The following is a 56,775-nucleotide window of genomic DNA, read 5'->3' on the forward strand; positions in this document are numbered from 1 at the left end:
TGGATGCCGGAGTCGGCGCTGACGCACCTGCAGCAGGTGCGGGAATGGACGCAGGGCATCTGCGTGACGGTGGGGCTGCCGGTGCGCCTGAACCACCGCACCTATAACACGGCCGCGGTGCTGCGCGACGGGCAGATTCTGGGTTTTGCCGCCAAGCAGTTTCTGGCCAACGACGGGGTGCACTACGAGACGCGCTTCTTTGTGCCCTGGCTGGCCGGCGAGCAAACCACGGTGACCTGCGACGGCGAAACCTGGCCGCTGGGCGACCTCATTTTTGAGCACGAAGGCGTGCGCTTCGGCTTCGAGATATGTGAGGATGCCTGGCGGGCTGATAACGTGCGGCCCGCCTGCCGGCTCATGGGCAAGGTCGATTTGATTGTGAACCCCTCGGCCAGCCACTTTGCCATGAGCAAAACCGACGTGCGCTACCAGTTAGTGATGAAGGCTTCGCGCACGTTCGACTGCACCTACCTCTACGCCAACCTGCTGGGCAACGAGGCCGGCCGCATCATTTTCGACGGCGAAATTCTGGTGGCACGCAACGGGCACTTGCTGAAGCGCAACCAGCTGCTGAGCTTCAAGGAAGTGGATTTGGAGTGGGCGGACGTGGACTTTTCGGCCGAACTGCTACACGCCGAGGAAATTGTGCCGCTGCCGGCGCCCGACGAGTACAAGGAGTTGAACCAAGCCATGAGCCTGGGCTTGTTCGACTACCTGCGCAAGGCGCGCAGCCGCGGCTTCGTGCTGAGCCTGAGCGGCGGGGCCGACTCCTGCTTCTGTGCCGTGGGCGTGGCCGAAATGGTGCGCCTGGGTGTGGAAGAACTGGGGCTGGACGAGTTCAAGCGCCGCAGCGGCTGCTTCCCAGCCACGGCCGAAACCGTGAAGCAGGAGGGCGCCGGCGGCAAGGCTGAGCAAGTGGTGGAAAGCCCGGCGCCGGAAAGCACTCTGAGTTCTAACCAGCAACTGGTGCAACAGCTGCTCACCTGTGCCTATCAGGGCACCGTCAATTCTTCGGACGATACTTTCAACTCGGCTAAAGAATTGGCCGACAGCATTGGGGCGCGGTTCTATAACTGGACCATCGACGAGGAGGTGACGGGCTACGTGGGCAAGATTCAGGGCGCGCTGGGCCGGGAACTGACCTGGAAAACCGACGACCTGGCCTTGCAAAACATCCAGGCGCGGGTGCGGGCCCCCGCTATCTGGCTGCTGGCCAACGTGCAGAACTGCCTGCTCATCACCACTTCCAACCGCTCCGAAGCCAGCGTGGGCTACTGCACCATGGACGGCGACACGGCCGGTAGCATCTCGCCCATTGCGGGCGTCGACAAAGACTTTGTGAAAAAATGGCTGCGCTGGGCCGAGACCGAGCTGGGCTACACCGCTCTGCGCCACGTGAACGCCCTGCAGCCCACCGCCGAACTGCGCCCGCTGGAAGACAAGCAGACCGACGAGCGCGACCTCATGCCCTACACCCTGCTCAACCGCATTGAGCGCTTGGCCTTCTACGACCGCCTCAGCCCTCGGCAGGTGCTGGCCATGCTGGAAGGCGAGGGCACGGGCTTTGACGAGGAACAGCTGAAAACCTACGTGCGCCGCTTCTACAGCCTCTGGAGCCGCAACCAGTGGAAGCGCGAACGGTACGCGCCCAGCTTCCACCTCGATGACTACAACGTGGACCCGCGCTCCTGGCTGCGCTTCCCCATCCTCAGCGGCGGCTTCTCGGAAGAGTTGGCGGGGCTGTAGCGCTTGCTGATGCCAGAACTTGTACCCCGAAGCTCCGCTTCGGTCCGCGTCGAACGATTGATGTTCGCCCGGGCCGAAGCGGAGCTTCGGGGTACAAGTTCTTTCAAAAGCCGAGTGATGAAAATAAAATAGCAAACCCGCGCAAGTTTGGTCGCTGAATGGGACCTATTGCCTTGTAGCTTCGGCCTGGTGAATGCTAGCTCTGCTTTACATCGCCCTTTTACTTTCTATTTGTGGCTTGCGCGCTCCCGCTGATTTTGGTCGATGACTCACCAGTCAGTTCCTGTTTAATTGACCCAACTGCGGCGGCCGAAGCCGAGCTGGTAGCGCAGTTGCAGCAGGGAAGCGAAGCTGCTTTTCGCACGCTGGTTGAGCGGTATCAGGACCGTATTTACCAAATGGTTCTCTCCTTGTTGCGCAATCCGGAAGAGGCCGAGGACGTGGCGCAGGAGGTTTTTGTGGAGGTGCACCAAACCATTGGTAGGTTCCGGGGCGAAGCGACGTTGAGCACGTGGCTGTACCGGCTGGCCACGTCGCGGGCGCTGAAAAACCTGCGGCGGGCCCGGACCAAGAAGCGCTTTGCCTACTTCACCAGCCTGCTGGGTTTTGGCAACGACGTGCTGCACGAGGTGCCCACCCACGCGCACCCTTTGGCCCTGCTGGAAGGCCAGCAGCAGCTGGGCCTGCTGCTCGACCACATTGCCCGCCTGCCCGACCAGCAGCGGGTGGTCTTCACGCTGCGCCACGAGCAAGAGCTGAGCTACGAGCAGATTGCGGCCGTGCTCCGCACCTCCGTACCCGCCGTCGAGTCGCTCCTGTTTCGGGCCCGCAAAACCCTTCGCACCCGCCTGCAACCCCATTTTCGCCATGAATAAGCCCGACTCTCGCCCCGAGGCCGATGCGGCCTGGGATGCCTTGCTGCGGCAACTCCCCAGCCAGTCCCGGGCCCAGCCCCGGCCCTTTTTCTATGGCCGGGTGCAGGCCCGCCTCGCCGCCGAAACATCGACAGAAAAGCTGCGGGTGCCCGGCTGGCTGCGGCGGCCGGCCTTTGCGGCCCTGCTGGCAGCGTTGGTGCTGAGCCTTTCCGGCGATGGTGCCACGACAGGCGCTGCCAGCCGCACGGGCATGCAAGCCCCGCGTTTGCTGCCGCGCTGAAAATGCCCGATTTCCAGGCTTGGTGCGACGAAACGCCTGAGCTGTGCTTCCCTTCATTCGCCGGGCAAGGAGCCCGGGGGCTGAGTACCTTTGAACCCATCATTCATTTTTGCCCCGCATGCCGCCCTTTCTCGCCGCCATTTTCTGGAACGTCAACCCCATCATTGCCCACCTGGGGCCGGTCACGCTGCGCTGGTACGGGCTGTTTTTCATGCTGCCCTTCGTGGTGGGCACGTTCATCCTCACGCACATCTACCGCTCCGAGCGGGTGTCGCCGCAGTGGGTCGATGTGATTACCATTTACATGCTCATCGGCACCATTGTGGGCGCCCGGCTGGGCCACATGCTGTTTTATGATTTCGAGGCGCTGATGGCCGACCCCATGGTGGTGTTCAAAATCTGGCAGGGCGGGCTGGCCAGCCACGGCGCCACCATCGGCATCTTGTTCGCCTGCTGGCTGTTTGCCCGCAACAATAAGTTCGACTACCTGTGGGTGCTCGACCGCATTGTGATTGTGGTGGCGCTGGGCGGCGCCTGCATCCGCACCGGCAACCTGATGAACTCTGAAATCGTGGGCAAGCCGACGGACGTGGCCTGGGCCTTCGTGTTTCCGCGCGATGTGGAGCACTGGAAGCAGTTCGCGCCCAACCAGCCCGTGCCCGCCGGCTCTTATGCCGTGCAGCGCATTGCCAGCCCCGAAAAAGGCCGCGAGGCCGAAGTGGTGAGCCGGCCCATCACCGGCGCCGTCACGGCCGATACAAACGTGGCCGTGCCGCGCCACCCCACCCAGATTTACGAGGCGCTGTTCTGCATCTTCCTGCTCGTGCTGCTCTACTCAATGTGGAACCGCACCAAAGACCGCACACCGCGCGGGCAGCTGTTCGGGTTGTTTGTGGTGCTGTTGTTCACACAGCGCTTTTTGGGTGAGTTTTTGAAGGAGAATCAGGTGGAATTCGAAAACGGCCACCTCTTCAACCAGGGCCAGTTGCTGAGCATTCCGCTGATTCTCATTGGCATCTGGGTGCTGTGGCGGGCTGGCAAAGACCCGAAGAACCCCTACGGCTACGCCCCGCGCGACCTGGAGGAAAAAGAGGCGGCCGCCCTGCCGCCCACAGCGCGCTAAATCGCGCCGCGGAGCTTGCATAAAGCGAAGTTAATTTATTGACAAACAAATAGGTGGATGCGGGCCAGGGCTTGGGCCGTGCTTCGGGCTGTTTGATTCGGCGCGGGCAGAAGATGGTTCAACGTCCGCGCCGCTGGGTTAAACGAATAGGGGAAATGCAGGCGGCAGAGCGGGTATAGCTTGCCGTCAGTCGGCGGCGGGTACAAGGGCCCCAAAGCTTGGGGAGCGGCCCGGCCGCCGACGTTCACCCGGGCAGTGGCGCTTGCTGATGGCGCTGCTTTGCCCCAAAGCCCCCGCCGATGCAGCCCACCGCTCCGCTCACCTGCCTGGTTGTCGACGACAACGAGATGAACCGTCTTCTCCTGGAGCACCTCATCGAGCTCACGCCGCAGCTGGAGCTGCGGGCCTCGTTTGCCAATGGCGTTGATTGCCTGAACTTTTTCACGCAGGGCGGGCAGGTCGACGTGTTGTTTCTCGACATCGAAATGCCTCAGCTCACGGGCCTGGAGCTGGTGCGCATTCTGCCCGAGCCCCCGCCCGACATCGTGCTCGTGACCTCGCACCGCGACTACGCCGTCGATGCCTTCGACCTGCACGTGACGGACTACGTGGTGAAGCCCGTGGAACTGCCCCGCTTCCTGCAGGCCGTGCAGCGGGTGGTGCAGCGCCGCCAGGCCGCACCCGTTCAGCCCCGGCCCAGCCTTGCCGCCGCGGCCGCCGAAAGCGAGTTTATCTTCGTGAAGGTGAACAAAAAGCTGCTTCAGGTGCGGCTCGACGACATTCTCTACGTCGAAGCCCTGTCGGACTACTGCGTGCTGGTGCTCGACAAGCAGAAACTCATCGTATACAGCTCGCTCCGGCGCTTGGAAGAGCGGCTGCCGGTTCCGCGCTTCGTGCGGGTGCACCGTTCCTACATCATCAACATGCGCCGCATCGAATCGGTGGAAGACCACATGGTGCGGTTTGCGCAGGTGGAAGTGCCGGTGGGCAAATCCTACCAAGAAGCGTTTCAGCGCCAGCTGCGGGAGTTTTAAGCCTGCGTCTCCGCAGGCAACTCGGTCGGCACGGCGGCCAGTGCCCGCTCCACCAGGGCCACCAATTGCGCGGTCAAGGCGGGGCGCTCGGCGGTGGGCTGGCCCGGGCGGGGGGCTTTTTCGAGCACCGCTACCAGGGGCGCTACGTCGGCCACGCCCATCATTTCCAGGCTGGGTTTGATGTGGTGCGTGATTTCGGCCGCCCGGTCCCACTGGCTGGTGGCGGCGGCTTCGCGTAGCTGCCCGAGGCTGGCGGGCATGTTGGCGAGAAACGAGCGGATAATGCGCGTCACGAAAGCCGCGCGCCCGTGGGCCATGGTGCGCAGCTTGGTCAGGTTGTAGGGCGCGGGGCCGCGCGGGGCGGCATGCAGGGCCTCCAGCTTAGCATACAGTTCGGCTTCGTCGAAGGGCTTGGCCAGGGTGTCGTTCATGCCGGCGGCGCGGTAGCGCTCGTTGTCTTCGCGGAAGGCATTGGCCGTGAGGGCCAAAATGGGCACCTGGGCCCGCCTGGGGTCGGGCAGCCGGCGCACGGCCTGGGTCACTTCCACGCCGTTCAGGCGGGGCATCTGTATGTCCATCAGCACCACGTCGTAGTCGTGGTGGCTGAGCAGTTGCAGGCCCTGCTCGCCGTCCACGGCCTCTTCCGGCAGCACGCCCCATTCTTCCAGCATGAAGCGGGCCACCTCGCGGTTGATTTCGTTGTCGTCGACCAGCAGCACCCGCAGCCCGGCCAGCGCACCCGTGTTGAAGTTGGCCCGTCCGGCGGCCGCCGCGGGCGGCTCGGCAGTCGGGAGCGTGAGCGTAAAGGCAAAGGTGCTGCCTAGGCCCGGCGTGCTGTTCACGCGAAGCGTGCCGCCCAGTTGCTCCACCAGCGCCCGGCTGATGCCCAGCCGCAGGCCCGTGCCACTAAACCGCCGCGTGAGGCTGGCACAGGACCGGGCGGGGCTCTCCGGCGCCGGGACCGGCCGGGGCGTTGGAATGCCAACGCCGGTGTCGGCAACCTGAAATTCGAGCGTAAGGTGGGTGGCAGTCTGAGTTACCGGGCGTGCCGTCACGCTGATGCTGCCCTGCTCGGTGAACTTAATGGCGTTGCTCACCAGGTTGAGCAGGATTTGGTTGAGGCGGTAGGGGTCGCCCACCACCCAGGCCGAAGGCAAAGAGCTGGCCGTGAGGTTTTCGTAAAAAGCCAAGCCTTTGGCCTTCGCCTGCTCCTGGCCAGGCTGCAGCGCCTGGCTTATCGAGTCAAACAGGTTGAACGCTACCTGCTCAAAATCGAGCGGGCCGGCCGAAATCCGGGCCATGTCCAGCACGTCGTCGATAACTCCCAGCAGGTGCTGGCCCGAGGCATTGATGACGCGCAGCAACTCTTGCTGATGGGCGTCGAGGTTGGTTTTGGACAGCTGGCGGGCCATGCCCAACACGCCGTTCAGGGGCGTGCGGATTTCGTGGCTCATGCCATCCAGGAAATCCTGCGAGGCAGCAGATAAAGAAGGAATCAACGGACAGGGATAAATAGCGCAGCTCTTAAAGCCGCAAGTTGGGCGCAATGGTGCCCAGCCGGCGCGGCAATCAGGGCCAAAGGGCTTTTTTACTGGCCCAAGAGCAACCCTGGCTGGCCGGAGTTCCGCCGCCAAATCTTAAATCAGGCGCAAGTTCCATTCGACCAAGCCCGTAGCTGCCCCAACTCTACTGCTCCAACCCTACGGCAGCGTGTACTCGAACAGCCCGCCCTGCTCGGTGCTGATGAGCAAGGTCTTATCGTCTTTGAAGACGGCGCCTTCGGTTTGGCCGGCGCCGGTGAGGGCCACTTGCCGGGGCGTGGCTTTCAGGATGTCGGCCCAGGAGTTGCCGTCGAGGATGAACAGCTCGCCGCGGCCCAGCAGCACGAGGCGGCGGCCGTCGGGGCGCAGAGCGGCGTCGGTCACCTGGCCGGGAATGGCGATGGCGCCCACTTTTTTGGCCGTGTAGTCGCCGGGCTGGTCGGGCACACTATACACGTTGCTGGTGCTGCTCTGGCCCCGGTCTTTGGTGAACAGCCACACCCGGCCGTCGTGCCAGAGGCTGGCTTCGCAGTCGAAGTTGCGCTGCTTTTTCTTGGGAGGAAACTCGTTTTGGTCGGGGTATTGGAAGGCGATGATGCCCGCTTTGGCCGGAGTATCGGGCCGGAATTTGATGATGCGCAGGTCGTGGCGCGTGCTTTCGTTGTTGCCGCAGTCGCCGATGTAGTAGTTGCCCTGGCCGTCGCGGCTCAGGCTTTCCCAGTCGGTGTTGTCGGCGGGCACGTCCAGCTTGCCCGCTCCCTCGCCGGTGCCCGTGATTTCGTATAGAATGGGCCGGTTGCCGTCGTCGCCGAAGCTGTAGTAGTGGCCGGCCTTGGGGGCCTGGGCCAGGCCGGAGCTTTCGGGCACCACGCCCTTGAGCGAACCCACCTTGACGAGTCCCTGGACTTCGGAGGCGGCGGTTTTGTCTTTGCGGCGGTCGCCGCCCTTGGCGTTTTTGGCTTTTTTGTCGCCTTTCTCGGAGGTGTCGGATTGGGCCTGCGAGCAGGAAGCGGTGGTGAGCAGCAAGGCCAGCGCGGCCGGAAGGAGGGAAGGAAAGCGCATCGAAAGGAGTTCAGACGGTGAACTCCTCCTATACGCAGGCTTCCGCCTAAGGTACGGGGTCGTAGCCGTGGCCGCCCCAAGGGTGGCAGCTGGCAATGCGCCGCAGCGCCAGGCGCCCGCCCCGCCAGGGCCCGTGCTTGCGGATGGCCTCCGCGGCATACACCGAGCAGGTGGGCACGTAGCGGCAACTCGGCGCCGTGAGCGGCGAAATGAAGCGCTGGTAGAACCAGACGAGGCCGAGAAACAAGGCGCGGAATAGGCGGGACATGGGGACTAGTAGTAAGACGTGAGTAGCAAGAAGTAAGACGAAGTGAGCAACAGTATCTTGTTACTTGCTACTCACTTCTTACTACTTAAGGCTACTTCGGCAGCGCGTTCAAATCCGATTTCCAGCGCTCCCAGTCGGGCAGCAGGCGGGTTTGCAGGTCGTAAAAAGCCTTGGAATGGTCGCCCACCAGCAGGTGGCAGCATTCGTGTAGCAGCACGTAGTCGAGGCACTCGGGACGGGTGCGCACCAACTCGGGCGAGAGGCGAATGCGGGCCGTGCGCGGCGTGCAGCTGCCCCAGCGCGTGCGCATCTGGCGCACCGAGAGGGTAGGGCGGGTGAGGTTAAACTCCGCGAAGCGCGGCCACACCCGGGCCAGCGACTCGGCAAACAACGGCCCTGCTTGCCGGGCATACCAAGCGTGCAGAAGGGCTTCGGTTTCGGCTTCAGTAAGCGGCGCGGGGCTACTGATAACGAGTGTTTCTTCCTCCAGAGCCACGCCAGGCCGAGAGGCTTCGGCAAAACGCAGCGGGTAGGCCTGGCCCTGATAAAGGTGCAGGCTGCCGGCCTCGTAGCGGCGGCTGGGTGCGGGCGCCGGGCGGCGGGCAAAGCTTTCCCGGTGTTTGAGAATCCAATCGGCTTTGCGCAGCACCTGCTGGGCCACCCACTCGGGCGAGGTGCCGGCGGGGGCGCTGATGTGCACGCTTCCGTCGGGCCGCACAGCGAAGCCGATGGTGCGGCGCGAACGGAAAACCAGGGTGTAGTGAAGCGGTTGGTTGCGGTAAAGAAGGGTTTCGCGGCGGGGCGCGGCGGAGAAGGAGCGGGGCATACGGCAGCAAGTTCGGCAAGGGCGCCGGGATGGATAACCGCCGAGTCCACCAAAATAATTTCGAAACCAAGCTCAAGCAATTGCCGGCCGCGTGGTACCTTCCCGTCATGCAACACTGTTTACCCCGGTATCTTTCAATAATTGGTTTCTTTTGGGCTTGTTCGGGTGGGCTGACGGCCGCCGCGCAGGGCAACGGCCCGGGTGTGCGGGGCGCCCGCGCGGCCGGCCTCAGCAACGCCTCGGTGGCGCTGGCCGGCGAGGTGTGGAGCATGGGCAACAACGTGGCCGGCATCGGCGAGATTAAGCAGCCCAGTGTGGGGTTTTACGGCGAAAACCGCTACTTCAGCTCGGCCCTGAACGTGGGCGCGCTCACCGTAGCGCTGCCGCTGGGCCGCCAGCCCAACACCGGCACGCCCACCGACGGCATGGCCGCTCCCCAGGTAGTGGCGCCGGCCGCCCGCACCTGGGCCCGCCACGGCGTGGTGGCGTTTGAAGCGCAGCGCTTCGGCGGCGTGCTCTACAACGAAACCCGCGTGGGCGCCGGCTACGGATACCGCTTCGGCCAAATCAGCCTCGGCGCCCGCGTCGACATGCTGCAAGTGAGCATCGAGGGGCTGGGCAGCCGGCGCGTGCTGCTGGGCACGCTGGGCGGGCAGATTGAGGTGCTGCCCAACCGCCTGACCTTCGGCGCCTCGCTCTACAACCTGAGCCAAACCCGCCTGGCCAGCTACCAGGACGAGCGGGTGCCCACCGTCCTCAAGGCTGGCCTGGCCTACCGGCCCGGCTCGCAGGTGCTGCTGGTGGTCGAAACCGAAAAAGACGTGGAGCGTGCCGCCAATTTCAAAGCGGGCCTGGAATACCGGCCAGTGCCAGTGCTGGCCGCGCGCCTGGGCCTGGCTTCGCTCACCGAGCAGGCCAGCGCGGGCATCGGGCTAGCGACTGGGAGCTTTCAGCTAGACTACGCGGCGGCGTTTCAGCAGGCGCTGGGTTTCAGCCATCACCTGAGCATCAGTAAGTCGTGGGGCGGGAAGCAATGAAGAGAACTTTACGCTTAGCTACTTCGGGGAAGATGCGAAACGGCCTGGCTGGGCTGGTAGCTGGCAGCGCCTTGCTGCTAAGTCATTCGCTGAAAGCGCAGGACTACGTGCGGCGCGCGCCCGACCTCGACCGATTGACGCAGGAGCTGTTTGCCGAAATCCAGTCGGACCAGGTACCCTACGAGGACCTGTACGAGACGCTGCTGCAGTACTACCAAACGCCCATCAACCTCAACACCGCCACCCGCGAGGAGCTGCGCGGGTTGCTGCTGCTCAACGAAAACCAGATAACCACGCTGCTCAAGCACCGCCAGGAAAACGGCGACCTGCTGAGCGTGTATGAGCTGCAAAGCATTGAGGGCTACGACCTGCGCACCATCAACCGCATTCTGCCCTTCGTGACAGTGCAAAGCAGCAACGCCAACCGCAGCCGCGGCACGCTGTGGCAGCGCATTGCCCGCGAAGACAACAACGCCCTGTTTCTGCGCTACGAGCGGGTGCTGCAGCAGCGCCAGGGCTACACGCCGCCCACCATCTACCAGGGCCAGCCCACTACGCGCTACCTCGGCTCGCCCGACAAGATGCTCATTCGCTACCGCGTGAGCCACACCAAGGACTTTAGCCTGGGCTTTTCTCTGGAAAAGGACGCCGGTGAGCAATTCATTTGGAACCCGAAGAACGGGCAGTTCGGAGCCGACTATGTGTCGGCGCACTTCGTGCTGCAGGAGCGGGGGCGGCTCAAAACCCTGGCGCTGGGCGACTACCAGCTGCAGTTCGGGCAGGGGCTGCTGCTGTCGTCGGGCCTGGGCGTGGGCAAGGGGGCCGAAACCATTACCACGCTGCGGCGCTCGTCGCTGGGCGTGCGAGCGTACTCGTCGCTGCTCGAAAACACGTTTTTCCGGGGCGGGGCGGCCACGGTGCAGGTGGCGCCCACGGTGCAGGCCACGGCGTTTGTGTCGCACAAGAACGTGGACGCCAACCTGCAGCAAAGCCAGGATTCGCTGGCGCAGTTCGACGAGTTTACTTCGGGCCTGCTCTACACCGGCTTCCACCGCACGGCCTCGGAGCTGGCCAACCGCCACCAGCTGCAGGAAACCATCGGGGGCGGCAACGCCACTTACACCAGCCGCGACGGCAACCTGGCCATCGGGGCCACGGGCGTGTTCACGCACTACGGCACGGCCTTGCTCAAGCGCCCTGAGCCCTACAACCGCTTCGAGTTCAGCGGCAAGGAAAACCTGGCCCTCAGCCTCAACTACAGCTACGTGTACCGCAACTTCCTGCTTTTTGGCGAGACGGCGCGCAGCAGCGGGGGCGGCCTGGGCACCGTGAACGGCCTGCTGGCCAGCCTGGGCCCGCAAGTGGACGCGGCCCTGCTGGTGCGCCACTACGACGCCGACTTCCACACGCTCTACGGCAACGCCTTCAGCGAAAACACCCGCAACATCAACGAAACCGGCGTGTACCTCGGCCTGAAGGTGCGGCCCATTGCGCAGTGGGAAATATCGGCCTACTACGACCAGTTCCGCTTTCCGTGGTTGCGCTACCGGGCCAGTTCGCCCACCGACGGCCACGACGCCCTGGTGCGCGTGGCCTATTCGCCCACCAAAACCAGCTTGCTCTACGTGCAGGCCCGCCAGCGCCTCAAGCCCCGCGACCTGGCCACCGCTGACCTTGTCAACATCGCCGCCAACCGCGTGCTACCCCTGCCCGGCGAGCAGCTGCGCCAAAGCCTGCTGGTGTACTACAACACCGACGTGAGCACGGCGCTCAGCCTGCGCACCCGCATGCAAACCTCGCGCCTGCGCGACGACACCAATCTGGCCTGGCGCAGCGGCTACGCCCTGGCCCAGGACGTGAGCTACCAGCTCAACCGCAGCCTCAAGCTCACCGCCCGCTACTCGCTCTTCGACGCCGACGACTACGACACCCGCCAGTACGTGTATGAGCAGGACGTGCTGCTGGCCGTGTCCATCCCCGCCCTCTACGGCCAGGGCACCCGCGTCTACGGCATCGCCGAAATCCGCCTCAACCGCTCCATGACGCTGTGGCTGCGCTACGCCGAAACCCGCTACCGCCACCAGGGCACAATTGGGAGCGGCCTCGAAACCATTCAGGGCTCGCTGCGCAACGAGGTGAAGGCGCAATTGCGGGTGAAGTTTTAGGTATTCGGTTTTTGGTGTTGGGTTTTAGGTTTTTGGTGTTGGGGTGTTACGGCGGTAGGTTATTAGGTTATTGAGCATTCGCATTCCATCTGCTAATAGCTGGAGAAGTGCTTCGGCCTCATGGGTGGAAACCAGACGACGTTCCTGCGCGCGTTTCACCCACAGGCAGGTTTCACGGGCTGACCCACGGGCAATGACGAAAAAGTGAAGCGCGTCAGCCTTGCTGTAGCGTCCATCGCCTTCTACTAAATTGGCCCCGATGCTATCGGCAGAGCGAATAATCTGTTTACCAATAGTATCCTGGGCCAACAACTTCCACTGTTGCACCATATCCCAAATGCGTCCCGTGGCTTCCTCAAAGCGCGCGAAGACCATCAGTTCCTCCATTGGTTGATGCATAAAGAAGAGCAGATTATTGAATCAATACCGAACACCCAAAACCTAAAACCTAACACTTAAAACCGAACACCCAATACCTACCCCTAGCTCTCCGTCTTCAGCAGCACCACTTGGGCCTTGTCGGCGGCGCTGATTTTACGGCGGAAATCCAGGTAGCCGGCGTAGGCGGTGGCGGGCAGCTGGCCGCGCTTCATTTCGAGGCGGCGGATGTACTGAATGCTGCCATCAGGCAAGGCAGCATACTGGCTGGAATAGATGCCATAAGCGGTGCTGAGCTGCACGGGCGCGGGCAGGTTTTCGGGCTTGAAGCCGGCGGGCAGGTGCAGGCGCACGGTGTCGGCGTGCAGGCAGGCGTCGGACAGCCACACGGGCGTCTGGCGCTCGCCCACCTGGGCGGGCAGGGCGGGCAGGCGGCTCAATAGGTTGGGCGCAATGAACACGCGCTTGCCGCTGGGCGCCGCGAAGCCCGGCAGCGCCAGGCCCAGGGTTTCGACGATACCGGGCGCGCCCTTGCTGGGTGTGGCAGCCAGGTTGAATTTGGTGAGCGTAAAGGTGGGCAGCCGGAGGTGGTCGGTGACGTACTTCTTCTGGTCGGTAGGGCCCAGCTCGTGCAGCAGCTGGGCATACAGGTCCTGCTCCTGGCCGGTGCGCAGGGTGCGCGCCGTGGCCGTGGCCCCGCCTTTTTCGTCGATGAACAGGTCGAGGCGGCGCTCCTGACGGTTTTCGGCCACGCCGTAGCGGGGCGTGGCCACCAGTTGTCCGCCCTTGGGCGTCACCAGCAGGGCGTGGCGGTTGCCGGTGAAGCTGCCCATGTAGCCAAACGGCGCGGTCTGGCTGGTGCATTCCAGCCACAGGGTGTCGGGCTTGCCGGCCTGGGCCAGGGGCACGCACACAATGGCGTGGTTGAACTGCGAGCTGGGGAAGTCGGCGCGCAGGTCGGGGCGGTCGGCGCCGGCGCCCACCAGGGCCACGTAGGCGGGCACGCCGGCGGCGGCCAGCAGGGCCGTGGTGTAGTTGCTCAGGGCCTTGCAGTCGCCGTAGCCGTTGCTGGCCACCGAGCTGGCCGGGAAGGTTTGCCAGCCGCCCAGGCCCAGCTGCACCGAGATGTAGCGGGTGCTGCCCTGCAGCATTTCGTACACGCGCCGGGCCTTGGTGCGGGCATCGGGCGCATCCTTCACCAGGGCCTGCACCTTGGCCACGGTGGCGGGCGGCAACACGTCGCGGCCGGCGTTCAGCTCGTAGCTCCACTGGCCCAGGCCCTGCCAGGTGGCAGCTGTGCCCTTGTAGCCTTGCACTTCAAAATTGCCGGGCGCCAGCACCACCGCGGGCGTGGTGTAGGCCAGCGGCGGGGCGGCTTCTTCCTCTTCCACAGCAGGCAGGTTAGCTAGCCGCCATTCGTACACTTCCTGGCCGGACGCGCTGCCACGCGTCACGGCCACGCCCTTGGGCAGCTGCCGCTCCTGGTAGCGCAGGGGCAGGGCGGACGGCGTCGTCACCTTGAAGGTGGCGCTTTGCACGGCCAGGCCTTCCTCGTCCTGGGGCTGAAAGCTGGGGTAAAACAAGGCATTATCCACCGCCAGCTCGTAGTCAAATTCCACGGTGTAGGGCGTTTGGGGCTGGCGCAAATCGGCGTAGCGCACGCGCACGTCGGTCATGAAATTGCCGCCCGCGTCGCCCACGCCCTGGTCGTGGATTTCGGCAGCGCGCAGCTGGTGCAGCAGGCGGCCGTCGGCGTCGTACACGGCGCCGCGCAGGTAGTTAAGAGCGTGCAGCGCGTCGTAGCTCACCGAGTGGCGGCCCTGGTCGTCGCCGGCCGCATCCAGCACTGTAACCACGCGGTGCACGGCGTATACCAGCCGCCCGGCCGACTTCACGGTTACCACTTCGTCGTTGGCGCGGAGCACGGCGTGGGCGCCCTCGCGCAAGGCCGTTGGAATGTCGGCCACCGCGTACTTGGGCGCCGGCGCGGCCGGGGGCAGCAAAAGGCCACTCAGGGGCAAGGCGGCCAGAAGGGAAAGTAATGCTTTCATCGTTCGTGAGGAATCAAGCAGGAAAAAAGGCGTCCTGTCGAGCACAGCCGAGACAGAGCGCCTTTTCCCTTGCTTTTTCTTTCTGTTAAAAAACTACGCCTTCTTCTTAATAACCAGTTTCTCGCCCTGCTTTTCCAGCATGAGGCGGTAGAATTCGCGGAGGTTGCCGTATTCGGCGGCGGCGTAGGCGGGCTTGCGCAGGTTGAGGCGGCTGGTGAGCTGCACCACGCCCGGGCTCGGGGAGGCCACGCTGTAGAGGAAGCGGCCGCCGCCGTCGGGCAGGTCCATCACGGTGGGCTTGGGCAGCTCGGCCAACTCGTAGCCGGCGGGCAAAGTCAGGGTTATCATGCGGGTTTCGTCCTTAGGCGCCCCAAAATCGACCGGAAACAGGCGGTCGTCGTGCCGGAAGGGGTTCTGCTCGCCCACAAATTCGCGCAGCGGGCTCAGGTAAAACGTGCCAACAGAGGCGTCGGCGTCAGACGCCTGGGTAAACTCATAGTCCAGGGCCAGGGGCTTGTCCACGGCGTCGCGCTGGGCCACGGCAAACTTGGGCACGGTCCAGCCGCTGTGGGGGCGGGCCAGCTCGCTGGCGTATTTCTTCTCGCCCAGGCTGGCCAGCTCGCGGCGCACGTCGGCGCCGGCGTAGCCGCCGTGCTCCTCGTGCACCTTGCCGCTGAGGCCGCCCTGGGCGTCGAGGGTCAGGGCCACTTGCTGGTAATACACGTAGCGCTGGCTGGGGGCCAGGTCAATCCAGCGGCCGTCGTTCGAATTCTTCATGATGAGGCGGCCGGCGCCGTTGAGGCAGCGCGCGGGCAGCACGCCGCAGGGCAGCAGCGGCTCGGTTGCGTCGAGCAGCAGGTCTTTGCCGTCGGGCAGGGCCACATGGCCGGCCACGTAGTTGAAGCGCTCCAGCAGGGGCTGCGTCTGGTTCACGCGGCCGTGGCTGCGGGTGCTCAGCAGCAGCGGGTTGGCCGGAATCTCGGCCTCGCGCAGGGCGGCAATGAGCAGCAGGTTCACGTCGGCCACGTTGCCGTGGTGGGCGTCGTAGGCCTTGCGCAATGGGCCGTTGCTGTAGAGGCTGTTGGCGCCGTCGTAGCGCACAGCACTCATCACCAGCTGGCGCACGGCGGCGGCGCGGGCGGTCTGGTCGGGGTGTTGGGCCACCAGGGCTTTCAGTTGGTCTTTCAGGAAACCGGTGCGGCCGAGCTGCCCGCCGAAGTTGTCGCTGGTCAGCAGCTCCATGTCGATTTTGGCCCAGGTGCCGGCCACGTTCTGGTAGCCCTGCCCCGGGAACTGCATGCCCGCCAGCTGAAAACTGATGCGGTCCAGGTAGTCGTTGGCGGTGGTCATGTAGGGCTCGTCGCGGAAGGCGGGCACGTCCTTCATCGCCCAGCGGTAGTTGGTCATGCGGCTGGTCGCCATATCGGTGCTGGGGCCTTCGCGGTTGGTGCCCATGCCCCCGCCCGTGTTTCGGCCCGCTGTGTAAATGGTGTACTGAGCGGTGCCCTCGGTCTGGGCTTGCTCGGCCAGGGCGTGGTAGCCCTGCATCAGCATCTGGTATTTGAAGTACTCGGGGATGCTGGCCCGGAACTCGCTCCAGCGCACCGGGATGTCGCGCTGAAACGTCCAGTCCTGAAAATTGAAGAAGAAATCCGACGTGACGGCGTAGGTGAACTCAATGACGGAACCCTCGCGCACGTCGGGCAGCGTGAACTTGCGCACCCGCACGTTGGGCGTCAGCTCTTCCACAAACATGTTGGCGCCGTCGAGCTTGGTGGCCACCACCTTGCCGCCCACCAGGTTGTAGGTGGTGCCGCGCAGGCCGGTAATCTTCTCCGTGCGCGTGTCGTGGTGGTAGAGCGGCACTTCCACCGTGGCGTGCTCAAAACCGGCTTTTTTCAGGATTTTGATGCGCGTCACGCGTTCCGACGTCAGCTGGAAGTCGTTGTTGACGTAATTAAAGCCGGTGCGGCCGAAGTCGCAGAGCACCACGGCCGCGGCGGCGCTGTCGGCCACAAACGGCGCCGCCGTGAGGTCTTTGGGGTCAATCTTTCCGAATTTGATGGGCTCAGTCTGGGCGTGGGCCGCCGCGGCGCTGAGCAACACCGCAGCTACGGCCACCGGGAGGTGTAGAATTTGTTTCATTCGAAGCAGAAATAATTAATAATTAGAGTTTTAAGTTAAATGAATGCTTGGGCAAAAGCTTGCGTAAAATCCGCCTGCAGGCAAGGGCGGAGGCGAGCCTAGCCGCCGGCTTTTTTTTGAATGACCAGCTTTTCGGCCTGGTGCGCCATCAGCTGGGCGTAGAGCTCGCGCAGGCCAGCGTACTCGGCGGCGGTGTACACGGGCTTGCGCAGGTTGAGGCGGCTGGTGAGCTGCACCACGCCCGGACTCGGGGCGGCCACGCTGTAGAGGAAGCGGCCGCCGCCGCCGGGTAGGTCCACCACGGTGGGCTTGGGCAGGCTGGCCAGCTCGTAGCCGGCGGGCAAGGTCAGGGTCACCAGCACGGTTTCTTCCTGCTGCATGCCAAAATCCACGGCAAAGCTGCGGTCTTCGTGCCGAAACGGGTTCTGCCCGGGGCCAAACTCGCTCAGCGGGTTCAGGTAGAGCGTGCCGGCGGCGGCATTGTCGGCGGCCGGCTGCTGGAACTCGTAGTCCAGGGTCAGGGGCTTGTCCACGGCGTCGGCCTGGCCCACGGTCAGCTTAGGCACGGCCCAGCCCTCGTGGCGCTGCAGCAGCCCGGCCAGGTATTTTTTCTCGCCTAGGTTGGCCAGCTCGGCGCGGGCGTTGGCGCCGGCGTAGCCGCCGCGCTCGTCGTGCACCTTGCCGCTAAGCCCGCCTTGGGCGTCCAGCGTGAGGTTGATTTGCTGGAAGCGCACCTGCCGGTGGCTGGGCGTGAGGTCAACCCAGCGGCCGTTGGCGTCTTCTTTCGTCACCAGGCGGCCCACGCGGCTAAGGCAGCGGGTGGGCAGCACGCCGCAGGGCAGCAGCGGCTCGGTGGCGTCGAGCAGCAGGTCTTTGCCGTCGGCCAGGGGCACGGCGGCCACCACGTAGTTGAAGCGCTCCAGCAAGGGAAACTCCTGGCTCACGCGGCCGTGGTCGCGGGTGCTGAGAATGAGCGGGTGGGCCTCGATGCCGGCGTCGCGCAGGGCGGCAATGAGCAGCAGGTTCACGTCGGCTGCGCTGCCGCGGTGGGCGTCGTAGGCCTTGCGCAGGGGCTCCTGGGCAAAGCACCGGTCGCGGCCGTCGTAGCGCACGGCGGCCATCACCAGCCGGCGCACGGCGGCGGCGCGGTCGGTCACGGCGGGGTACTGGGTGGCAAGGGGCAGCACCTGGTCTTTGAGCGGGCCCGAGCGACTGAGCCGGCCGCCAAAGTCGTCGTCCTTGAGCAGACGGGCGTTGATTTTGTCCCAGGAGCCCGTCAGGTCGTGGTAGTCGGTTTCCGACCACTGCTCGGCCGTGAGCTCAAAATCAAGGCGGGCCACGTAGTCGCGGGCCGTGGTCATGTAGGGCTCTTCCCGCAAGGCGGGCACGTTTTTCAGCACCCACTGGTGCTCCTCGGTAGAGGCCGTGACGGTCATGGAGCCGGTGGACACGCCGGCCGTTACGCCGCCGCCCGTGGGTACTTTTTGGTCGAGCGTGTAGCTCGTCACGCCGGCCTTAAGCACATTTACGTCGAAGGGCCGGCTGCCCTGGTAAATTATCTTGTATTTGTAAAACTGCGGAATCACCACCCGGTACTCGCTCCAGCGCACCGGCACGTCGCGCTGAAACGTCCAGTCCTGGAAGTTGAACAGAAAGTCCGACCGCAGGGTGTAAGCGTATTCAATCACGGAGCCTTCGCGCACGTTGGGCAGTGTGAATCGCTGGATGTTCAGGGTCGGCGTCCGGTTTTCGAGGAAGGCACCGGCGGCTTCGAGCTTGGTTTTCTCCACCGTGCCGTTCACCAGGTTGTAGGTGAAGCCGCGCAGGTTCGACACTTTTTCCTGGTCGCCCTCGCGGCGGTAGAGCGGAATCTCGACGGTGGCGTTTTCGAAGCCCGCCTTCTTGAGAATCTTGATGCGCGTGACGCGCTCAAACACCACCTGCAGGCCGTCGCCTTTGCCTTCCATGCGCGAGCGGCCGAAGTCGCAGAGCACCACGGCCGCGGCGGCGCTGTCGCCCACAAACGGCGCCGCCGTGAGGTCGGCCTTGTCAATCTGCCCAAGCTTGACGGGTTCGGGCTGGGCCTGGGCCGTGATGGCTCCCAGCAAAGCAGCGAGCAGAAGGGGAAGCACCTGCCGCCCGCGGCGCAACAGTAAAGATGCTGGCATCAATAAAAAAGAATGGAGTAGACAGTCTTTGAAATCCTAAAAATAGAAGAATCTATTTGAACTTCACCAACTATTCACCTTTTCTTTTTCGCCGTTGCGTTTCGGTTTTATACCACCTCTTCGGCCATCGGCTCGGGCGCTGAGGGCGAGGGCGTTGCGGGTGCTACGGGCCCGGTGTCTTTAATGCTCAGCAAATAGCCGATGGCCGCCAGCACGCACAGCAGGCTGAGGCCGTGCACGTAGGGCAGGCGGCCGGGCTGGTTGGCGAATATCCAGCCGGCCAGCAGAGCGCCCAGGCCAATGCCGATTTCGAGGGCGATGTACATGGTGGCTACGCCGCGCCCGCGCCGCTCGGCCGGGCTCAGGTCGATGGTCCAGGCGTAGAGCGTGGGCGAGTTCAGGCCAGTGCCCAGCCCAAACACCACCGCCCCGGCCAGAAACACCGGCACCGACTGGCACCACACCAGCAGCGCCAGCCCCAGGGCCAGCATGCCCGCCGACCAGCGCAGCACCGGCACCCGCCCGTAGGTGTCCGACGACTTGCCCGCCACCAGCCGCACCACCAGCGAGGCCGCCGTGTAGCAGATGTAGAACAGGCCCTTGGTGGAGCCGGCCAGCCCCAGCAGCCGGCTTTGGTCGGGTATCACGGTGAGCACCGCGCCGTAGGGGAACAAGCACAGGGCCGTGACCAGCGAGGGCGCCCACACGCGCGGCTCAAACACCTCGTCCGATTTCAGCCGGAGCAGGCCCAGGCTGAAGCGCCGCCGCTGGGCCCGGGGCAGGGTTTCGGTGAGGGTGCCCTGCACCAGCACCGAGAGCAGCGCCGCCCCGCTGGAGCAGTAAAACATAGCGTTGAGCGAGAACGTCTCGGCCACCCACGAGCCAAAGGCCGGCCCGAAAGCCATGCCCAGCGCCCCGGTCACGCCCAGCAGGCCCATGGCCTCGCCGCGCCGTTCCACGGGCACAATGTCGGCCACGTAGGCGGCCGTGCCGGTGGGCTTGAAGCCGGTGCTGAACCCGTGCAGCAGCCGCAGCGTGAGAAACCCCGACACGGTGAGCGCCCAGGGGTAGAAAAACCCGCACACAAAGCACACCAGCGAGCCAAACACCATCACCGGGATGCGCCCTACGGTATCGGCCAGCTTGCCCGAAAACGGCCGCGAAATAGCAGCCGTGAGCGTAAACAGCGAAATAATAAAGCCCTTGTACTCGCCCCCGCCCAGCCGCGAGAGGTGCTCGGGCAGCTCGGGCAGCAGCAGGTTGAAGCTGGCAAAAAACAGAAAGGACGAGAGGCACATGAGCCAGAAGCCCATGCTGTAGGTTTTGGAAGCGGCCATAAGAAGCCGCAAAGGACGGGAGGAAGTGGGGGATGGGGCGGGATGCTTTAGTGGTAGTTGCCTCTAATGGTCGAGCATGGTGTCAACACAGTATGTTGCGGGATTGGCCAGTTGGTGTTTGGCGTCCCGGTCATTTAGGTCTGACCTTCTGGGCGCTGCGCAGGCGCTGGCCGGCCCAGCAGAAGGTGAGCTGGGTGAGGGTCAGGCCTTTTTTAGAGGCCCGCTCGGCGAGGAGCTGGCGGGTGACTTCCGTATGCAACAAAATAAAAGAGGAAGTATTGGAAGTATGTATTTACGATGAACACTCTATATTGCTAATTAATATGATTTGAACTATTCATTCTGCTACTGCTTAGAGCGTTTCTATCCGACCTGATGAAGCCAAAGAAGCCCAAAAAACCAGATTTTTCTGCCGGGCCCCAACTTTTGGGGTATCTATACCAAGCCCACTTTGCGCTGTACGTCCTGCTAAAGGAGACAGAAGAAGAAGCCGGTATTATCATAGAAGGGCTCGATGACATTGAATTAGGTATTGCAAAGCTTAAAGACCTCAAACAGCTTAAGCACCATATCAAAAAGAAGGCATCTCTTTCCAGTCTGAGCGTGGACTTATGGAAAACTATCCGGGTTTGGAGTGCTGGATTAAAAGCAAAGGAGTGGAAGCCTTTGGAGACAAAGCTGACACTTATCACTACTGCGACTGCACCTGATAACTCGATAGCTTTCTTCCTTCGAGATGATGCCAAGCGCGACCCGGATGCTGCGCTAAAAAAAATGTTGCAAATCTCGACAGGTACTTATAAAAGCACTCGCCTAAAGGATGAGTTTGATGCCTTCAATGCCCTTAGTAAAATTCAGCAGAAGCTCTTGGTCCAATCCATTGTCATTGCTGACGCATCGCCTAACATCATCAACATCGAGAAGCACATCGAGGATAGGCTAAAGTTTAGCGTCACAAAGGATAAGCTGCAGCCTTTTTGCAACAGTATTCTTGGCTGGTGGTATAAAAAAGTTGCACAACAGTTGCTAATTAAAGCTAATGAGCCGAGTAAAGCTCAGCCAATCAAGTGGATTGATTTGAGTAATATCATTGATGAGATGCGCCCTCAATTTCAGCGTGATAGTTTGCCGATAACATTCCCCAGGGCAGAGCCAGAAGAAGACTTTTACACAGACCAGGAAGGGCGAATGTTCGTGCGCCAGATACGGTGTTTGGATGTGGGGACAGACCAAATCCGGCTCTCCATCAAGAAGTATTATCGGGCAGTTAAGCAGCGGACCGAATGGGCCGGCGAGTTGCTGCTCTACAATGGAGAAATGGATGGTTACGACCAGCAGCTTCGGGAACGATGGTCAGAATATGTCATAAAACTCAAGCGAAAAGAGAAGTTCTTCGGCAAGCTTGACAAGGCTTCCGTGTGTGCTGAATTTGGGCGGCGCGTGTTGAATTGGGTGGAAGAAGTTAATATTCCCATCCGGAATTCGATGCCAGTGAATAGCGAATACGTGACCCACGGGAGTTACCACTTACTCGCTGATGCAGACAAGCCGACTGTGCATTGGCATCCTAATTTCCTAGACCAGTTGTAAGCTTGTTGCCACATTCTGACGCACAATTCTACTCATCCATGCTACCCTGGAGCGAACGCCCGATTGAGGCGAACCTATTTAATCCGGCCTTTTGCGCGCTCGTCTTGCGGCATGCCATCGACACTTACCAAAAGTCAACTTTGCGGGGAATGGACTACTCAATGGCTTTTGTTGTACTGCCAGCAGTGCTGCACAAGGCTACGCGGGAAATGATACCTGGCATTATTACCACGAAGCTGCACGTGTGGGCACAACGTCACCACGAGGTCCGGATTGGATTTGCGAACCGTATGCAGAACATGGTGCCCATCACAAAGGAGGCCGTGCTTTTTGGCGTGCAACATGGAGCCCTCCGATTCAACGAAGATGGCGCGTTGGTACTGGGCCAAGGGCGTTTGAATGAGTACGACATCGAGCCAGACTCAGAGGCTGCTTTCTGCCTGAAGAAGGCAACGTTTGTCGGCCGTTGGTTCGCCGATGCCGGCACTACGGCCACATTGCTAGCCGCTTGGGGCGTTAAAATCAACTAATGTACTACTACTATATGCGACCGAAAACCATGCAGGTACATTCGATTGTCCTGTATAATCATGCTGGCGAAACCCGCATCTTGCCTTTCAAGTTGGGGCAGGTTAACATCATCACCGGAGAGTCGGAGACCGGTAAATCGTCTATTATTAACATTCTGGATTACTGCACAGGGCGCTCTAAGTTCACGATGTTCGAGGCCGAGGGTGTGAACATCGGAGTAGTGGCGTGGTACGCCGTGATTCTGCAGATGGGCGATACCCAGGTGTTCATTGCAAAGCCACCACCCCGGGGCAATATGGACTCTCAGCGGCAGGCACACTTCGAGAAAGGCACAGTTATCACGTTGCCTACCATTGAGCAATTGAAGCTGACGACGAATGATGAAGCCATTGATGCAGAATTGTCGAATTTGTTGGGTATTGCGCCGAATAAAGCGCTGAGCCCGAGCGGTAAGGGGCAAGATCCTGCCCAGGCTTCTATGCAGCACACCAAGTTCTTTCTGTTTCAGAATCAGAACTTGGTCTCAAATCTGGAGCAGTTGTTCTGGCGGCAGAACGATGGCGCTGTTAGCCGGCACATTCGGGATGCGCTGTTCTTTTTTCTCGGAGCGGACCAGGACGAGCGGTGGGCCAAGGAGAAGACGATTGAGCACTACAAGAAGGGACTGCTCAAGCTGGAAAACCGCAATCGAATATTGGAGCTGCGACAAAGCGGACAAAACCAGGGAATGCGCACGTTGCTGTTACAAGCGCAGCAAGCCGGGCTGGTAGCCGGGGAGGTGCCCGATGAGCAACTGCTCTCGACCCTAAGAGGCCTGCTGGCGTGGCAGCCAGTGGCCGGTGAGGGCAATAGTGTAGCGTTGAACAATAGCCCACTGGAGCAAATACGGTTGCAGGCCCAAAACTTAAACCGAGACTTTCGGGACAAGCTCCGCGAAATAGAGGAAGCCGAAGAATACCGTCGCCAAGCAGAAGGCTTCTCCTCAGCAGTAGGACAACACGTCGACCGGCTTCAGGCAGTGCACGTCTTCGACCAAGAAGCAGCGCACGCAGAGCAGTGCCCGCTATGCGATTCCCGGCTGGAAACGCCAACCCCTTCCGTGGCTGCCCTAACCACTTCACTCACCCGCATGCAGGCCAACATGACGGGGGTGCAGCGCGAACGGCCGCAGTTGGAGCAGTACATAACCCAATTGCGCAATCAACTGGAGGATATCCGGGAGGCCCGGCGCACGAGCGAAGACCAACTGAGCTTGTTGCGGCGGGAGCAGGCAGATGGGGCGCGGCTGCACGACCTAGAACTGCGGGCTGCCCGCGCCGTGGGCCGGATTGAAGCCTACTTGGACAGCCTGGAACTGGTTGATGACAACTCGGAACTGAAGCAGCGGATTGAAAAAGGCCGTAAGCTCATAGAGGACTTGGAAGCGGACCTCGGGACGGAAGATGTAATCGATGTTGTGGAATCGAGCCTCAGCATCATTACCGGCTACATGAGTGCGTGGGCCGATGACCTAAAAATGCGCTACGCTGGCTTGCCCCACCGGCTCGACTATCGCCGTCTGACGGTGGTGGCCTCGCAAGGCCGGGGCATTGCCATGGATAAGATGGGGGGCGGGTCAAATGCTTTGGGTTGCCACTTGCTCAGTCTGGTGGCGCTGCACCGCTTCTTTATCAAGTATAACCGACCCGTGCCGGGACTGATTGTGTTTGACCAGCCCTCGCAGGTTTACTTTCCGTCAGAAGACTCTTACAAGGCCTATCGGACCGGGCTGGACGGTACCATTAAGGACGTGCGGACGGCTGGCGGCGACGAGGCCGCTGTGCAGCGGCTGTTTGCTTACCTCTTTCTTCGCGTGCGGGAACTGTCCCCCAATTTGCAAATCATCGTGACGGAGCACGCGAACCTGAACACGCCCGAGTACCAACAGGCACTGGTAGAAGAGCCCTGGGTGGGAGGGAGAGGATTGATTCCGGCTGAATGGCTGAATGCTTGGCGTCAGAAAGCAGCCGAGGAAGCGGAGTGAAATAAAAAGGTCCCTACTGACACCAGTAGGGACCTTCTTAATAGCAGAAAGACCACTCGACTAAGCAAATTCTAGTTCATCCTCAAACGATTTTCGGAAATAGGTGAAATCGTGGTGCGACGGAACGATGTCGTAATCGGGCAAGTCCAGGTACTTGGCGTAGAGCTGGTAGCGTTGGTCCACGGAGTGGTCCTGCTTGATATGATGCGTAACAATGGCAGGCTCTACCTCGTCAAAAAACTTGCGCTTGACGGCAAAAATGATTTTCCAAAGTTCGATTTTTGCGGCTTTAGGGTAGTCCGCAAAGATGCAAGCAACACTTTCCCCACGCTTATAAAGCGTGAATTCACTTTCGTAAATCAGTTGCCCGTCATAATTCTGGCTAGCTACCCGGTACGTCTGAATGAGCACCCCCCAATCGGGGTGTAGGTGGCTTATGTCGTATTCTAATTCACCGCCAGCCTCGGTCCAGTCACAATATTGAATACGGGACTGTTCTAATGTTACCTGATGGGGCATTGGTGATTGGTTCTCTTCCGGGCTGCGGAAGCGACTCGCTCAGCTGTGCTCATACCGGTTACTTTTTCGGCCAGTTCATAGCGCCAGGCGATGCTAGCTGCTGCTGCCTGACGCCGGGCTTCGCGCAGCTCAGCGGAGTGCTCGTAATGGGTGTTAAGGTGCTGAGACATGGCTGTGAGGCGTTATATGTTGCTTAAAGGAGAGTTTCCTTAAGCTGGATAGGTATTCGTACGAACTAAAGTACGATGTTGTTGGCAGTTAACCAAAAGCAGGAGAGGGAGGTTCAGAGGCCAATGGTTTGGTGTCAAACGAATGCTTCATCGGTTCAATTAATTACACCTCTACCCCGGAGGCCGAAGTTTCTCAAGTCGCTACAGCTTGTGCCCGCAGTGGGGGCAGAACGTGAACTTGGCCTCCGCCGCGTGCTGCTCCTGCAGCTGCTCGCTGAAGCCCGACGCTAAGATACCCGTGGGGATGGCGAAAAGCCCCAGGCCCAGCACGGCAATCAGGCTGCTGAGCAGCTTGCCGGCCGGCGTGATGGGAAACACGTCGCCGTAGCCCACGGTGGTGAGCGTGGCCACGCCCCACCACATGGTATCGGGGATGCTGCCGAACTTGTCGGGCTGGGCCTCGCTCTCGATGATGTACATCAGGCTCGACACCAACAGCAGCATCAAACCCAGCACGCCCAACGTGACGAGCAGTTCGGCCCGCTTGCGCCGGATAACGTGCCCGATGACGTGCAGCGCTCGCACGTAGCGCGCCACCTTGAGCACCCGCAGCAGCCGCACCACCCGCAGGATGCGCAAATCGACCAGCCCCACGCTGAGGAAGAACGGCAGAATGGCCAGCAGGTCAATCAGGGCCAGGGGGCTGAGCACGAACGCCAGGCGCCCGCGCCACGGCCGCTGGTAGCGCCGGTCTTCCACGCACGACCACACCCGCAGCGCGTACTCCAGCGTGAACACGTACATCGACACCAGCTCGAAGCCGACGAAAAAGGGGTGGTAGCGGGCATCCACGCTCTTCACCGACTGCATAACCACCGTGGCGGCGTTGAGCAGCACCAGCAGAATCAGAAACCAGTCGGTGACGCGCTCGATGGTGGTTTGGCCCCCGTCGTCGGCGTTGAGGATGTGGTAGACGCGGGTGCGGAACGGGTAAAGCAAGCTCATGCGGCGCAGCATTAGGGGGCGGTTACATTCCTCGCACAGCCGGCCCGCGGAGGCCGGGGCGCATCAGGGAGCACCCCGGCCTCCGCGGGCCGGCCGATGCAGCTGTTTTAGGCTTTCCCGTTCTTCGCCAGGTAGCCGGAAGTCGCTTTCAGCATGGACTTTTGCAGGTCGTAGAGCTTGCGCGAAGAACCCATTTCCGCGTAGTAGCGCTGTAGCTCCTGGTTCACTTTACGCAGGCCGGCTTTCACTTCGTCGCGCCGCTTTCTGGCGTCGGACTGGGCCTCTGCGCTAGGGGTAGCAGCCAGCTGGTTGAACGCGAGGACGGCTTTGGCCAGCTGGACGCCGGCGGCAATTTTCTCGGCCTGCGCCGTTTCGCGGATGAGCTGGGTAGCCGCCGCCTGGTCGAAGCTGGGCTTGGCCAGCAGGTCGTCGATGGTATTGGCCGAGGGCGGGGCCGGCGCGGGGGGCGTGGCCAGGTCGAAGCCCAGCAGGTCGGCGGTGAGCGAGGTCAGGGTTTTGCCGTAGTCGGCCACTTGCTGGTTGAGCTGGGCGGGCTCCTGCTTTTTCCACCACCCGTTGCGCGACAGGTTTTTGTTGATGGCTTGCAGGTCCTGCTGGCCTTTGGCCGACAGGCCGCGGGCCTGCAGCGCCTTGCCCACCTGCCACGGCAGAAACACCTCGCGGTAGTTTTTTACCGCCAGAGCGTTGAGCTTCTGGGCGTCGGCCTGCTGCTGGACGGTGGCTTGCTGGGCATCGGCGGTGGGGTGTTCCTGGCGCTGGCGCTGCTGCTCGGCGGCCAGCTGCGCCAGCTGGTCGTTGGCTTTCTGCTCGGCCTTGTCTTGCAGGGCCTGGGCTTCTTCCAGCTGCTGCGGGGTGGGCTGGGGGCGCAGAATGAGCTGCTGTTGCCGCGTCATGGCCATTTGCTGGCTGCGGAACAGCTGTTGCTGCTGCATCAGCTGCATTTGCTGGGCCTGCTGCAGCTGTTGGGTTCGCATCTGCTCCCGGTGCTGGTAGGCTTGCTGCTGCTGCACCTGCGACTGCTGGTGGGGCGTGGGCGTGAAGGTGCGGATGGGCGCGCTGTAGGTGGGGCGCGCCGTCGGGCTGTAGATGGGGCGGTACTGGGCAAAGGCCGACAGCGGAAGCAGCAGGAAGAGAGGTAGCGGTTTTTTCATCGGGAAGGGAAAAGTAGAAATGGAGAATGAGGGTTTGCGAGGTGGGTGTTTGAGCGAAGAATGAACGGCTAGCGGGCCGAATGGCGGCAGTAAAAAGCCATAGCCGCCCGTTCAATCCCGAAAGATAATGCCCCGGCGCCGTGCAGCCTTCGCCCCAAAGAAAAACCCCACAGTCAGGGCAGCTGCGGGGTTTTGTCTAATCAGCTAATCTGTCTCAAATACGGACCAGCCGGAAAGCGGCAGCGGGTTGGTAGTTTATCTGTGGTTAAGAAATTAGGGTTTTGCCATAAGTGCAGGGATGGGAAAAGTCGATGCGACGAATCTACACGCCGTTTTTCTCCATGTCCTCCTGCCTGTTCTGGCCTCACCAAAACAAAAGTATTTTTTATCACATAGACTGATTTTATAAGGAATTAAGCCCTGCTGTCGCGGGCGCAGGCTAGCCTGCTCTATGCTGCTCGCGTAACCCTTGCAATTCACCCGCTCTGCTGCAAACAACTCAGGTTAGCACCGGGCCCAGGGCCTCGTGCAAGGGCACGGCCCGGCGCAGCGAGCGGCGGCAGCAGTCTTCGCGCAGCAGGCAGGCCACCAGGCACTCGGTGAGCTCAATGGCGCGGGCCGCCGACACCCGGCAGCGGCATTGCACCGAGTGCTGCACCCGGTCCCAGAGCTGCTCCAGGCGCTGCTTCACCTGGGGGTGCTGGTCGGCCAGCAGCTCGTCGGTGTCGTCGTGGGTGAGCAGCAGGCGCACCAGGTAATAGAGTTGCGTGGGCAGCGGCTGGCTTAGCCGCTGGTGGCAGCACGAGAGGGGAGGGCACATGGCATAAAAGCTGGGAATGAAGCGTGAAATGAAGCGCCCTGCGTGGCAGGATGCCGGCCCCTCTCACATAATTATACCAAGCTGCCTGGCACGGCCGAGCTTATAAAAAAATATTTTTCGTTCCATCAGCCGGTGGTTTTTTTGGCCCCGACCGGCCGGCCCCCAAGCCGATTGCGCCGCTGGTTGCGCCGCTGCTGGCACCTGCTGGACCCTGGGCTCCAGGCGCTAGGTTACCGGAGCCGGGCCTGGCGGCTGCCCGCCGGGGCCCCCGCCGCTGGGGCCCCTTGACCCGTTGCACCGCGGCGAGTAGCTTTAGCTTTGTATGCGGCACGGCCGGGTTGCCGCCTCGCAGAAGCGGTGCTTACCGGCGGGGCAACGGCCACCGGCTTTCCGCTTCTGATGCCGCGACAAGATGCCTGTGAAACCCGGGTTTGCTCCGGTTCGGCGCCGGCAAACCAGCATTTTCCTACTGCCTAATCACCTTCCTCTACTGAGTCTATGAAAAAACACTTACTGCTGATTTTTTTATTGTGGGGCAGTGTGCTGGCCACGCGCGCCCAGGCCCCGCCGGTTTTCAACCTGGGCAAAGTCATTGGCACCCCGGTCGGCTTTCCCAACGATGTGGCCGTGGACCAGGCGGGGTTCATGTACCTGCTCGATGGGGCGGCCATCACGAAGCTGACGCCGGCCGGCGTGTACGTGAACCGGTTTGTGCTGACGAGCAATGTGGCCGGCTACTACGGGCTCGACGTGGATGGGGCGGGCAACCTGTACGTGTGCAACTACACGCTGAGCCGCATTGAGAAATACAGCCCCACGGGCACACTGCTGCTGCAGTTTGGGCTGCAGGGCACCGCGCCGGGCCAGTTCCAGAACCCCAACAGCCTGAAGGTGGACGCAGCCGGCAACATCTACGTGGTCGACACGGTGAACAACCGCCTGGAAAAGTTCGACACCAACGGCAACCTGCTCTACGTGTACACCGGCACGGCCCCCAATGCCCTGTTTCACCCAATGGACGTGACGCTGGACGCCAACGGCACGGTGTACGTCTTCAATGAAAACTTCTACGTCACGAAGCTGACCCCCTCCGGCACGCGGCTGCAAACCTTCCTGCTGCCGGCTTCGCAGGTGTCGTACGACGAAGCAACGTCCATTGCCGTCGACCCGGCGGGCAACATCTACGCCACCAGCTTCCGCGGCTATGCTATCCTGAAGTTTACGGCGGCCGGCACCTACGTCAGCACCATCGGCACCAATGATTTTGGGGGCACGCACACGCCCATTGCCATCGACGCGGCCGGCAACATTTTCGCCTCCAACCGCGACCACAGCGGCAACAGCAAGCTGTACAAGTACAACAACGCCGGCACGCGCCTGAACCGCTGGGGCAACCTGAGCACCTACAGCGGGCTCGTGCTCGATGCCGTGGGCAACTACTACTTTCACGACCCGCAGGCCGGCGCTATCAAGAAGTACAGCGCCTCCCACCAGCTGCTGACCACGTACGGCAGCTCGCTCATCAACGTGTACGCCATGGCCGTGGACGTGCTGGGCAATGTGTATGCGCTGCAGACCAGCCCCGCGGGAGCCGGCATCATGAAATTTGCGCCCGACGGCCGCCAGCTCAACACCTTCACCAATCTGGGGGGCAACATTAATTACAATTCGTCGGGCAACGGGCTGGCCGTGGACGCGGCCGGCAACATGTACGTGACCGACTACTACGCCGGCTGCGTGCGCAAAATCGGGCCGCAGGGCCAGCTGCTGCCGGCCATTGGCACCTCGGGCTACGGCCTGGGCCAGTTGCGCCTGCCGCAGGCCGTGGCCGTGGACGTCCGGGGCTACGTGTACGTGGCCGACAACGTGGGCCGGCGGGTGCAGCGCTTCACGCCCAACGGCCAGGTGGTGCGCGAGTATGGCGTGCGCGCCAGCCAGGGGGCCTCGGTGCCGCAATGCACCGTGAGCCTGGCCGTGGACGGCGCGGGCAATGCCTACGTGAGCACCAGCATCACGGCCGGCCTGCAGCGCTTCGACTCCCGCACGGGCAGCGTGACGGCCATGCCGAGCATCAACCGGGGCGAGGTGGCTGTGGACCGGCGGGCCAGCCGCCTGGTGACGATGGTTGGCGACCTGATTCGCTTCTACGAATCCGACACCGTGGAACCCGAAAACCTGATAACGGGCACCGTGTACGAAGACCTGAACGGCAACTGCGTGCGCGATGCCAACGAGCCGGCCCTGCCCAACATTGCGGTGGTGGCCGAGCCGGGCAGCTACTACGGCCTGAGCAACGCCAACGGCCAATACGCCATTGCCGTCGATACGGGCGCCTACACCGTGCACCAGGAACTGCCCACCCACGAAGTGGGGCGCACTATTGCGCAGGGCTGCGCGTCGCCCTACACGCTACGCTTTGTGGGCCACGGCAATAGCCTGAGCGGGCCCGATTTTGCCGACCAGGTGAGCACCGCGCCCTACCTGCGCGTGAGCGTGGGCTCGACGCGGCGGCGGCGCTGCTTCCGCAACACCACCACCGTGAGCTACGCCAACACGGGCTTCGCCCCGGCCCCCAACGCCGTGGTGACCGTGACCCTGCCACAGTACGTGGTGTTTATTTCAGCCAATGCGCCGCACACCCGCGATGCGCAGGGTAACTACCTTTTTCAGGTGGGCACGCTGGCGCCTCAAACGTCGGGCACCCTCGTCATTCAGGACTCGGTGGCCTGCGGCAACCCCGCCATTCGGGGCCTCACGGTGTGCACCCGGGCCAGCATCACGCCCCCGAACACCTACCCCGCGCCGCCCACCTGGAACCGCGCCTCCGTGACGGTGCAGGGCCGCGTGCAGCCCGGCAACCAGGTGCGGTTTGTGCTGCGCAACACGGCCACCACGGCCATGACCGACAGCCTGCCCTTCCGCCTCTACCAGAACACCGACCTGGCCCTGCTGCATCATTACCAGCTGGGGGCCGGCGACAGCCTGGTGCTGCGCGTGCCCGCCACCCGCCCCGTGGTGCGCCTCGAGGCCGACCAGCCCACCGGCCACCCCACCCAGCGCGTGGCCAGCAGCACCGTGGAAGTGGCTGCCCTGGGCAGCGCCGGCCAGCCAAACCCCGCCATGACGGCCTCGCCCCCCAACCAGCCCGGCCCGGAAACCGCCGAGGACTGCCTGCCCATCATCGACTCCTTCGACCCCAACGACAAGCAGGTGACGCCCACCGGCACCACCGCCCAGCACTACACGCCCACCGGCGTGCCGCTGAGCTACCAGATTCGCTTCCAGAACACGGGCACCGACGACGCCTACCGCGTGGAAGTGACCGATACGCTGGCCGCCGACCTCGACCTGCGCACCCTGCGCGTGGGCGCCGCCTCGCACCCCTACCGGCTGGCCGTGGCCGGTCACGGCCGCCCCGTGCTCACCTTCACCTTCGACAACATCAACCTGCCGCCCAGCACCCGCGACGCGGCCGGCAGCAACGGCTTCGTGCAGTTCAGCATTCAGCCCAAAGCCGGCCTGCCCGCCCGCGCGCTGGTGCAGAACAACGCCGACATCTTCTTCGACTACAACCCGCCCATTCGCACTAACACCACCACCAACCGCATCTACGACGTGCCCGCCGTGGTAGAGCCCGCTGTGGCCCAGCCCTACGCCAATGTGCTGGCCTCGCCCGTGCTCACGCAGCTCAGCCCGGCGCAGGGGCGGGCGGGCACGCTCGTCACCCTGAGCGGGCAGCGCTTTGCCGCCACCGCCGCGGCCAATACCGTGCGCTTCAACGGCGTGGCCGCGCCGGTGCTGAGCGCCACGGCCACCACCCTCACCGTGCGGGTGCCGGCCGGGGCCAGCACCGGTCCGGTGCAGGTCGTCACGGGCGAGGGGGCCGGGCGTAGTGCCCAGGCGTTCACCGTGTACCAGGCGCCCACGCTGGCCCCGCTGGCGCCCGCCGAGGGCGTGCCCGGCGCCGTGGTAACCATCACGGGCACGGCGTTTTCAGCCGTGGCGGCGCAGGACACCGTGCGCTTCAACGGCCTGCTGGCCACGGTGCAGCAGGCCACGGCCACGACTTTGCGCGTGGTGGTGCCGATGAGCGCCACGACCGGTAAAATCCAGGTGAACACCCTGGGCGGACAGGTGCAGAGCACGCAGGACTTTGTGGTGTGGTACCCGCCCACGCTGCTCAGCTTCAGCCCCAGCCGGGGCAAGGCCGGCGACCTGGTGACCCTGACGGGCACCAACTTTGCGCCCGCCGCCCGCAACGCCGTGGCCTTTGGTGCGGGCGCGGGCGCGGTGGTGCAGGCCACCGGCAGCAGCCTGCAGGTGCGGGTGCCCGCCGATGCCCAATCGGGCCCGCTGCGGGTGGGCACGCCGGGCGGCTCGGCCGTGTCGGCCGCGGGCTTCACGTTCTTGCCGGCGCCGCACATCAGCACCTTCGCCCCGGCGCAGGCCAGCGTGGGCGACGTGGTGACGCTGACCGGCCTGAACTTCCTGGTGGACAACCAGCCCGACACCGTTTATTTCAACCAGACCAAAGCGGTGGTGCTGTCGGCCACGGCCACCTCGGCCACGGTGCGTGTGCCCAAAGGCGCTGCCTCGGGCCCGCTGACGATGGCCGGCGTGGGCGGCCGCCACGCCAGCAGCACGCCCTTCACCCTGCTCGACCTGAGCGCGGCCGAGGCCATCACCACCTACCCCAACCCCACGCGCGGCGCCGTCACCCTCGACTGGACGCGGGCCGACTTTGAGGTGGAGCAAGTGCGGGTGTACAACGCCGTGGGCAGCCTCGTGGCCAGCCAGGACCTGCGCCACGCGCCTTCGCCTACTCTCGTGCTGCCGTTTGCCCCCGGGCAAGCCGGCCTCTACCTGCTGGTGGTGCAAACCTCGCGCGGGGCGGTGCTGAAGCGCGTCACCGTCATCAACTAAGCCCAGCGACCCACCAGCAAGTCAAAGCCCCAGTGGGATGACACGCGTTTTGCGCATGTTGTCCTACTGGGGCTTTCTTGGGTAGTGCAGGCTGCTGCAGGGAGTGTAGTCAGGAGTGGGGCGATTTAGCTTTCGAAGCGCCCCGGCTTTCGGCTCGTAATAAAACCAGGTCCTGACAGGCAGAAGCCCCAGCTACTGGTGAGGCTGGGGCTTCTGGGTTGTGCTCCTCGGGGCACCTTGCACAGGAGCAGCTTGCAAAAGGCAGTGGGCCGAAGTGGCTGCCGGGGCACCCGCTTCAATTGGTGAGCGTCCTGGCCCACGGCATCGTCAATAGCCGCGGCGGTATCGACATCGGGGCCAGTGGCGCAGCAAGCATCCGCCTTCGCAAAGGCATTGCTTCGGTGGATTAGCTGGCGCGCTTCTTGGCGTTTTTGTCGGCTTTCGGCAGGAACGTAGACGCGCACTTTTCGATGCTGCCTTGCGCATAGCTGAGCGCCTGCGACCCGCCTATTGCCATCTCATAATAGTCCATGGCTTTGTTGAGGTCCTTGAGGCCGGATTTAACGGTGTTGCGCAGCTTCTGCGGGTTTTGCTGCATCTCGGGGCGGGCGGCGGCCTCGGCCACGTCGTGGTTGAAGTCGTTGAGGGCGCTGACCAGCTTCGTGCTGGCCCCCAGTTTCTCTACCCGGGCGGCGTCTTGCAGGAACTTCGTGGCCACCTGCGGGTCGAAGGTGCCCTTGGCGCGCATGGCATCCAGAGCGGCCGTCGAGGGCAGGCGCTCGGGTTTCGGGGCCGTGGCCGGGTCGAAGCCCAGCAGGGCGGTGGTGAGCGAGGTGAGCGTGGCGCGGTAGGCCGAGACCTTGGCCAGCAGCTGCGCGGGGTCCTGCTTGGCCCACCAGTCGTTGTCGGATAGCTCTTTATTGATGGTTGTCCAGTCCTGCATCCCCTTTCCCGGGAGCGAGCGGGCCTCCTCGGCCGCCATCACCTGGCCGGGCAGAAACACGTCCCGGTAGTTTTTGATGGACAGCTGGGCCAGGGCCTGCTCGTCGGCCTTCTTGCGGGCGGCCGTTTGGATGGCGTTGGGGGCCGGACGCGCCAACCGCAGGCTGTCCTGGCGACGGCCAAGGCGGGTAAGCTCGGCGGTGGCTTTCAGCTCGGCTTCCTGCTGCTTGGCCACGCGTTTCTCCCGTTGCTCCTGCCACTGCACCAGCTGCGCGCGCGAGGCCGAAGAGGAGTTCATGCGCGACATCGATTTCTCCATCACGTGGCGCTGGAAGTTGTTGGACATCTGGGCCTGCTGCCGCGCCATCTGGTAGTTGGCATTGCCGAAGCTGGAGCCATTCATTTGGGCCGCGGCCGACAGCGGCAGGGCCAGAAGTAGAAGTAGGGGTAATTTCATAAGTTGAAAAAAGGGTTGGGGTAGGAATTGATGGTGTTTTGTGAGGTGCTCACAGCAGGCAAGTTAAGCCACAACCAGCCAGTAGCCTAGCGGAGCGCGCCGACGGCTATCCGTTTTTAAAGCGGCTCCCCGGCGGGCCTTAACACAGTAGAGTCCCCGGCCACGGGTGGGGCCCGGGCTTCTGGAATACACTCCACCGTTCGCTTCGCCGCAGCGCCATAACTTGCGGCCCCGCTGGTGCGCTCTTCGCCACTCATGCCGCTGGCATCCTGACTTCCGCGCCTTTTGAACCCGGCCCGCCGGTTCAGACCCGCGCCACAATCATCCCAGCCGAAACCCCGAACGGCCATCAGTCAGGCCCGCCCCATGACCATCCTTCTGAGCTGCTTACTGTTTCTCAATCTCCTGTGCTTCCTGCTATTTGCCCTGGATAAGCGCAAAGCCCAACGGGGCCAGCGGCGCATTGCTGAAAAAACGCTGCACCTCGCCACGCTGCCGGGCGCGGCCCCCGGTGCGTGGGCCGCAATTTGGCTGCTGCATCACAAAAACCGCAAAGCCGCTTTCTGGAGCATTACCCTGGCGCTGACGCTGCTGCAAGGGGCGGTGCTCTATTTCGCGTGGCCCTATTTTCAGGCGTCGTTTTAAGCGGGCCAACCGGCGGCCGTGGCCGAGGTGGCAGGTGATACGTTGGGCCCCTGTGAAGGGGCGCCTGGGATAAAACGCCGAGGCCGCATGGCCCGTTATACCCCGAAACTCCCATCTAACTCTTTCCCATGCCGGCCCACCTTGGCACCCTGCGCACTGGCACCAGCGGCATCGTCGTGCCCGGCCCCAAGGCCACCTTCCCGGAGACCTACCAGGCCACGAGCCGCCTCACCTACTACGCCACCCTGTTTAACTCGGTGGAGATTAACAGCACCTTCTACCGCATCCCCCAGCCCAAAACGTTTGCCGCCTGGGCCGCGGAAACCGGCCCTGCGTTTGACTTTACCATCAAGCTGTGGCGCGATATCACGCACACCAAGGCGCTGGCCGAGGACCTCTCCGGCATTGCCCGCTTTCTGGATGCCGCCCGGGAGTTGGGCCCCAAAAAGGGCTGCCTGCTCATTCAATTCCCGCCCAGCAACACCATTCGCCAGCTAAAGGCCGTCAATGTCCTATTGGCTGCCCTTGCCGCGGCCGACCCCGCCCACGAGTGGCGCAAAGCGGTGGAGTTTCGCCACCCCAGCTGGTATGTCGATGATGCGTTGGAGATGCTGGACCACCACGGCGCCAGCCTCGTGCTGCACGACAAAGGCCCCGCCCGAAACGCCCAACTCAACGAAGGGGCCGACTTTGTGTATATGCGCTTCCACGGCCCCAAGGGAAACTACCGCGAGTCCTACGAGCGCGACTTTCTGCACGACCAGGCCGAGCAGATACACGACTACCTCCGGGAGGGGAAAGACGTGTATGCCTACTTCAACAACACCATGGGCGCCGCGTTTGAAAATGCCCAGGACCTGTACCGGCTGGTAGCGGAGCGGGCGTGAGCCGTACCACTCGTGGCACCGCCCGGCCGAGGTTTCCGCTGGGCGGTGCCACGAAGAAGCCCCAGCCGCTGGCGGGGCGGGGGCTTCTGTCGTTAATCCTGCGGGCCGAGCTTTCTACACCGCCGCGTCAAACACTTCGCTCCACTCCACGGCCAGCCCGGGCAGCACCGTGACGGGCATGGGGCCGGGCGCGGCGTACTCGCCGGCCACCTCGTAGCGGCCGTGCGCGTCCAGCACGTAGGCCAGTACCGTCTGCTCGCCGGGAAACACCACCCAGTATTCGCGCACCCCGTTTTCCTCGTAGAGGTCGAACTTCGTTTTGGTGTCGTGCTTGAGGTTGCCGGGCGACACGATTTCGATAATCCAGTCCGGGGCCCCCACGCAGCCGCGTTCGTCCAGCTTGGCGGGGTCGCACACTACTAGGATGTCGGGCTGCACCACGGTTTGCACCTGCGCATCGCCCGCGCCCACGTTGCGCGTGAGGCGCACATCGAACGGGGCGTGGTACATCTCGCACGGGCTGCGCCGCAAATGGCCTTCAATAACGTATTCCAAGCGCCGCGATAATTGCTGGTGTCGGCGGCTAGCCCCGGCCATTGGCCGCAGCACCTTGCCCTTTATCAGCTCCACAAACTCATCAAACCGCCACGTTAGGTAATCGGCGTAGGTGTACACGCCGTTTGGGTCGAGCTGCGAGAGGGAGGTGATAGGGGCCATGACACGGGGCAGTTGAAGGGGTTTGCGGGGCTCAAACAAAGATACAGCGGCTGACGAAGGTCGCCGGTAGTGTATTGATTCCCGCCAGCCGGCCCCGCCAGCAGCCCCAGCCGCTGGCGGGGCGGGGGCTGCTGGGGAAACGTTAGGGCGTAGCTGGGTTCCTTAGGCGCTGCCGGGGCTGGGGCGGCCGGTTGGGTGCCTATTGCCGAGGGATTAATGTTATACATTGGTCAAACCAACACCTACTTAATAACTCGTTTGTCTTGGATTAAGGAGGTTAAGAAAAATCGACCGGTTTGCGGGAACCTAATCTCGCAATAAATCCGGTCCTTTCGCTGCTTCAACCATCTTTTGGCCGTGGGATGTTCGAAGGGATAAGTGTCGATGACGATGGTGGCTGGCTGGTTTGGGAAGTACAAGAACTGATACTCGCCTTTGAGTGTGGCACCTTGAATTGGGCCATACCAGTCCTTGAAATAGAGCACGACCTGGGTCAGCGAATCCGTCAGCTTGGGAAAGCTTAGTTCATCGGCAGTGGGCCGAACTAAGAACGTGTCCTTCTCAGTCATCAACTCCATGTAAAACGGATTAGGCGTCTTGCGCGAGTCGATAGGCAGCGAATCGACCACCACGGTGATATTTGAGGTGCCTATTACCTGCATAGAGCTATAGTGTACGCCCTTGTGTTTGGTGTTGCAGGAAGTGCCCGTTCCTAGAAAAAGCAGTATGGCTGCACCTATAAAATGGGAAAAGCGAAGAGCGTTGCTAGGCATGAGTGTTTAGGAAAACGGTGATTCAAGCCGCTAGTTAGGGTTTAATTCCGAAGAGTTTCCTCACGCCCGCTCGTCAACCCGCCACCAAAACCAGAACCCAGAGCAGCACCAGTTACCCGCGCCCCAACGCCCCAAAACAGACCCAGACCTGGAACCCACGAAAAAGGCCCTCACCGCAAGGTGAGAGCCTTTTTCGTTATCGTGCAAAGTCAGCGCCTTGTAACTCGCCCCCGCACCGCCCCAGTGGCCCAGCCGCTCTAAGCGCCGTTATACCGCCCCGTCCAGTTTCGGCGGAGTTTTCGCGGAGGCTTTGCCAGCGCGTTTGGGCAGGCCCCGCCGCTTGTTGGCCTCCTTGAAGGCCACATAAAAGGCCGGCCACTGAAACGCCGGGTCCGTATCGGTGCGCTGGCCCTTGAGCAGCGTCTCCATCAGGCGCAGGGCGGCGCTGAGGCGGCGCAGCAGCTCCGGCAGCGCCAGCGTGGCCAGGCGCGGGGCGGCTTTGGCGTCGGTCTGGTCGTCGGCGGCGTCTTCGAACAGCTTGGCCGCGTCGGCCGGGGCCTGAATCACGGCATCGCTCAGGCGGTAGTCTTTGCGCACCTGGGCGGGCAGGGCCGCCACGGCCTTCACCAGGTCGCGCACGTGGTTCACGTCCTCGGTGGCCTCGCCGTAGCGCACGTCGGCGTAGGAGAGGGTGAAGGCCTGCTTCAACCCCAGCTGGTTGGTGGCCAGCGCATAGCCCACCGCCTTGGCCGAGAGCGTGGCCGTGGCCTGCGCCATTTTTTCGCGGGCGTCGTCCTTGTCGGTCGTTGCGGGCGTGGTGCGGGTGTCCTGGGTTTGCTGCTGGGCCTCGATGGCGGTCACCAGCTCGGCGCGGTCGGTGTTGGCGGCTTGCAGGGGCAGGAAGTCCGCCAGCTCTTTGGAATAATCGGCGGCGACCAGGCCCACGCGCTGGCCGCTGTCGAGGATGGAGGTGTCTTGGGCATCCATAAAAAGGGTAGTTGGGTTGGGAATGATGAGGCAGTAAGCTACCGATTCTCCCCCGTAGTAGGTAGGTATTCCCGACGTTACTCCCCTTGTCTTCCCCGCTATCCGCTCCTATTCGCCGTGGACGGGGTTTTAGCCGCCAAAAATTTGTTGGGGCCGGAGCCTGGCATGTAAGAGCGGCCACTTGGCGTGTAGGCGCAAGCCCGTGGCGTGTAGGAGCAGCCGCTTGGCGTGTAGGAGCATGCCCGGGACGTGTAGGAGGAGGCGCGAGACGTGTAGGAGCAGCCCCGTGGCGTGTAGGAGCAAGCCCGTGGCGTGTAGGAGCGCGCCCGAGAGGCGTAGGAGCACGTCCGTGGCGTGTAGGAGGGGCCGCGTGGCGTGTAAGCGGCCCCGGCCGGCCCCGCCAGCAGCCCCAGCCGCTGGCGGGGCCGGGGCTTCTGGGGAAACGTTGGGGCGTAGCTGGGTTTCTTGGATACTGTCGGGGCTGCGGCGGCCACTATCCTTTTGCTGAACTGTCCTGCAGAGATACTTCCCGTTTTATTCTGAGTTCATTATTCACTTTCTGCTATAGTCATTCACGTACCATTGGCCCACAGCAACCGAATCGAGGGGAGAAGTTGAGGGAGCAAAATGCGCTTTGCTGGCCACCCGAATAAGCTCTGCTTCCACCGCTGGGCTAGGGGAGAACAATTTGAATTTGGCGAGCATGTCGACTGCATCGCCCTCCGTCACCGGAAGCACCACGGCCTTAGCCACGGTGCCGTCGGGTAATACGGTAAAACGAACGAATATTTTAAACGCCGTCCCTTCGAGGCCAAGCCCCGGGTTCCCGATATACAGACTGCTCTTTGCAGCCTGTAGATTTTTTTGAACGGTCTTGATTAAAAAGTCTTGGTACTGAAATTCCTGCTGCCTGCGCTCTACACCACTTAAGTGCCAGAACCGAGGAAAAACAGGTGAAACAATTTCCGGCGTGCCACCCACTGCTTTGCTCTTCGTTTTAGCTGGAACCCCGGCCGCTGGGGTTGGCGAGCGAGAGCGGGTAACCAACATTCCAGGAGCTGCATAAACCCCATCACGGGCCTGCGCTGACGCATCGAGAACCTCGACGGATGAAAGAACAGCAATTAGAAGGACGTGGCGCATATGGTTCATTTTCCTAAGCTACACAACGCAAGGTCATACGTTGGTATTGCCATAACTAAAAAAAACGCCCCTTTTGGCAAACTACTAGCAGGGCCTCAAAACCGAGTAGCCTTCAAGCTGCTGTAATAAGTCCCCACCTCCCTGCCAAAACGGCCGCCCCCCAAACCCGGCCCCAACCTTGCCCCAGCCCGGGCCATGTTTGACTTCCTGAAATCCATCTCCGCCAAGAACCCCAACGCCGGGCGCGGCCCCGAAAAGCCCGCCGTGAGCGTGCGCGAGCGGGTATCGGCCCTGCGCCACCTGCCCGCCTTCCTGAAACTCATCTGGGCCACCAGCCCCGCGCTGGCCTCCGCCAACCTCGTGCTGCGCCTGCTGCGCGCGTTTCTGCCGCTGGCCACGCTCTACGTCGGCCGCCTGATTATCGACGACGTGGTGGCCCTCACCAAGCTGCCCGCCACCGCCCGCCAGCTCACGCCCGTGCTCACCCTCGTGGGCCTCGAGTTCGGCCTCGTGCTGCTCGCCGATGCCCTGGGCCGCGGCGTGGCCCTGCTCGACTCGCTGCTCGGCGACCTGTTCGCCAACCAGTCCTCCATCCGCCTCATGGAGCACGCCGCCCGCCTCGACCTCGACCAGTTCGAAGACAGCACCTTCTACGACAAGCTCGAGCGCGCCCGCCGCCAAACCCTCTCCCGCACCGTGCTCATGAGCCAGGTGCTCAGCCAGGGCCAGGATTTCATCACCCTCGTGCTCCTCGCCGGCGGCCTCGTCGCCTTCCAGCCCTGGCTGCTGGGGCTGCTGCTGCTGGCCGTGGTGCCCGCCTTCCTCGGCGAGTCGCACTTCAACGAGCGCAGCTACTCCCTCTCGCACTCCTGGACGCCCGAGCGCCGCGAGCTCGACTACCTCCGCCAAACCGGCGCCTCCGACGAAACCGCCAAGGAAGTCAAGATTTTCGGCCTCTCCGATTTCCTCATCGGCCGCTTCCGCACCCTCTCCGACGACTTCTACCGCCAAAACAAATCCCTCGTGCTGCGCCGCGCCGGCTGGGGCACGCTCTTCGCCGCCATCGGCGCGGCCGGCTACTACGGCGCCTACGTCTACATCATCGCCCGCACCGCGGCGGGCAGCATCTCGCTCGGCCAGCTCACCTTCCTGGCCGGCTCCTTCGCCCGCCTGCGCGCCCTGCTCGAAGGCATCCTCAGCCGCTTCAGCTCCGTGGCCGACGGCGCCTTGTATCTGCAGGATTTCTTCGACTTCTTTGCGCTCCGGCCGCGCATCGTGCGCCAGGAGCTCACCGGCGAACGACCCATTCCCTTCCCCCGGCCCATTCAGCAGGGTTTTCAGTTTGAAAACGTCGGCTTCCAGTACAAGAATGGTACAAAATGGGCCATTCGGAACCTTAGCTTTACCCTGCAAGCCGGCGAAAAGCTGGCCCTTGTGGGCGAAAACGGCGCCGGCAAAACCACCCTCGTCAAGCTACTGGCCCGCCTCTACGACCCCACCGAAGGCCGCATATTACTTGATGGCCACGACCTGCGCGAGTACGACCCCGCCGAGCTGCGCCAGGAAATCGGCGTCATCTTCCAGGATTTCGTGCGCTTCCAGCTCCCCGCCGGCCAGAACCTCGCCGTGGGCCGCATCTCCGAGCGCCACAACCAGCCCCGCATCGAAACCGCCGCCCAGCAAAGCCTCGCCGACACCGTCATCGCCAAGCTCCCCGGCGGCTACGACCAAATGATTGGCCGCCGCTTCAACGGCGGCGTGGACCTGAGCGGCGGCGAGTGGCAGAAAATCGCCCTCGGCCGCGCCTACATGCGCGACGCCCAGCTCCTCATCCTCGACGAGCCCACGGCAGCACTAGACGCCCGCGCCGAGTTCGAAGTCTTCGAGCGCTTCAAGGAGCTCACCCAGGGCAAAACCGCCGTCCTCATCAGCCACCGCTTCAGCACCGTCCGCATGGCCGACCGCATCCTGGTCATCGAAAACGGCCAGTTCGTAGAAATCGGCTCGCACGAAGCGTTGCTGGCTAAGGGTGGGCGCTACGCAGAGTTGTTTGCCTTGCAGGCGGCGGGGTACCGGTAGGGGCGGGGCTTGCCACCGCCCGGCTATTCGCGCCGTTCCAACGAGTTCGTTCAATGGCCGGGCGGGGACAAGCCCCGCCCCTACATCTCAGCCGCAAAGCCCGCTTTCATCGGCGCCACTCCGGCTTCCTCGCAAATCTGTGCCAGCAGCAGCGTTAGGTTCAGCTTGGGAATCACGACGGCATCCTCCGCTTCCAACCGGCTGCTGATTCCAGATTGGGCGCCACTTTCGATGACTGCCGTCAAATGCCATTGCGGTTGAGATTGGGCCAAATATTTGATAAAATCATAATTTTATCCCCCTCGGCTTGCCCCTTAAATGCCTTAGGTTTCGTACATTGGTATTCTTAAACTCGATGCCCATCTAACATATGAAATCTACAATTACGCTATTGATGCTGACCATGCTCGGGCTGGCCGGATGCATGACCACCCGCGAGGCCCGGGTTGATTCGGATTACAGCTACCGCGGCAATTTTCGGCACTACCGCACCTACGATTTCGTGACCGGCACCGGCCTCACCTCCGACAGCAGCCGCCTGGGCCAGTCCCTGCGCGAGGCCATTCAGCAGCGCTTCCTGGCCCAGGGCTACCGCAAGGCTTCCCGCCGCCCCGACATGCTGGTGAACTTCCGGGTGTACGAGGGCGACATGAACTTCCACGGCTTCCAGCAGGAAGACCTCAGCCAGTGGATTAAGCGCAACATCGAGGAAAACGACGATACACCCAAGGAAGACCGCCAGGGCTACCAGCCCGTGCGCCTGCTGCTGGCCGAAGGCACGCTGCTCGTCACGCTCATCGACGTGAAAACCAACCGCGCCGTGTGGAACGGCTACGCTTCGGGTGTGACGGTGCCCGAAGGCCCCATGGGCGAAATCGTGCTCAAACGCTCTGTGCGCTCCATCCTCGACCGCTACCGCGTCTTCACCGAAGAATTTGCCAACGGCAACGTGAGCCCCTCCGGCGGCGACACGGAGCGGTAGGAGGTCTTTTGCCTGAGACGTCTGTCATTGCGAGGGCGCAGCCCGTGGCAATCCGTCCTGTTCTCAGCGACCAACCTTCTAATGTGACAAGCCCAACTAAAAAGCCCCGGTGCCGAAATGGTACCGGGGCTTTCTGGTAAAAGGGCGTTTCTAGTGTTGACAGGACGGATTGCCACGGGCTGCGCCCTCGCAATGACACCGCCGCCTTTATTCTCCCTCCATAGCCGCTTCCCGCCGCACCTGAATCAGCTCTGCGGCGATGCTAATAGCAATTTCCTCGGGCGTCTGGCTGTGAATGGGCAAGCCGATAGGACCCCGCAGGCGCACTATTTCCGCGTCTGAAAACCCGTCCTCCCGCAGGCCCCGCCGCAGCTCGGCTACTTTGGCTACGCTGCCCATCACGCCCAGGTAGCGGTAGGGGCGGCCGAGCAGCTGGCGCAGCACCACGGCATCGGTGCGGTAGCCCACGGTCATCACCACCACGTAGCGGTGCGGGCCGGCGGGCACGGCGGCGGCCACGTTTTCGTAGTCGACGCGGTGGCGGTAATGGGCGGCGTGGTTGTTTTCGAAGGTGGGCAAGTTGATACGGTCGTCGAGTACCGTCAGCTCAAAATCCAGGGCAGCGGCTACGTTCGACAGCGCCAGGCTGACGTGGCCTCCGCCCACAATGGTGAGTTGGTCGCGGAAGCCCAGCCGCTCGCGGTAGTGCCACGCCGGGCCGGGGTGGTAGTCGTAGAACGGCGTTTCAGCCGCGGCTAAAGCTGCTTCGGTAGCTGGTGGCACCACCAGAAGGCCAGCCGCCGGACTCAGTTCCAGATAACTACCGGTGTTTGCCTGCAAGGCATTTATAACGGCTTCCACCGCGGCCAAATCGGCTGCCGAAAGCGGCCACAGCAGCACGTCCTGCTCTCCTGAGCACATCATGCCGGAGCGGTCGGCCGGCGCCTCCCGCCGATGAATCTGGGGCCGCAGCAGGGGCCCGGTGTCAGCCTCACGCAGACGCTGCCGGGCCAACTCCACCCACTTATGCTCCATGATACCGCCCCCGATGGAACCCGCCACGGTGTCGGCCGTAACGGCCATTTTGAAGCCCTGGCGGCCGGGGCTGCTGCCTTCGCTGCGCACCACGCACAGCAGGGCCACCGGTGCGCCCGCCCGTAGGCTGGCCGCTGCCAGGGTCCAAACGGGTAGGTCGCGGGGAGAGGAGGGCATGGTTTAGTGGTTAGTGACTAATGGTTAGCGGTTAATGGGCTTACAAGTAATTCGTTAACCATTTATCACTAACCACTAATCGTTATTGATGTGCCCCCTGATTAATCCAGCAGGCGATGAGGTCGCGCTCCTCCTGCGTAATCTGGGTTTTGTTGTTCTGGGGCATGGTTTTCGTTACCACCACGCGCTGCATGATTTTGTCTTTCAACCGAATGATGTCTTCGGGCGTGTCGTACACCACGCCGTTGGGCGGCGACTTGAACACGTCGTCGGTGGGGTGGGCCGAGTGGCATTGGACGCAGCGTTTCTGCACTATCATGTTTACCTGGCTCATGCTCACCGGCTGGGCGCAGGCATTAGCAGCCGCGGTGCCGGCCGCGCCGCTGCCACCCGACTGCGCGGGCGGGGCCGTCACGAACACCACGCCCAGCAGCAGGGCCACGGCGGCGGGCAGTACCCACACGGCCGTGTCGGTCTGGTGCTTTTCGCGCAGGTTCAGCCAGTGCTTCACGCCGGCCGTGCCCAGCGTGATGGCCGCCAGAATGGCCCAGGGGTAGGAGTGCCCGAAGGTGCTGGGGAAGTGGTTGCTGACCATCACAAACAGCACCGGCAGGGTGAAGTAGTTGTTGTGCAGCGAGCGGGCCAAGGCGTTTTTGCCCAGCGTGGGGTCGAGGGGCGTGCCCTCGGTGGCGGCGCGTACCATGGCTTTCTGGGCCGGGATGATGGTAAAGAAAACGTTGCCCACCATGAGCGTGCCCAGCATGGCGCCGAAGTGTATGTAGGCCGCCCGGGCGCTGAACACCTGCGCGTAGAAAAACGCAAAGCCCGTGGCCAGGATGAAACCCACAACTTTAAACCACGGGCTGCGCACAAACTCTGTGCGGCACAGCCCGTCGTAGAGCAGCCAAGCTGCCACAAACGAGCCTACCCCGATGCCCACGCCCGCCAGCGGCGAAATGTCGAGCACGCGCGGGTCGACCAGCATGGAGCTGGCGTTGAAATAGTACACCACAAACAACAGGCTGAACCCCGAGAGCCAGGTGAAATAAGCCTCGTATTTAAACCAGTGCAGGGCTTTTGGAATCTGTTTGGGCGCGGTTTTATACTTCTCCAGGTAATAAAAACCGCCGCCGTGCACGGCCCAGAGATTGCCGGCCAGCTCCTCGCGCACGTTGTCGGTGCGGTTGAGGGCGTTTTCGAGGAACACGAAGTAGAACGAGGCGCCAATCCAGGCAATGCCGAAGGTGATGTGCATGAGGCGCACCACAATATTCAGCCATTCCATGATGTGGCCCGACCAGGGCGAGTCGCGCGCCAGCACGTAGCAAATGCCCACCGCCGCCACCGCGGCCAGCAGCATCAGCGCATAGGAATAGCCTTCGAGCGTGAAGCCGCTCTCGCCCACGGCGCCGCCGTCGGGCCGCGCTTTAGCCACGCGCTGCAGCGCGTAGATGACGCCCAGCAGCAGCAGAAACGCCAGAAGGAGGGAAAAGAGGGTAACGTATTGGAGCATGGATGGGAAAGGAGATAATGACAAACGGCCTCGCGTCAACCCCACCCCCTGACCCCCTCTCCAAAAGAGAGGGTGCACCGGTTAGGCGTGGCACGAAATCGTCAGGCTCCCCTCTCCTGGGGAGAGGGGCTGGGGGTGAGGTTTTGCCGGGCGAGCCGCTGGCTTGTAACCTCAATTTAATTGAACCGGGAAAAAGCCCTCAATTTAGCGCCAAATTCCCTACTTATGTCAACTCTCGCCCTGCGCAGCCAGCGCGTTGTTACGCCCGAGGGCGAGCACGCCGCCACCATTCTCATTGCAAACGGCCGCATTGCCGAGCTGCTGCCCTACGACGCCGAAGTGGCCGGCGCCACGCTCCTCGACGTGGGCGCGCGCGCCGTGCTGCCCGGCGTCATCGACCCGCACGTGCACATCAACGAGCCCGGCCGCACCGACTGGGAGGGCTTCGACACGGCCACCCGCGCCGCGCTGGCCGGCGGCCTCACCTCGCTGGTGGACATGCCGCTGAATTCGGCGCCCGTCACCACGTCGGTGGCCAATCTGGAAATCAAGCGCGCCGCCACGCAGGGCCAGCTGCACTGCAACGTGGGTTTCTGGGGCGGCGTGGTGCCGGGCAATGCCGACGAGATAGAGCCGCTGATTGCGGCCGGCGTGCTGGGCTTTAAAGCGTTTTTGACGCACTCAGGGATTGATGATTTTCCAAATGCGACGGAGGAGGATTTGCGGCGGGTGATGCCCATTCTGGCGCGGCACCAACTGCCGCTGCTGGTGCACTGCGAGCTGTCGGAAGACGATGATGCGTGGAAGCAGAACGACCACCGCTCATACTCCAATTACCTGGCTTCACGCCCCAAAAAGTGGGAAGACGACGCCATTGCCATGATGATTCGCCTGTGCGAGGAAACTGGCTGTTGGGTGCACATCGTGCACTTGTCGTCAGCCGATTCCATCGCGCCCATTGCCGCCGCCAAAGCCAGGGGCCTGCCGTTGACGGTGGAAACCGGCCAGCATTACCTGTATTTCAACGCCGAGGACATCCAAGACGGCCAGACGCAGTTCAAATGTGCGCCGCCCATCCGCGAGAAGGCCAACAACGACCAGTTGTGGGCCGCGCTGGAAGCCGGCATCATCGACTTCGTGGCCACCGACCACTCGCCCGCCCCGCCCGACCTCAAGCAGTTGGCCAGCGGCGATTTCACCACGGCCTGGGGCGGCATTGCCTCGTTGCAATTTGCCTTGCCCGTGCTCTGGACGGCCGCCCGCCGGCGCGGCGCCAGTCTCGATGACATCGCCAAATGGCTGAGCACCAACCCCGCCAGGCTGGCCGGCCAAAGCCAGCGCAAGGGTCAGATTGCGCCTGGTTTCGACGCTGATTTAATCGTGTTTGACCCCGAACAGACCTTTGAGGTGATGGCCGATATGATTCTGCACAAACACAAAGTATCCCCTTACATTTGCCAGGAATTGGCGGGTGTCATTGAATTAACTTTTCTCAAAGGCGAACAGGTTTTTCAGCACCCGAATTTCTTCCGCCTCAACCACGGCGAATTCTTAACCCGGTAGCGGAATGCAGCAGGACTACACCGCGCGCGCTGAGCGAATCATGCAGCGCATTCAGCAATTGGCCGCCATCAGCGAGGACGCCGACGGCGTGACGCGCACCTTCGGCACGCCCGCCTTCGTGGCGGGCCGTGCCCTGGTGCAAGGCTGGCTGGAAGCCGCCGGCCTGCCCACCCGCGTCGATGGCATCGGCAATCTGCGCGCCCGGCTCGAAAGCCCCAACCCCGACGCCAAAACCTTCGTGCTGGCCTCGCATATCGACACGGTGGTGAATGCCGGTAAGTTCGACGGCCCGCTGGGCGTACTCATGGGCCTCGATTTGCTGGAAAACCTCCTGGTGCATAAGGCCGAGCTGCCTTTTCACATCGAGCTGATTGCCTTCAGCGACGAGGAGGGCGTGCGCTTCCACACCACCTACCTGGGCAGCAAGGTGGTGACCGGTGCCTTCGACCCCGCCCTGCTGGGCCGCTGCGACGCCGCCGGCATTTCCCTCGACCAGGCCCTGGTAGCCATGGGCGGCGATGCCTCCACATTAACCTTGGACGCCATTCCGGCCGCCGAGTGGCTGAGCTACTTCGAGATGCACATCGAGCAAGGCCCCGTGCTGTGGGAGTGCCACGTGCCCGTGGCGCTGGTGACGGCCATTGCCGGCCAGCAGCGCGTGGAACTGACCTTCCGGGGCATGGCCGGGCACGCCGGTACCGTGCCCATGAACATGCGCCAGGATGCGCTGTGTGCTGCCGCTGAGTTTGTGCTCACGGCCGAGCAGTTTGCCCAGGTGCACGGTCGCGGGCTGGTGGCCACCGTGGGCAAGCTGGCCATCAACCACGCGGCCAGCAACGTCATCCCCGGCGAAGTGACCTGCAGCCTCGACCTGCGCAGCCCCGACGAAGCGCAACTGGCCCAGGCCTACGACTACCTCCGCAGCCACGCCGAAGCCGTGGCCGGCCACCGCAACGTGACCCTCGACTGGAACCTGGTGCAGAAAACCGCCCCCGTGACCTGCGACGCCGGCCTGAACACGCTGTTGGCCCAGGCCATTGCCGCCAGGGGCCACGAAACCATTGCGCTGGTGAGCGGCGCGGGCCACGACGCCGTGCCCATCTCGTTCGTGGCGCCGGCTACGATGATGTTTATCCGCTGCTACAAAGGCATCAGCCACAATCCGCTGGAGAACGTGGAGCTGGCCGATTTGGCCGCCGCCGTGGCCGTAGCCGACCAGTTTATTCACCTGCTCCGCACCCAAAATCCCACCCGTTAACATGGAAATGTCCGCCCTGACGCGCTCGGTAGTGAAGCGCAACCACGCCATCATCGCCCCCGACGGCTACATCAACAGCAACGTGCCCGGCTGGACCGGCTGCACCACCAATGTCATCATCAACGAGCAGATGGGCGCCCGCCTCTGCCAAACGCTCATTACCCTCACCGAGGCCGGCCGCGTGCAGGGCGAAACTGAGGCCTCACAAATCTTCTTCTACGTGGTGCAGGGCGGCTGCACGGCCACCGTAGCCGGCGAAACCAGAGCGCTGAAAGTGGGCGAGTACGTGTACGTGCCCGTGGGCCAGCGCTACGATTTCAGCCAGCCCGAGGCCGGCACGCAGCTGCTCACTTTCCATAAGGTGTACGAGCCGCTGGCGGGCCATGCCACGCCCGGTGTGTTCTGGGGCGAGCGGGATTTCAGCAAGGCGCCCATTTACATGAACGACGAGGCCCTGCGCATCCAGGAATTGCTGCCGAATGAGCCGGGCTTTGACATGGCCGTGAACATCTTCACCTACGGCCTCGGCGGCAACCTGCCGATGGTGGAAACGCACATCATGGAGCACGGCCTGCTGTACCTCGAAGGCCAGGCCATCTACATGCTCGACCAGTGCTGGTACCCCGTAAAAAAAGGCGATTCTATCTGGATGGCGCCCTACTGCCAGCAGTGGGCCACGGCCATGGGCCAAGAGCCATCGGTGTACATCTACTACAAGAACGTGAACCGCTTCCCGACGGTGAAGTAGCGTGGACTCTGCGAGTCCGCGTACAACAGAACGTCGCGTCGAACCCAGCCGATACGTTTCGCGTGCTGAAATAATTAACTACTCGAATGAAAATTATCGAATGGTTACTTTCCTCGCTGGTGTGGCTCCTGATATTCATTGCGCCAGCCATTACTGGCGCAATTTTCGGGGTAATTATCTGGCTGCATAGTCGCGACGCTTGGAGCTTGAGGGCGGCAATATTAATTGTACTGACTGGCTGCGGCGTGGGCGTTGCTTTTGCCGAGAAAGCTCGCCGCGATAAGGGTAGCATTGAATTCATGGCTCGCAATATTGCCCACCCAGAACTGCGCAAAAAAGAGAATAAATAATGCCCCTCGAACAATTCAACCATTTCCCCAAACCCGCCCTCACTGAAGCCCTGCAAAAGTGCTGCGGCTCCACGGCGTGGGTTGAAAAAATGGCCGCGCTATTTCCATTTGCCGACGCCGAAACGCTGATGCGCGAAGCCACTGCCCAATGGAATGAACTAACCGAAACTGATTGGCGCGAAGCCTTTACGCACCACCCCAAAATAGGAGGTGATGTAGAAGCCCTGCGCGAGAAATTCGCCAGCACCAGCCAATGGGCCGAGGGTGAGCAGGCTTCCGTGAAACAAGCTTCCCAAGCTACTTTGGAAGCGTTGGCCGCAGGCAACGAGGAATACGAGCGCAAATTCGGCTACATCTTCATTGTGTGCGCCACCGGCAAAACAGCCGACGAGATGCTGGCCCTGCTGCAAGCCCGCCTGCCCAATAAACCCGCCGACGAAATATTGATTGCCGCCGGCGAGCAGGACAAAATTACCCGCATTCGCCTCGAAAAACTCCTTGCCGCATGAGCCAGATAACCACCCACATTCTCGACACCACCAAGGGCAAGCCGGCGGCCAACGTCAGCATCGCGCTGCTGCAGCAAGTAGGCGATAATTGGCAGGAAATAGCCCGCGGCCAAACCAACGCCGACGGCCGCATTCCCGATTTATTGCCGAAAGAAAAGCAGGTGGAATTGGGCGTGTATAAAATGAAATTCTACACCCAGGAGTATTTCGCGCAGGACGGCACGGCGAATTTTTATCCCTTTGTGGAAATCGTGTTCAACGTAGCCGAAAATGCCCATTACCACGTACCGTTGCTGCTGAACCCGTTCGGGTATTCCACCTATCGCGGTTCGTGAGAACGATGTAGCGCGAAGCTCCAGCTTCGCGTTTCGGCCGCGCCATTATAACGATTACCGTTCAACGATACGCGAAGCTGGAGCTTCGCGCTACATCCCGCCAATTCCCACCAATGAAACTCAGCTTACCTGAATCCGACAAAGCCGCCCTGCTCGACCAGCTTGGCGAAGCCAATATTAAATTCCAGCACACTTACCCCGGCGACCGGCCCGACCGCCAGCCCGTGCACACCGTGTACGGCGGCGCCAACCTCTTCAAGGCCGATACCTGCGTGAAGATGGGCGAAATCGCCCTCAACAACCTGCTCACCTACGCGCCCAACTTCGTGGAGTTGGCCCGCGCCCTGCAGTTCAAAAACCACGAGCACCTGCCCACGCTCGAAGCCGATGTGGCCGCGCTGACGGCTAAGCTGGATGCCATGAGCCCGGGGGACCGCAAGCAGGAGCCCGCCTGGCTGGCGTATTCGGTGTATAACAAGATTGTGGCGAAGCTGAAGCGCGAAGCCGTTGAGGACTTCCGCGTCGATTTTGAGGACGGCTTTGGCAACCGGCCCGATGCCGAGGAGGACGAAACCGCCGTGCGCGCCGCCAAAGAAGTGGCCAAGGGCATGCAGCAGGGCACGCTGTCGCCGTTTATCGGCATCCGCATCAAGCCCTTCACCGAAGACCTGAAGCAGCGCGGCGTGCGCACGCTCGATATTTTCCTGACCACGCTGCTGGCCGAAACCGGCGGCAAGCTGCCGGATAATTTCGTGGTGATGCTGCCCAAAGTGACCATTCCGGAGCAGATGACGACGATGGTGCGCCTGTTCGAGCTGCTGGAGCAGGCCAACGGTTTGGCCCCCGGCACCCTCAAAATGGAAACGATGGTGGAAGCCACGCAAATCATCATGGACGAGGAGGGGCGCAACCCGCTCATGCGCATCATCCGGGCCAGCGAAGGGCGCTGCATTGCGGCTCATTTCGGCACCTACGACTACACGGCCTCCTGCGGCATCACGGCCCGGTACCAGACCATGGCGCACCCCGTGTGCGACTTCGCCCACCACATGACCAAGGTGGCGCTGGGCGGCACCGGCATTTTCCTCTCCGATGGGGCCACCAACGTGATGCCCATCGGCCCGCACCGCGGCGACAACCTGACGTTTGCCCAGCTGCGCGAAAACCGCGAGTCGGTGCACAACGCCTGGCGGCAGGCCTACCACCACAGCACGCATTCGCTCATCAACGGCTTCTACCAGGGCTGGGACCTGAACCCCGCGCAGCTGCCGATGCGCTACGCCGCCACCTACAATTTCTTCCTCAGCAGCTACGACGACGCGGTTTTTCGCTTGAAAACCTTCGTGGAGCGCGCCGCCATTTCCACCCTCACTGGCGACATTTTCGACGACGCCGCCACCGGCCAGGGCCTGCTCAACTTCTTTCTCAAAGCCCTGAACTGCGGCGCCATTTCGGAAGAGGAGATTCTGGCGACGGGTTTGACCCTGGAAGAGGTGCAGACCCGTTCGTTCTACCGCATTCTGCAAGGGCGGCGCCAGCGAGCGGCCGTCTAGTTCGGCCTTGTGTGGCATGAATCGAACGGCTGTTTGACTCAAAAAATAAGTATAGTAATTGCATAGTATTCGGCAAAACCTTTTATTTTTCATCAGCTGATGCGCTTTGGCATTGGCGGATGAAGAGTAAAAGGTTTTTTCATGCCCAATCAATCTGTGAAACACTTGCTGCTGGCTGCAACGCTGCTGCTGCTGTTTCGGCCCGCGCCCGCCCAAATCACGGCGCCGAAAGCTGCCCAACCCCCTGTGCCCGACCTCATCCTCACCGGCGGCAAAATCTTCACCGCTGACCCCGCCAAGCCTTACGCCCAGGCCCTGGCCGTGCGTGGCGACCGGATACTGGCCGTGGGCAGCACTGCCGAAGTCAGCAAACTGGCCGGCCCCCGCACGCGCCGCCTCGACCTGCGCGGCCGCACCGTGGTGCCGGGCATCAACGATGCGCACACGCACCTGCCACCGGGCCACCCGCTGGGGCATTTTTTCGATTTCCCGAAGGCAGAGATGATTGCTGGACCCAGCCCGGCCCAGGTGCTCGATACCCTGGCCGCGCTGGCCCGCCGCGTGCCGCCCGGCACCTGGCTGGAAGGGGAAGTGGGCTTGGCCGTGCTGAAAAGCCCGCAAGTGCGGCGGGCCGAGCTGGACCGCGTGGCCCCCAACCACCCGGTGCTATTGCGCACGCCCTGGGGCCACGGCAGCGTGGTAAACTCCGCGGCCCTGAAGCTGTTGCGCCTCAGCGACACGGATGCGACGCCACTAGGCGGTAACATGGAGCGCCAGCCCAATGGCGGGCCCCTAACCGGCCTGCTCACCGAATACGCCGACTGGACGCCCCGCCAGGCCCTCCACGGCCAGTTGCCCGATGCCACCTGGACGCGCCTGCTCAAAAGTTACGGCGACGAATGTCTGCGCTTTGGCATCACCAGCGTGCAGGACATGGCCGACGCCTTGCCACCCGCGCAGATGGAGCGCGTGGTGCGCGCCGCGGGCCTGCCCATTCGCCACCGCATCATGCCCTTCCCCATGACGACCCCGCGGGGCATCAACCACCAGGAATGGACCCGTGTGAACAAGAACCCGGCGCCGCTGGCGCGCGTGGAGGGCGTGAAGTACATCCTCGACGCCACGCCGCTGGAGGGCGGTGCACTCATGCGCCACGCTTACCCGGGGCGCCCGGGTTGGTACGGCCGTCTGAACTTCCCGGTCGATACTGTGCGCCTGATACTACGCACTGCATTCCGCAGCTCGCAGCCGCTGATGCTGCACATCTCCGGCGATAGCACCGCCAGCCTCGTACTCCGCTTGATGAGTGAGCTGGGCGATGACGCCACCTGGCGCAAGAAACGCGTCCGCTTCGAGCACGGCGCTGGCGTGGCCGCCGACCTGCAGCCTCGGGCCCAGGCGCTAGGGGTGGTTATCGTGCAAAACCCTTCGCACTTCATCAACGCCGCGCTCGACCCGCAGCACGGCGCGCCAGCTGCTTTGCACGGCTCTTTTCGCTCGTTGCTGGAAAGCGGCATTCCCTTCGCGCTGGGCTCCGATGGCCCATCCAACCCTTACCTGAACATCTTGTTTGCCTGCACCCTGGCCGACCCCAAAGAAGCCCTGACCCGCGAGCAGGCCGTGCGTGCCTACACGGCTGGCGCCTCTTACGCCGAGTTTCAAGAGCAGCAGAAAGGCACGCTGGCGCCCGGCAAGCTGGCTGATTTGGCGGTGCTCTCTCAGGATATTTTCACGGTGCCGCTGCCGGCCCTGCCCGGCACTGTGAGCGAGCTGACGATGGTAGGCGGCAAGGTGGTATATGAGGCCGTGCCGGTTGCTAAAAAGCGGTAGAGCTTGGTTATGAGCCAGGTATTAATGCCTTGCCCGACTCCATTGCCGCTTTTGCTTGGTGGTTTTTAGCATAAGAAAGCCGGCTCAAGTGAACCGGCTTTCGGGAATACTTACGCGACAGCAAGTGGGCTAAATTACAGCTGGGCCGCGCCGCCGTCCACAAACAGCTCAATGCCCGTCACGAAGCTGCTGTCGTCGGAGGCCAGGAACACCAAGGCTTTCCCAACTTCATCGGGGAGGCCCAGGCGGCCCAGCGGCACGGTGGTGGCCAGGTAAGCCTTGATTTGCTCGGCCTGGGTTTCATCGGCGCCCAGTCCGCTGAGGCCGGGGGTATCGATGGGACCGGGGCTGATGGCGTTGACGCGAATCTTGCGGTCTTTTAAATCGGCCGTCCAGCTGCGGGCGAAGGAGCGCACGGCGGCCTTGGAAGCGCCATATACGCTGAAGTTGGCCACGCCTTGCGAGCCGGCGGTGGAAGACATCAGGATAACCGACGCGCCGTCGCGCAGCAGGGGCAGGGCCGTTTGCACGGTAAAAAGGGTGGCTTTGACGTTCCGGCCGAACGTGTCGTCGAAGTGGGCTTCGGTGATGCCGCCCAGCGGGGCAAATTCGCCGCCGCCGGCATTGGTGAATAGCACATCGAGATGGCCTTTTTCGGCTTTAATCGTGGCAAAGAGCTGGTCGAGGTCGGCCTGGCTGGTGACGTCGCTGCGGATGCCGCGGGCGTTGGCCCCCAGCTGTTGCACGGCGGCATCCAACTCGGCCTGGCGCCGGCCGGTGATGAAAACAAAGGCGCCTTCGGCCACAAAGCGCTGGGCCGCGCCGAGGCCAATGCCTGCAGTACCGCCCGTAATGAGGGCCACTTTGCCAGCTAATTTCAAGTTGTTGCTCATGACAATGAGATAATGAATGGGGATGAATTTGGTGGAACCGCAAGGCGTATTTCGCCCGCTTTGGCAGCGAAGTGGAGCCGTCTGGCTGTCTTCATCTACCGGTACAAAGGTCCCGCCGGGCTCACCCTGGCTCCATTGACATTTGTCAAAAAAATGCGTTGATAAATAGCAATAACGTCCGAATAAAGCGTTGATTCAACAAGCCTTCTATGTATGGGCTCCTACGCAATATGCCGGCGAATGCGGCTTAGGGTTTCGGTAGTCATGCCCAAGTAGGAGGCCACCATGTGCTGCGGAATGCGCAGGGCAAAGGCCGGATACTGCTGCAGAAAGGCGCGGTATTTCTCCTCGGCCGAGTAGCTAATGGCCGCCTGGATGCGGGTTTGGGCGGTTAGAAAACTGCGGTGCAGAATGTCGTTGACTAGCTCATTCAACGTGGGAATTTCCTGGCGCAGCTGCTTAAACTGCTCATCCTTAATGAGCACAACGGTTGAATCCTCCACGGTCTCAATATTATAGCCCGATGGCTGGCCGGACGTCAGGCTCTGCCGGTCGCCGGTCCACCAGTTTTCTACCGCGAAGTTGAGTGTGTGCTCGGCGCCTTTGGCATCGACGGTGTAGGTGCGCAAGCAGCCGCTGGCCACGAAGGCGTTGTAAGCCCACACCTCGCCTGCCTGCAACAAAAACTGCCGCTTTCGTAATCGACGGACGACGCTAACGGCTTCGATTTGCTGCAGCTCACTCGCCGCAAAGGCCGCCTTGCTCAACAGGTACTTTTCAAACAAGTCAAACATCTGCGCAGAGGCTAAAGGGCTATTCTGCGCAAATAAAACGCTTTTTGAGGGTGCTGGCGCGAACCAGCCGCTCCGGCCCTGCCCGGCCCCTACCCGAACGGAGTAGTCGAGCCCGGCCAATCCGACATACTGGTCGGCCATTCCTCGACGGATATGTTTTCATGAAACGCGAAGCCCTGGGAAAGGGGAGCCGGGTTGCTTTCAAGCAGAAGAGCCCATTACGTTCAGTAATGGGCTCTTCTGGTTTATTCCCGTTTCGCTTACTGGCCAGCAAAGCAGGTAATGGACGCCTTCGGGCTACAGCCAGGCGGCGCTCAGGGCGTACGACACGGCCATGACCCCCGAGAAGACGGCGCTGGCCATGAAGCGCCGGCTGGTAGCCACGCGGTTCTGAATGTAGTAATTGGCCGCCAGCGAAACCGGGGCGTTCAGCAGGAAGGAGCGGCCAGCCACGGGCAGCAGCGCCAGCGACAGCGTTTCGGCCGCGCCCCCAAACACGCCCAGAAACACGTAGTGCCGGGCAATCCAGAGCGGGTTGAAATAGAGCAGGGTGAGGACTGCGCGGCTGGTTTTGCGCAGCTGGCCGCTGCTGGGGCGCACCGGCACCCGCGCATCGAGCCAGCGGAAGAAGGCCGGCACCTCCGTAGAGTAGAGCAGGCCGCCCACCAGGGCCATGCCCAGCAGCCGCAGCCAGCTAAACTGCTGGAGCAGCAGCGCGGCGGCCGTGTCGCCAGCCGCATAAATCAGGAAGCCCTGCACGTGGGTGCGGAGGGGAAGGGAGCGGGTAAGCAGCAAGAAGAGGAGGAGTTCGTAAAAATCGGGGTGCAAAATTACGAAAACCCTTTCCGGCGTCATAGGTGCGGCGAAAGAAACCGGCGGGCGGCGCTGGGAAGTCCGCGCCGGCCCAACTCCTGCCCCAAAGCCCTGCGCTGCGGTAGAAACGCAAAGCGGCCGAAGCTACGGGAGCTTCAGCCTCTTTTTATGCATTTGGCCAGATGTAGCCTCTGACTTTAAAGATGCCGTCGATTTCTTCAAACGGTATGGATTGGCCTATTAATGCTGCTCTAAGCCATTCTGTAAAATCAGTCTGCTTGTCGTCAATTAGCCGGCCCACATAGTCTTTGCGGATAGGGCTCAATTCCATCCAATCAATCCATTTTGTCTCACCAGATTTCACCCATTCCCAATCCAGAAAAGTGAAGCCAGCCGGCTCTACTTTGTCAAGCAAATGTTTTTCTCGCACTTGTGGCTCGAAATCTGGATTTGAAGTCATCGCTGTTGCGAGTTTTCGCCACTTCGTTTTATTCATGGCTGATGCAAGCTGATTTGCATTGATGTAATCAGCAACAGGGTCTGTATCATTCATGTTTATTGAATTTTCATGAAATTAATTGCCTGTTGTTCAGCTTTAAAACTTGCGACGAATACACTATCTGAATAATTATTATCTGTAGTGATTTAAGTCATTGCTTATTTTTAGGAAGTCAAGTGCTTCATCTATAGAATTGAAATTGACCAATTCTCCAAATGCTTCTTTAGGGTCAATTATTTCAAATATCGTCATTATTTCAGGCTTGAGGCCACAAAAAACCAAGTTGTAAGGGCTTTGATTCGCCAGCTTTTCCTTGAGCATTAAAATCTCCGAACCCATTACATTGATAGAAGTCAATTCACCAATATCGACGATGATATTGGTCGCTTTTTTAATGGCTTCAGAATAATAAAGCGTCATTATTTCGGAGAGTTTTTCTATGTCATAATCCTTCCCAATCGAAAGAATAATGACATTGCCTCTCCATTCAATGGACGATTTACG

50 protein-coding genes (2 of these 50 only partly in view) are annotated in these 56,775 nt (G+C 62.2%); 23 read left to right on the top strand and 27 right to left on the bottom strand.

Annotation, left to right across the window (positions count from 1 at the left end):
- The 5 genes from nadE to MTP16_RS11540 form a co-directional block, all read left to right on the top strand.
- Nucleotides 1-1,746: the 3' portion of an NAD(+) synthase gene (nadE, locus tag MTP16_RS11520; RefSeq protein WP_243519867.1), read on the top strand. Its footprint begins 168 nt before the window's first position; 1,746 of the gene's 1,914 nt are visible here — the last part of the coding sequence; its start codon lies off the left edge, out of view; the stop codon is at nt 1,744-1,746.
- Nucleotides 1,747-1,979: 233 nt separating this feature from the next.
- The gene (locus MTP16_RS11525; RefSeq protein ID WP_243519869.1) at nt 1,980-2,621 is read left to right on the top strand and encodes an RNA polymerase sigma factor; all 642 of its coding nucleotides are present in this window, start codon (nt 1,980-1,982) and stop codon (nt 2,619-2,621) included.
- Complete coding sequence (locus MTP16_RS11530) at nt 2,614-2,901, top strand: hypothetical protein (protein ID WP_243519870.1); 288 nt, start codon at nt 2,614-2,616, stop codon at nt 2,899-2,901. The genes MTP16_RS11525 and MTP16_RS11530 overlap by 8 nt, the downstream gene beginning before the upstream one ends.
- 118 nt (nt 2,902-3,019) lie before the next feature.
- Nucleotides 3,020-4,024, top strand: coding sequence for a prolipoprotein diacylglyceryl transferase (lgt, locus tag MTP16_RS11535; RefSeq protein WP_243519873.1), 1,005 nt, complete (start codon nt 3,020-3,022; stop codon nt 4,022-4,024).
- A 299-nt stretch (nt 4,025-4,323) separates the two neighbouring features.
- On the top strand, nt 4,324-5,058 hold the full coding sequence (locus tag MTP16_RS11540) for a LytR/AlgR family response regulator transcription factor (protein WP_243519875.1): 735 nt from the start codon (nt 4,324-4,326) through the stop codon (nt 5,056-5,058).
- Here MTP16_RS11540 and MTP16_RS11545 read toward each other — a convergent pair.
- The 4 genes from MTP16_RS11545 to MTP16_RS11560 all read right to left on the bottom strand — a co-directional run bounded on the left by MTP16_RS11545 (nt 5,055) and on the right by MTP16_RS11560 (nt 8,755).
- Nucleotides 5,055-6,557: a sensor histidine kinase gene (locus tag MTP16_RS11545; protein WP_243519876.1), complete on the bottom strand. Its 1,503-nt coding sequence runs from the start codon at nt 6,555-6,557 to the stop codon at nt 5,055-5,057. The two genes, MTP16_RS11540 and MTP16_RS11545, sit on opposite strands and share 4 nt — an antisense overlap.
- Before the next feature lie 201 nt (nt 6,558-6,758).
- Nucleotides 6,759-7,661, bottom strand: coding sequence for an NHL repeat-containing protein (locus MTP16_RS11550; protein ID WP_243519878.1), 903 nt, complete (start codon nt 7,659-7,661; stop codon nt 6,759-6,761).
- A gap of 46 nt (nt 7,662-7,707) precedes the next feature.
- A complete protein-coding gene (gene yidD, locus MTP16_RS11555; RefSeq protein ID WP_243519880.1) occupies nt 7,708-7,929 on the bottom strand; it encodes a membrane protein insertion efficiency factor YidD in 222 nt (73 codons plus the stop codon).
- A gap of 91 nt (nt 7,930-8,020) precedes the next feature.
- Nucleotides 8,021-8,755 carry a M48 family metallopeptidase gene (locus MTP16_RS11560; protein ID WP_243519882.1) on the bottom strand — a complete coding sequence of 245 codons (735 nt, stop codon included), beginning with the start codon at nt 8,753-8,755 and terminating at the stop codon, nt 8,021-8,023.
- 107 nt (nt 8,756-8,862) lie between these two features.
- Here MTP16_RS11560 and MTP16_RS11565 point away from each other — a divergent pair, with 107 nt between their 5' ends.
- Together MTP16_RS11565 and MTP16_RS11570 are read left to right on the top strand one after the other, a co-directional pair.
- The gene (locus MTP16_RS11565) at nt 8,863-9,792 is read left to right on the top strand and encodes a hypothetical protein (RefSeq protein ID WP_243519884.1); all 930 of its coding nucleotides are present in this window, start codon (nt 8,863-8,865) and stop codon (nt 9,790-9,792) included.
- 32 nt (nt 9,793-9,824) lie between these two features.
- Entirely contained in the window at nt 9,825-11,957 is a 2,133-nt protein-coding gene (locus tag MTP16_RS11570) for a helix-hairpin-helix domain-containing protein (protein WP_243519886.1), read from the top strand.
- A gap of 24 nt (nt 11,958-11,981) precedes the next feature.
- Here MTP16_RS11570 and MTP16_RS11575 read toward each other — a convergent pair whose 3' ends face one another.
- The 6 genes from MTP16_RS11575 to MTP16_RS25895 form a co-directional block, all read right to left on the bottom strand.
- Nucleotides 11,982-12,356 (bottom strand): four helix bundle protein, encoded by a 375-nt coding sequence (locus tag MTP16_RS11575; protein WP_243519888.1) that lies wholly within the window; start codon nt 12,354-12,356, stop codon nt 11,982-11,984.
- 83 nt (nt 12,357-12,439) lie between these two features.
- On the bottom strand, nt 12,440-14,386 hold the full coding sequence (locus MTP16_RS11580) for a DUF3857 domain-containing transglutaminase family protein (protein ID WP_243519890.1): 1,947 nt from the start codon (nt 14,384-14,386) through the stop codon (nt 12,440-12,442).
- Between the two features lie 93 nt (nt 14,387-14,479).
- A complete protein-coding gene (locus MTP16_RS11585; protein ID WP_243519892.1) occupies nt 14,480-16,531 on the bottom strand; it encodes a DUF3857 domain-containing protein in 2,052 nt (683 codons plus the stop codon).
- 98 nt (nt 16,532-16,629) lie between these two features.
- The gene (locus MTP16_RS11590) at nt 16,630-18,699 is read right to left on the bottom strand and encodes a DUF3857 domain-containing protein (protein ID WP_243519894.1); all 2,070 of its coding nucleotides are present in this window, start codon (nt 18,697-18,699) and stop codon (nt 16,630-16,632) included.
- A 107-nt stretch (nt 18,700-18,806) separates the two neighbouring features.
- Nucleotides 18,807-20,036 (bottom strand): MFS transporter, encoded by a 1,230-nt coding sequence (locus MTP16_RS11595; RefSeq protein WP_243519895.1) that lies wholly within the window; start codon nt 20,034-20,036, stop codon nt 18,807-18,809.
- 130 nt (nt 20,037-20,166) lie between these two features.
- Nucleotides 20,167-20,295, bottom strand: a complete 129-nt coding sequence (locus MTP16_RS25895) for a hypothetical protein (protein WP_262922673.1) — start codon at nt 20,293-20,295, stop codon at nt 20,167-20,169.
- A gap of 116 nt (nt 20,296-20,411) precedes the next feature.
- Between MTP16_RS25895 and MTP16_RS11600 the strand changes: the two genes are divergently transcribed.
- The 3 genes from MTP16_RS11600 to MTP16_RS11610 are packed head-to-tail and all read left to right on the top strand — an operon-like array spanning nt 20,412 to nt 24,180.
- A complete protein-coding gene (locus tag MTP16_RS11600) occupies nt 20,412-21,626 on the top strand; it encodes an ABC-three component system protein (RefSeq protein WP_243519897.1) in 1,215 nt (404 codons plus the stop codon).
- A gap of 38 nt (nt 21,627-21,664) precedes the next feature.
- Nucleotides 21,665-22,156 (top strand): three component ABC system middle component, encoded by a 492-nt coding sequence (locus tag MTP16_RS11605; RefSeq protein ID WP_243519899.1) that lies wholly within the window; start codon nt 21,665-21,667, stop codon nt 22,154-22,156.
- Nucleotides 22,156-24,180: a DUF3732 domain-containing protein gene (locus MTP16_RS11610; protein WP_243519901.1), complete on the top strand. Its 2,025-nt coding sequence runs from the start codon at nt 22,156-22,158 to the stop codon at nt 24,178-24,180. The genes MTP16_RS11605 and MTP16_RS11610 overlap by 1 nt, the downstream gene beginning before the upstream one ends.
- Nucleotides 24,181-24,240: 60 nt before the next feature.
- On the opposite strand, the gene MTP16_RS11615 is transcribed toward MTP16_RS11610, so the two are convergent.
- The 4 genes from MTP16_RS11615 to MTP16_RS11630 all read right to left on the bottom strand — a co-directional run bounded on the left by MTP16_RS11615 (nt 24,241) and on the right by MTP16_RS11630 (nt 27,866).
- Complete coding sequence (locus MTP16_RS11615) at nt 24,241-24,699, bottom strand: hypothetical protein (protein WP_243519903.1); 459 nt, start codon at nt 24,697-24,699, stop codon at nt 24,241-24,243.
- Nucleotides 24,700-25,070: 371 nt separating this feature from the next.
- Complete coding sequence (locus MTP16_RS11620) at nt 25,071-25,874, bottom strand: potassium channel family protein (protein WP_243519906.1); 804 nt, start codon at nt 25,872-25,874, stop codon at nt 25,071-25,073.
- A 107-nt stretch (nt 25,875-25,981) separates the two neighbouring features.
- Nucleotides 25,982-27,046, bottom strand: a complete 1,065-nt coding sequence (locus MTP16_RS11625) for a hypothetical protein (protein WP_243519907.1) — start codon at nt 27,044-27,046, stop codon at nt 25,982-25,984.
- A 499-nt stretch (nt 27,047-27,545) separates the two neighbouring features.
- On the bottom strand, nt 27,546-27,866 hold the full coding sequence (locus tag MTP16_RS11630) for a hypothetical protein (RefSeq protein WP_243519909.1): 321 nt from the start codon (nt 27,864-27,866) through the stop codon (nt 27,546-27,548).
- Between the two features lie 498 nt (nt 27,867-28,364).
- Between MTP16_RS11630 and MTP16_RS11635 the strand changes: the two genes are divergently transcribed.
- Nucleotides 28,365-32,789, top strand: a complete 4,425-nt coding sequence (locus MTP16_RS11635) for a DUF7619 domain-containing protein (protein ID WP_243519911.1) — start codon at nt 28,365-28,367, stop codon at nt 32,787-32,789.
- Nucleotides 32,790-33,195: 406 nt separating this feature from the next.
- Here the strand turns inward: MTP16_RS11635 and MTP16_RS11640 are convergent, their stop codons facing one another.
- The gene (locus MTP16_RS11640; protein ID WP_243519913.1) at nt 33,196-34,188 is read right to left on the bottom strand and encodes a hypothetical protein; all 993 of its coding nucleotides are present in this window, start codon (nt 34,186-34,188) and stop codon (nt 33,196-33,198) included.
- Nucleotides 34,189-34,554: 366 nt separating this feature from the next.
- Here MTP16_RS11640 and MTP16_RS11645 point away from each other — a divergent pair, with 366 nt between their 5' ends.
- Both MTP16_RS11645 and MTP16_RS11650 read left to right on the top strand, forming a co-directional pair.
- The gene (locus tag MTP16_RS11645; protein WP_243519915.1) at nt 34,555-34,833 is read left to right on the top strand and encodes a DUF1294 domain-containing protein; all 279 of its coding nucleotides are present in this window, start codon (nt 34,555-34,557) and stop codon (nt 34,831-34,833) included.
- Between the two features lie 128 nt (nt 34,834-34,961).
- Complete coding sequence (locus MTP16_RS11650) at nt 34,962-35,720, top strand: DUF72 domain-containing protein (RefSeq protein WP_243519917.1); 759 nt, start codon at nt 34,962-34,964, stop codon at nt 35,718-35,720.
- A gap of 114 nt (nt 35,721-35,834) precedes the next feature.
- Here the strand turns inward: MTP16_RS11650 and MTP16_RS11655 are convergent, their stop codons facing one another.
- From MTP16_RS11655 to MTP16_RS11670, 4 genes are all read right to left on the bottom strand, one after another.
- Nucleotides 35,835-36,437, bottom strand: coding sequence for a Uma2 family endonuclease (locus MTP16_RS11655; RefSeq protein ID WP_243519919.1), 603 nt, complete (start codon nt 36,435-36,437; stop codon nt 35,835-35,837).
- A 242-nt stretch (nt 36,438-36,679) separates the two neighbouring features.
- Nucleotides 36,680-37,210, bottom strand: coding sequence for a hypothetical protein (locus MTP16_RS11660; protein ID WP_243519920.1), 531 nt, complete (start codon nt 37,208-37,210; stop codon nt 36,680-36,682).
- Between the two features lie 267 nt (nt 37,211-37,477).
- Nucleotides 37,478-38,197 (bottom strand): hypothetical protein, encoded by a 720-nt coding sequence (locus tag MTP16_RS11665; RefSeq protein WP_243519922.1) that lies wholly within the window; start codon nt 38,195-38,197, stop codon nt 37,478-37,480.
- Nucleotides 38,198-38,749: 552 nt separating this feature from the next.
- Complete coding sequence (locus MTP16_RS11670; protein WP_243519924.1) at nt 38,750-39,349, bottom strand: energy transducer TonB; 600 nt, start codon at nt 39,347-39,349, stop codon at nt 38,750-38,752.
- 186 nt (nt 39,350-39,535) lie between these two features.
- Here MTP16_RS11670 and MTP16_RS11675 point away from each other — a divergent pair, with 186 nt between their 5' ends.
- Nucleotides 39,536-41,419: an ABC transporter ATP-binding protein gene (locus MTP16_RS11675; RefSeq protein WP_243519926.1), complete on the top strand. Its 1,884-nt coding sequence runs from the start codon at nt 39,536-39,538 to the stop codon at nt 41,417-41,419.
- An 80-nt stretch (nt 41,420-41,499) separates the two neighbouring features.
- Here the strand turns inward: MTP16_RS11675 and MTP16_RS11680 are convergent, their stop codons facing one another.
- Nucleotides 41,500-41,691, bottom strand: coding sequence for a hypothetical protein (locus MTP16_RS11680; protein ID WP_243519928.1), 192 nt, complete (start codon nt 41,689-41,691; stop codon nt 41,500-41,502).
- 98 nt (nt 41,692-41,789) lie between these two features.
- Between MTP16_RS11680 and MTP16_RS11685 the strand changes: the two genes are divergently transcribed.
- Nucleotides 41,790-42,401, top strand: coding sequence for a DUF4136 domain-containing protein (locus MTP16_RS11685; protein ID WP_243519930.1), 612 nt, complete (start codon nt 41,790-41,792; stop codon nt 42,399-42,401).
- Between the two features lie 207 nt (nt 42,402-42,608).
- Here the strand turns inward: MTP16_RS11685 and MTP16_RS11690 are convergent, their stop codons facing one another.
- Both MTP16_RS11690 and MTP16_RS11695 read right to left on the bottom strand, forming a co-directional pair.
- Nucleotides 42,609-43,613 carry an XdhC family protein gene (locus tag MTP16_RS11690; RefSeq protein ID WP_243519932.1) on the bottom strand — a complete coding sequence of 335 codons (1,005 nt, stop codon included), beginning with the start codon at nt 43,611-43,613 and terminating at the stop codon, nt 42,609-42,611.
- An 82-nt stretch (nt 43,614-43,695) separates the two neighbouring features.
- Nucleotides 43,696-45,126, bottom strand: a complete 1,431-nt coding sequence (locus tag MTP16_RS11695) for a urate hydroxylase PuuD (RefSeq protein WP_243519934.1) — start codon at nt 45,124-45,126, stop codon at nt 43,696-43,698.
- Nucleotides 45,127-45,351: 225 nt separating this feature from the next.
- Between MTP16_RS11695 and allB the strand changes: the two genes are divergently transcribed.
- The 8 genes from allB (at nt 45,352) to MTP16_RS11735 (ending at nt 53,272) form a co-directional block, all read left to right on the top strand.
- A complete protein-coding gene (allB, locus tag MTP16_RS11700) occupies nt 45,352-46,689 on the top strand; it encodes an allantoinase AllB (protein ID WP_243519936.1) in 1,338 nt (445 codons plus the stop codon).
- A 4-nt stretch (nt 46,690-46,693) separates the two neighbouring features.
- On the top strand, nt 46,694-47,947 hold the full coding sequence (locus tag MTP16_RS11705; protein WP_243519938.1) for an allantoate amidohydrolase: 1,254 nt from the start codon (nt 46,694-46,696) through the stop codon (nt 47,945-47,947).
- A 1-nt stretch (nt 47,948) separates the two neighbouring features.
- The gene (gene allE / locus MTP16_RS11710) at nt 47,949-48,695 is read left to right on the top strand and encodes a (S)-ureidoglycine aminohydrolase (protein ID WP_243519940.1); all 747 of its coding nucleotides are present in this window, start codon (nt 47,949-47,951) and stop codon (nt 48,693-48,695) included.
- An 86-nt stretch (nt 48,696-48,781) separates the two neighbouring features.
- A complete protein-coding gene (locus MTP16_RS11715; protein ID WP_243519942.1) occupies nt 48,782-49,045 on the top strand; it encodes a hypothetical protein in 264 nt (87 codons plus the stop codon).
- Nucleotides 49,045-49,554 (top strand): 2-oxo-4-hydroxy-4-carboxy-5-ureidoimidazoline decarboxylase, encoded by a 510-nt coding sequence (gene uraD, locus MTP16_RS11720; RefSeq protein WP_243519943.1) that lies wholly within the window; start codon nt 49,045-49,047, stop codon nt 49,552-49,554. The genes MTP16_RS11715 and uraD overlap by 1 nt, the downstream gene beginning before the upstream one ends.
- Entirely contained in the window at nt 49,551-49,889 is a 339-nt protein-coding gene (gene uraH / locus MTP16_RS11725; RefSeq protein ID WP_243508649.1) for a hydroxyisourate hydrolase, read from the top strand. Before uraD ends, uraH begins: the two co-directional genes overlap by 4 nt.
- Nucleotides 49,890-50,002: 113 nt before the next feature.
- The gene (locus MTP16_RS11730) at nt 50,003-51,442 is read left to right on the top strand and encodes a DUF6986 family protein (RefSeq protein WP_243508650.1); all 1,440 of its coding nucleotides are present in this window, start codon (nt 50,003-50,005) and stop codon (nt 51,440-51,442) included.
- A 141-nt stretch (nt 51,443-51,583) separates the two neighbouring features.
- Nucleotides 51,584-53,272: an amidohydrolase gene (locus MTP16_RS11735; RefSeq protein ID WP_243508652.1), complete on the top strand. Its 1,689-nt coding sequence runs from the start codon at nt 51,584-51,586 to the stop codon at nt 53,270-53,272.
- Between the two features lie 134 nt (nt 53,273-53,406).
- Here the strand turns inward: MTP16_RS11735 and MTP16_RS11740 are convergent, their stop codons facing one another.
- The 5 genes from MTP16_RS11740 to MTP16_RS11760 all read right to left on the bottom strand — a co-directional run.
- On the bottom strand, nt 53,407-54,165 hold the full coding sequence (locus MTP16_RS11740) for an SDR family oxidoreductase (RefSeq protein ID WP_243508654.1): 759 nt from the start codon (nt 54,163-54,165) through the stop codon (nt 53,407-53,409).
- Between the two features lie 221 nt (nt 54,166-54,386).
- Complete coding sequence (locus tag MTP16_RS11745) at nt 54,387-54,959, bottom strand: Crp/Fnr family transcriptional regulator (protein ID WP_243508656.1); 573 nt, start codon at nt 54,957-54,959, stop codon at nt 54,387-54,389.
- 297 nt (nt 54,960-55,256) lie between these two features.
- A complete protein-coding gene (locus tag MTP16_RS11750) occupies nt 55,257-55,754 on the bottom strand; it encodes a hypothetical protein (RefSeq protein ID WP_243508658.1) in 498 nt (165 codons plus the stop codon).
- Between the two features lie 184 nt (nt 55,755-55,938).
- Nucleotides 55,939-56,325: a DUF6678 family protein gene (locus tag MTP16_RS11755; RefSeq protein WP_243508660.1), complete on the bottom strand. Its 387-nt coding sequence runs from the start codon at nt 56,323-56,325 to the stop codon at nt 55,939-55,941.
- A gap of 78 nt (nt 56,326-56,403) precedes the next feature.
- Nucleotides 56,404-56,775, bottom strand: partial view of an STAS domain-containing protein gene (locus MTP16_RS11760; protein WP_243508662.1) — the 3' portion only. Its footprint extends 39 nt past the window's final position; only the last 372 of its 411 coding nucleotides appear in the window; its start codon lies beyond the right edge, outside the window; the stop codon is at nt 56,404-56,406.

Origin of the sequence: Hymenobacter monticola, assembly GCF_022811645.1 — a bacterium.
Lineage (GTDB): Bacteria > Bacteroidota > Bacteroidia > Cytophagales > Hymenobacteraceae > Hymenobacter > Hymenobacter monticola.

Bases quoted from the DNA above. Each gene is read 5' to 3' on its own strand.
- MTP16_RS11565 (WP_243519884.1), top strand. From the start codon at position 8,863: ATGCAACACTGTTTACCCCGGTATCTTTCAATAATTGGTTTCTTTTGG.
- MTP16_RS11755 (WP_243508660.1), bottom strand. From the start codon at position 56,325: ATGAATGATACAGACCCTGTTGCTGATTACATCAATGCAAATCAGCTT.
- MTP16_RS11645 (WP_243519915.1), top strand. From the start codon at position 34,555: ATGACCATCCTTCTGAGCTGCTTACTGTTTCTCAATCTCCTGTGCTTC.
- MTP16_RS11665 (WP_243519922.1), bottom strand. From the start codon at position 38,197: ATGGATGCCCAAGACACCTCCATCCTCGACAGCGGCCAGCGCGTGGGC.
- MTP16_RS11530 (WP_243519870.1), top strand. From the start codon at position 2,614: ATGAATAAGCCCGACTCTCGCCCCGAGGCCGATGCGGCCTGGGATGCC.
- MTP16_RS11705 (WP_243519938.1), top strand. From the start codon at position 46,694: ATGCAGCAGGACTACACCGCGCGCGCTGAGCGAATCATGCAGCGCATT.
- uraH (WP_243508649.1), top strand. From the start codon at position 49,551: ATGAGCCAGATAACCACCCACATTCTCGACACCACCAAGGGCAAGCCG.
- MTP16_RS11675 (WP_243519926.1), top strand. From the start codon at position 39,536: ATGTTTGACTTCCTGAAATCCATCTCCGCCAAGAACCCCAACGCCGGG.
- MTP16_RS11625 (WP_243519907.1), bottom strand. From the start codon at position 27,046: ATGAAAAAACCGCTACCTCTCTTCCTGCTGCTTCCGCTGTCGGCCTTT.
- MTP16_RS11560 (WP_243519882.1), bottom strand. From the start codon at position 8,755: ATGCCCCGCTCCTTCTCCGCCGCGCCCCGCCGCGAAACCCTTCTTTAC.
- MTP16_RS11570 (WP_243519886.1), top strand. From the start codon at position 9,825: ATGCGAAACGGCCTGGCTGGGCTGGTAGCTGGCAGCGCCTTGCTGCTA.
- uraD (WP_243519943.1), top strand. From the start codon at position 49,045: ATGCCCCTCGAACAATTCAACCATTTCCCCAAACCCGCCCTCACTGAA.
- MTP16_RS11655 (WP_243519919.1), bottom strand. From the start codon at position 36,437: ATGGCCCCTATCACCTCCCTCTCGCAGCTCGACCCAAACGGCGTGTAC.
- MTP16_RS11615 (WP_243519903.1), bottom strand. From the start codon at position 24,699: ATGCCCCATCAGGTAACATTAGAACAGTCCCGTATTCAATATTGTGAC.
- MTP16_RS11595 (WP_243519895.1), bottom strand. From the start codon at position 20,036: ATGGCCGCTTCCAAAACCTACAGCATGGGCTTCTGGCTCATGTGCCTC.
- MTP16_RS11745 (WP_243508656.1), bottom strand. From the start codon at position 54,959: ATGTTTGACTTGTTTGAAAAGTACCTGTTGAGCAAGGCGGCCTTTGCG.
- MTP16_RS11730 (WP_243508650.1), top strand. From the start codon at position 50,003: ATGAAACTCAGCTTACCTGAATCCGACAAAGCCGCCCTGCTCGACCAG.
- MTP16_RS11630 (WP_243519909.1), bottom strand. From the start codon at position 27,866: ATGTGCCCTCCCCTCTCGTGCTGCCACCAGCGGCTAAGCCAGCCGCTG.
- MTP16_RS11620 (WP_243519906.1), bottom strand. From the start codon at position 25,874: ATGAGCTTGCTTTACCCGTTCCGCACCCGCGTCTACCACATCCTCAAC.
- MTP16_RS11580 (WP_243519890.1), bottom strand. From the start codon at position 14,386: ATGAAAGCATTACTTTCCCTTCTGGCCGCCTTGCCCCTGAGTGGCCTT.
- MTP16_RS11740 (WP_243508654.1), bottom strand. From the start codon at position 54,165: ATGAGCAACAACTTGAAATTAGCTGGCAAAGTGGCCCTCATTACGGGC.
- lgt (WP_243519873.1), top strand. From the start codon at position 3,020: ATGCCGCCCTTTCTCGCCGCCATTTTCTGGAACGTCAACCCCATCATT.
- MTP16_RS11540 (WP_243519875.1), top strand. From the start codon at position 4,324: ATGCAGCCCACCGCTCCGCTCACCTGCCTGGTTGTCGACGACAACGAG.
- MTP16_RS11600 (WP_243519897.1), top strand. From the start codon at position 20,412: ATGAAGCCAAAGAAGCCCAAAAAACCAGATTTTTCTGCCGGGCCCCAA.
- allE (WP_243519940.1), top strand. From the start codon at position 47,949: ATGGAAATGTCCGCCCTGACGCGCTCGGTAGTGAAGCGCAACCACGCC.
- MTP16_RS11640 (WP_243519913.1), bottom strand. From the start codon at position 34,188: ATGAAATTACCCCTACTTCTACTTCTGGCCCTGCCGCTGTCGGCCGCG.
- MTP16_RS11575 (WP_243519888.1), bottom strand. From the start codon at position 12,356: ATGCATCAACCAATGGAGGAACTGATGGTCTTCGCGCGCTTTGAGGAA.
- MTP16_RS11610 (WP_243519901.1), top strand. From the start codon at position 22,156: ATGTACTACTACTATATGCGACCGAAAACCATGCAGGTACATTCGATT.
- MTP16_RS11635 (WP_243519911.1), top strand. From the start codon at position 28,365: ATGAAAAAACACTTACTGCTGATTTTTTTATTGTGGGGCAGTGTGCTG.
- MTP16_RS11550 (WP_243519878.1), bottom strand. From the start codon at position 7,661: ATGCGCTTTCCTTCCCTCCTTCCGGCCGCGCTGGCCTTGCTGCTCACC.
- MTP16_RS11690 (WP_243519932.1), bottom strand. From the start codon at position 43,613: ATGCCCTCCTCTCCCCGCGACCTACCCGTTTGGACCCTGGCAGCGGCC.
- MTP16_RS11660 (WP_243519920.1), bottom strand. From the start codon at position 37,210: ATGCCTAGCAACGCTCTTCGCTTTTCCCATTTTATAGGTGCAGCCATA.
- MTP16_RS11685 (WP_243519930.1), top strand. From the start codon at position 41,790: ATGAAATCTACAATTACGCTATTGATGCTGACCATGCTCGGGCTGGCC.
- allB (WP_243519936.1), top strand. From the start codon at position 45,352: ATGTCAACTCTCGCCCTGCGCAGCCAGCGCGTTGTTACGCCCGAGGGC.
- MTP16_RS11605 (WP_243519899.1), top strand. From the start codon at position 21,665: ATGCTACCCTGGAGCGAACGCCCGATTGAGGCGAACCTATTTAATCCG.
- MTP16_RS11670 (WP_243519924.1), bottom strand. From the start codon at position 39,349: ATGAACCATATGCGCCACGTCCTTCTAATTGCTGTTCTTTCATCCGTC.
- MTP16_RS11650 (WP_243519917.1), top strand. From the start codon at position 34,962: ATGCCGGCCCACCTTGGCACCCTGCGCACTGGCACCAGCGGCATCGTC.
- yidD (WP_243519880.1), bottom strand. From the start codon at position 7,929: ATGTCCCGCCTATTCCGCGCCTTGTTTCTCGGCCTCGTCTGGTTCTAC.
- MTP16_RS11585 (WP_243519892.1), bottom strand. From the start codon at position 16,531: ATGAAACAAATTCTACACCTCCCGGTGGCCGTAGCTGCGGTGTTGCTC.
- MTP16_RS11695 (WP_243519934.1), bottom strand. From the start codon at position 45,126: ATGCTCCAATACGTTACCCTCTTTTCCCTCCTTCTGGCGTTTCTGCTG.
- MTP16_RS11735 (WP_243508652.1), top strand. From the start codon at position 51,584: ATGCCCAATCAATCTGTGAAACACTTGCTGCTGGCTGCAACGCTGCTG.
- MTP16_RS11715 (WP_243519942.1), top strand. From the start codon at position 48,782: ATGAAAATTATCGAATGGTTACTTTCCTCGCTGGTGTGGCTCCTGATA.
- MTP16_RS11590 (WP_243519894.1), bottom strand. From the start codon at position 18,699: ATGCCAGCATCTTTACTGTTGCGCCGCGGGCGGCAGGTGCTTCCCCTT.